The 57671-nt window shown below is 63.2% G+C and carries 32 protein-coding genes and 1 pseudogene (1 of these 33 running past the window's edge); 16 read left to right on the forward strand and 17 right to left on the reverse strand.

Annotation, left to right across the window (positions count from 1 at the left end; all coding sequences use genetic code 11):
* The first annotated feature begins 103 nt into the window (after positions 1–103).
* The 4 genes from ACG2LG_RS12860 to ACG2LG_RS12875 all read left to right on the forward strand — a co-directional run bounded on the left by ACG2LG_RS12860 (position 104) and on the right by ACG2LG_RS12875 (position 8564).
* Entirely contained in the window at positions 104–370 is a 267-nt protein-coding gene (locus tag ACG2LG_RS12860) for a glycosylhydrolase-like jelly roll fold domain-containing protein (RefSeq protein WP_396259584.1), read from the forward strand.
* Positions 367–2775 (forward strand): DUF6288 domain-containing protein, encoded by a 2409-nt coding sequence (locus ACG2LG_RS12865; protein WP_396259586.1) that lies wholly within the window; start codon positions 367–369, stop codon positions 2773–2775. The genes ACG2LG_RS12860 and ACG2LG_RS12865 overlap by 4 nt, the downstream gene beginning before the upstream one ends.
* 111 nt (positions 2776–2886) lie before the next feature.
* Positions 2887–5373, forward strand: a complete 2487-nt coding sequence (locus ACG2LG_RS12870; RefSeq protein ID WP_396259588.1) for a glycoside hydrolase family 127 protein — start codon at positions 2887–2889, stop codon at positions 5371–5373.
* 131 nt (positions 5374–5504) lie between these two features.
* Entirely contained in the window at positions 5505–8564 is a 3060-nt protein-coding gene (locus tag ACG2LG_RS12875) for a hypothetical protein (RefSeq protein WP_396259590.1), read from the forward strand.
* Positions 8565–8753: 189 nt separating this feature from the next.
* Here ACG2LG_RS12875 and ACG2LG_RS12880 read toward each other — a convergent pair whose 3' ends face one another.
* Both ACG2LG_RS12880 and ACG2LG_RS12885 read right to left on the reverse strand, forming a co-directional pair.
* Positions 8754–9413 carry a response regulator gene (locus ACG2LG_RS12880; protein WP_396259591.1) on the reverse strand — a complete coding sequence of 220 codons (660 nt, stop codon included), beginning with the start codon at positions 9411–9413 and terminating at the stop codon, positions 8754–8756.
* Complete coding sequence (locus ACG2LG_RS12885; RefSeq protein WP_396259593.1) at positions 9410–11233, reverse strand: ATP-binding protein; 1824 nt, start codon at positions 11231–11233, stop codon at positions 9410–9412. Before ACG2LG_RS12885 ends, ACG2LG_RS12880 begins: the two co-directional genes overlap by 4 nt.
* A 688-nt stretch (positions 11234–11921) precedes the next feature.
* Between ACG2LG_RS12885 and ACG2LG_RS12890 the strand changes: the two genes are divergently transcribed.
* On the forward strand, positions 11922–16652 hold the full coding sequence (locus ACG2LG_RS12890) for an Ig-like domain-containing protein (RefSeq protein ID WP_396259595.1): 4731 nt from the start codon (positions 11922–11924) through the stop codon (positions 16650–16652).
* Positions 16653–16668: 16 nt separating this feature from the next.
* On the opposite strand, the gene ACG2LG_RS12895 is transcribed toward ACG2LG_RS12890, so the two are convergent.
* Together ACG2LG_RS12895 and ACG2LG_RS12900 are read right to left on the reverse strand one after the other, a co-directional pair.
* On the reverse strand, positions 16669–17529 hold the full coding sequence (locus ACG2LG_RS12895; RefSeq protein WP_396259597.1) for a helix-hairpin-helix domain-containing protein: 861 nt from the start codon (positions 17527–17529) through the stop codon (positions 16669–16671).
* Between the two features lie 38 nt (positions 17530–17567).
* Positions 17568–18041 carry a TspO/MBR family protein gene (locus ACG2LG_RS12900; RefSeq protein WP_396259599.1) on the reverse strand — a complete coding sequence of 158 codons (474 nt, stop codon included), beginning with the start codon at positions 18039–18041 and terminating at the stop codon, positions 17568–17570.
* A 222-nt stretch (positions 18042–18263) separates the two neighbouring features.
* Between ACG2LG_RS12900 and ACG2LG_RS12905 the strand changes: the two genes are divergently transcribed.
* Together ACG2LG_RS12905 and ACG2LG_RS12910 are read left to right on the forward strand one after the other, a co-directional pair.
* Positions 18264–18725, forward strand: a complete 462-nt coding sequence (locus ACG2LG_RS12905) for an ecotin (RefSeq protein ID WP_396259601.1) — start codon at positions 18264–18266, stop codon at positions 18723–18725.
* Between the two features lie 47 nt (positions 18726–18772).
* Positions 18773–21001, forward strand: coding sequence for an ammonia-forming cytochrome c nitrite reductase subunit c552 (locus ACG2LG_RS12910; protein WP_396259603.1), 2229 nt, complete (start codon positions 18773–18775; stop codon positions 20999–21001).
* A gap of 204 nt (positions 21002–21205) precedes the next feature.
* Here ACG2LG_RS12910 and ACG2LG_RS12915 read toward each other — a convergent pair whose 3' ends face one another.
* On the reverse strand, positions 21206–21829 hold the full coding sequence (locus tag ACG2LG_RS12915) for a 2OG-Fe(II) oxygenase (protein ID WP_396259605.1): 624 nt from the start codon (positions 21827–21829) through the stop codon (positions 21206–21208).
* A 140-nt stretch (positions 21830–21969) separates the two neighbouring features.
* Between ACG2LG_RS12915 and ACG2LG_RS12920 the strand changes: the two genes are divergently transcribed.
* The 3 genes and pseudogenes from ACG2LG_RS12920 to ACG2LG_RS12930 all read left to right on the forward strand — a co-directional run.
* Positions 21970–23502, forward strand: a complete 1533-nt coding sequence (locus ACG2LG_RS12920) for a YifB family Mg chelatase-like AAA ATPase (protein WP_396259607.1) — start codon at positions 21970–21972, stop codon at positions 23500–23502.
* Between the two features lie 92 nt (positions 23503–23594).
* Positions 23595–24602 carry a Fic family protein gene (locus ACG2LG_RS12925; protein ID WP_396259609.1) on the forward strand — a complete coding sequence of 336 codons (1008 nt, stop codon included), beginning with the start codon at positions 23595–23597 and terminating at the stop codon, positions 24600–24602.
* 16 nt (positions 24603–24618) lie between these two features.
* Positions 24619–24756 (forward strand): annotated as a pseudogene (locus ACG2LG_RS12930) (ATP-binding protein); the annotation flags it as partial.
* Positions 24757–24824: 68 nt separating this feature from the next.
* Here ACG2LG_RS12930 and ACG2LG_RS12935 read toward each other — a convergent pair.
* Entirely contained in the window at positions 24825–25145 is a 321-nt protein-coding gene (locus ACG2LG_RS12935) for a sulfatase-like hydrolase/transferase (RefSeq protein ID WP_396259611.1), read from the reverse strand.
* 128 nt (positions 25146–25273) lie between these two features.
* Between ACG2LG_RS12935 and ACG2LG_RS12940 the strand changes: the two genes are divergently transcribed.
* Both ACG2LG_RS12940 and ACG2LG_RS12945 read left to right on the forward strand, forming a co-directional pair.
* Positions 25274–26164 (forward strand): AraC family transcriptional regulator, encoded by an 891-nt coding sequence (locus tag ACG2LG_RS12940; RefSeq protein ID WP_396259613.1) that lies wholly within the window; start codon positions 25274–25276, stop codon positions 26162–26164.
* Positions 26165–26529: 365 nt separating this feature from the next.
* Complete coding sequence (locus ACG2LG_RS12945; protein WP_396259615.1) at positions 26530–29298, forward strand: LamG domain-containing protein; 2769 nt, start codon at positions 26530–26532, stop codon at positions 29296–29298.
* A gap of 3 nt (positions 29299–29301) precedes the next feature.
* On the opposite strand, the gene ACG2LG_RS12950 is transcribed toward ACG2LG_RS12945, so the two are convergent.
* From ACG2LG_RS12950 to ACG2LG_RS12965, 4 genes are all read right to left on the reverse strand, one after another.
* A complete protein-coding gene (locus ACG2LG_RS12950; RefSeq protein ID WP_396259617.1) occupies positions 29302–31965 on the reverse strand; it encodes a NosD domain-containing protein in 2664 nt (887 codons plus the stop codon).
* Positions 31962–34304 (reverse strand): FAD-dependent oxidoreductase, encoded by a 2343-nt coding sequence (locus tag ACG2LG_RS12955; RefSeq protein WP_396259619.1) that lies wholly within the window; start codon positions 34302–34304, stop codon positions 31962–31964. The genes ACG2LG_RS12950 and ACG2LG_RS12955 overlap by 4 nt, the downstream gene beginning before the upstream one ends.
* A 47-nt stretch (positions 34305–34351) precedes the next feature.
* Positions 34352–35836 carry a sodium/solute symporter gene (locus tag ACG2LG_RS12960; RefSeq protein WP_396259621.1) on the reverse strand — a complete coding sequence of 495 codons (1485 nt, stop codon included), beginning with the start codon at positions 35834–35836 and terminating at the stop codon, positions 34352–34354.
* Positions 35837–35955: 119 nt separating this feature from the next.
* On the reverse strand, positions 35956–37161 hold the full coding sequence (locus tag ACG2LG_RS12965) for a substrate-binding domain-containing protein (protein WP_396259622.1): 1206 nt from the start codon (positions 37159–37161) through the stop codon (positions 35956–35958).
* 153 nt (positions 37162–37314) lie between these two features.
* On the opposite strand from ACG2LG_RS12965, the gene ACG2LG_RS12970 reads away from it, so the two are divergent.
* The 3 genes from ACG2LG_RS12970 to ACG2LG_RS12980 all read left to right on the forward strand — a co-directional run bounded on the left by ACG2LG_RS12970 (position 37315) and on the right by ACG2LG_RS12980 (position 44261).
* Positions 37315–37989, forward strand: a complete 675-nt coding sequence (locus ACG2LG_RS12970; protein ID WP_396259624.1) for a hypothetical protein — start codon at positions 37315–37317, stop codon at positions 37987–37989.
* Between the two features lie 54 nt (positions 37990–38043).
* Positions 38044–40452 carry a hypothetical protein gene (locus ACG2LG_RS12975; protein WP_396259626.1) on the forward strand — a complete coding sequence of 803 codons (2409 nt, stop codon included), beginning with the start codon at positions 38044–38046 and terminating at the stop codon, positions 40450–40452.
* A gap of 95 nt (positions 40453–40547) precedes the next feature.
* Entirely contained in the window at positions 40548–44261 is a 3714-nt protein-coding gene (locus ACG2LG_RS12980) for a hypothetical protein (RefSeq protein ID WP_396259627.1), read from the forward strand.
* 562 nt (positions 44262–44823) lie between these two features.
* Here the strand turns inward: ACG2LG_RS12980 and ACG2LG_RS12985 are convergent.
* Positions 44824–47595 (reverse strand): fibronectin type III domain-containing protein, encoded by a 2772-nt coding sequence (locus ACG2LG_RS12985; protein WP_396259629.1) that lies wholly within the window; start codon positions 47593–47595, stop codon positions 44824–44826.
* 332 nt (positions 47596–47927) lie between these two features.
* On the opposite strand from ACG2LG_RS12985, the gene ACG2LG_RS12990 reads away from it, so the two are divergent.
* Positions 47928–48134, forward strand: coding sequence for a hypothetical protein (locus ACG2LG_RS12990; RefSeq protein ID WP_396259631.1), 207 nt, complete (start codon positions 47928–47930; stop codon positions 48132–48134).
* A 63-nt stretch (positions 48135–48197) separates the two neighbouring features.
* On the opposite strand, the gene ACG2LG_RS12995 is transcribed toward ACG2LG_RS12990, so the two are convergent.
* The 6 genes from ACG2LG_RS12995 to ACG2LG_RS13020 form a co-directional block, all read right to left on the reverse strand.
* The gene (locus ACG2LG_RS12995) at positions 48198–49838 is read right to left on the reverse strand and encodes a sulfatase (RefSeq protein ID WP_396259632.1); all 1641 of its coding nucleotides are present in this window, start codon (positions 49836–49838) and stop codon (positions 48198–48200) included.
* A gap of 357 nt (positions 49839–50195) precedes the next feature.
* On the reverse strand, positions 50196–52535 hold the full coding sequence (locus ACG2LG_RS13000) for a glycosyl hydrolase family 95 catalytic domain-containing protein (protein WP_396259634.1): 2340 nt from the start codon (positions 52533–52535) through the stop codon (positions 50196–50198).
* Positions 52532–53749: a Gfo/Idh/MocA family protein gene (locus ACG2LG_RS13005; protein WP_396259635.1), complete on the reverse strand. Its 1218-nt coding sequence runs from the start codon at positions 53747–53749 to the stop codon at positions 52532–52534. Before ACG2LG_RS13005 ends, ACG2LG_RS13000 begins: the two co-directional genes overlap by 4 nt.
* A 1-nt stretch (position 53750) precedes the next feature.
* Positions 53751–56243 carry a DUF6288 domain-containing protein gene (locus tag ACG2LG_RS13010; protein ID WP_396259637.1) on the reverse strand — a complete coding sequence of 831 codons (2493 nt, stop codon included), beginning with the start codon at positions 56241–56243 and terminating at the stop codon, positions 53751–53753.
* Positions 56244–56322: 79 nt separating this feature from the next.
* The gene (locus ACG2LG_RS13015; protein ID WP_396259638.1) at positions 56323–57432 is read right to left on the reverse strand and encodes a sialate O-acetylesterase; all 1110 of its coding nucleotides are present in this window, start codon (positions 57430–57432) and stop codon (positions 56323–56325) included.
* A 55-nt stretch (positions 57433–57487) separates the two neighbouring features.
* A protein-coding gene (locus ACG2LG_RS13020) for a glycosyl hydrolase family 95 catalytic domain-containing protein (RefSeq protein WP_396259640.1) crosses the window boundary here: on the reverse strand, positions 57488–57671 show its final stretch. It continues 2249 nt past the right edge of the window; 184 of the gene's 2433 nt are visible here — the last part of the coding sequence; its start codon lies beyond the right edge, outside the window; it ends in the stop codon at positions 57488–57490.

The following is a 57671-nucleotide window of genomic DNA, read 5'->3' on the forward strand; positions in this document are numbered from 1 at the left end:
GGGCAGCTCCGTTACCGCCGCCGGAGCAGTCGGCCGAGCGAGTCCCTCACGGGCTCGCCCGCCTGCTCCGGACGGGTGTTGGAATGGTACCAGTCTCAATGGAATGGATGCCGGGATCGTCTGGAAGGAACCCTTCCGGATCGATCTTCGTCCCCTGGCCAAGGCGGGCGAGAATGCGCTCAGGATCGAGGTCACCAACAACTGGAACAACCGTCTCGTCGGCGACGCCCGCGGCGAGGGCGAACACCGGATCACCCGGACGAATCTGGCGGGCAAGTTCAACGAGCGGTCGCCACTGCAGCCCTCGGGGCTGATCGGCCCGGTCGTCTTGCAATTTCCGATCGTCATCACCAGTAGTCTCAGCGAATGAAATCACGCACCTTCACCCTCCTTCTGGCCGTTGCGGGCCTCGGCTTCGTTCATCCGCTCGTGGCCGCACCCCGGGGACAGGTTTCCAATCCGGACTTCACCAAGGGGGGCACGATTCCCGAGGAAGGCAAAAAGGACTGGAACCTCGGTGCCACCGGGGCGCGGGGTTGGATCTACTTCAAGAACATGGAGACCACCGAGGCGCGGCAGATTTCCATCACGCAGGTCGACGCAGGGTCAGCGGCCGATGGCGTGCTGCAGGTGGGGGATGTGATTCTCGGCGTGGGCGGAAAGCCTTTCTCGCAGGATGCCCGGACCGCCTTTGGCGAGGCGTTGACGCTCGCCGAGTCGGAGAAGGGGGGCGGCAAGCTGGTGGTCACCCGCTGGAGGGGGGGAGAGACCGCCGAGGTCACGATCGAGCTGCCGGTGCTTGGCACCTACAGCGCGACCGCTCCCTACGACTGCCCGAAGTCCAAGAAGATCATGGACCAGGGATGCGAAGCCCTGGCCAGGCGGATGGCGGATCCGTCCTACACGGGCAACCCGATCACCCGTTCGCTCAACGGAGTGGGCCTGCTCGCCAGTGGGGATCCGAAGTATCATCCGATCCTGAAGAAGGAGGCCGATTGGGCGGCGGGTTACTCGGTCGATGGAATGGCGACCTGGTATTATGGCTACGTCACGGTCTTTCTGTCGGAGTACATCATGGCGACCGGCGATGATTCGGTGCTGCCCGGGTTGCGCCGGATCGCGATGGAAGCGGCCAAGGGTCAGAGCATCGTGGGTTCGTGGGGACACAAGTTCGCCGGTCCCGACGGACGACTTCTCGGCTACGGCATGATGAACTCGCCCGGGGCGGTGCTGACCATCGGCCTGGTGCTGGCGCGCGAGGCCGGGGTCAAGGATCCCGAAGTGGCGGAGGCGATCGAACGCAGCGCCAAGCTGCTGCGCTTCTACATCGGCAAGGGCGCGGTGCCCTACGGTGACCACGCGGCGTGGATGCAGACCCACGAGGACAACGGCAAGTGCGGCATGGCGGCCGTGCTCTTCGATCAGCTCGGGGAAAAGGACGGCGCCGAGTTTTTCTCGAAAATGAGCACTGCCTCGCACGGCAACGAGCGCGACACCGGTCACACCGGCAACTTCTTCAACATCACCTGGGCGATGCCCGGCGTGTCCCGCAGCGGCCCGCACGCGACCGGAGCGTGGATGAAGGAATTCGGCAGCTGGTACTTCGACCTCGCCCGCAAGTGGGACGCCAGCTTCCCCCACCAGGGACCGCCGCAGCCGCGCAGGGATGCCTATGGCAACTGGGACGCCACCGGCATGTATCTCATCGCCTACGGCATGCCCCGCAAGGCGATCCGGTTGACCGGTAGCAAGCCGTCGGTCGCGCCGAAGCTTGACGCCGAGGCCGCGCTTCAGGTCGTTCTCGACGGTCGAGGCTGGAGCAACAACGACCGCAACAGCGCCTACGATGCGCTGGGCGGCGACATGCTTTTCGAGCGGCTTCAGAGCTGGTCGCCGATCGTCCGCGAGCGGGCCGCCATGGCCCTGGCACGACGCAAGGACGCACCGGTCGAACCGATCATCCGGATGCTCGATGCCCCCGCGCTCGAGGCGCGCATCGGGGCGTGTCAGGCGCTGGAACAGCTCCGGGGAAAGGCCGCTCCCGCGGTGCCGAAGCTGCGCGAAACCCTGAAGGCCGATGACATGTGGCTGCGGGTCAAGGCCGCCGACGCTCTGGCGGCGATCGGCGAACCGGCGATGGTGGCGGTGCCCGAGTTGCTGCAGATGCTCACCCGCGGACCGACCGCTGCGGACCCTCGCGGGATGGAGCAGCGTTACCTTTCCTTCGCCCTGTTCAACAAACGCGGTGGTTTGCTGGGAAATTCGCTCGAGGGGGTCGATCGCGCCCAGTTGATGGCGGCGGTGCGGGCCGGCCTGCACAATCAGGACGGACGCGCCCGCGGCTCGTTCTCCAGCGTTTACACCAACCTTTCGTTCGAGGAGTTGAAGCCGCTGCTGCCGGCGATTCACGAGGCCATCGTCAAGCCCGCGCCGAGTGGGATCATGTTCAGCGACCAGATCCAGACCGCCGGTCTCGAGCTTTTCGCCAGGCACCGGGTCAGCGAGGGAATCGAATTGCTCGGAAGCTACGTGAAGAACCAGAAGCCCCACGCGAGCGAGAAGCGGATCGGAACGATCCTCAATCTGCTGAAAAGCTACGGTGCCCACGCCCAGCGGGCCATCCCGCTGCTGGAGGAGGCCATCCATTACTTCGAGAACGACGAGCCGGATTTTCCGAAACGCCTGAGCCTGCAGAAGGCGCAGAACACCCGGGACGCCATCGCCGAGATCAAGGCGATGACGGACAAGCCGGAGCTGATCTCGCTCGGGCTGTAGTCGAAGCCCTGAACCAAGCCACGGAACCCGGGCATGGCTTCATCTCCACGCAAATCACGGCACGTCCTGCGGTCGGCCCGCAGCGTGCTCGTGGCCGGGCCTTCCAGGCCCGTGCCCAAGCCTGGTGCGATTCTCGGCGACGGGGCTGGAAGCCCCGGCCACATCCACGTCCGCCGCCCGCGTTCCGGCGGAAGGGCCGTGGTCGGCGCGACTTTCCTGATTCTAACATCCGCGGCGGCATCCGGGGAGCCGCTTCGGCCGGCGGGCGTGGCCGACGTCAGCGTCGAGGGCGGCTTCTGGGGGCCGCGCATCGACACCAACGCCACGGTCACACTGCCGCACAACCTCGAGTTCATCGAAAAGACCGGCCGCATGGGGGCCTTCGACCGGGCAGCGGGCAAGCCGACCGACGGCACCGACAACCCGGTGTCGGTGGTGGATTCCGACGTCCACAAGATCCTCGAAGGCGCGGCCTACACGCTGCAGGTGAGACCGGACGAGGTCGATGCCGATGAAATCGCCCGCAAGGTGGCGCGGGTGATCGCAGCCCAGGAAAAGGACGGCTTCCTTTGCCCGCGGTTGACGGTCGATGAGACCAGGGAACGCTGGGAAGACCTGCGCAAGTCGCACGTCCTCTACAGCGCCGGCCACCTGTTTGAGAGCGGGGTGGCGTGGAAGCAGGCGACGGGAAAGAACGACCTGCTCGAGGCGTCCGCTCGCTTTGCCGATCTGATCGACAAGCGCTTCGGTCCTGACGGCGTGCACGACGTGCCCGGCCATCAGGAAATCGAGATGGCGCTCATCCGTCTCCATCAGGCCACCGGAGAAAAGCGCTACCTCGACCTCTGCCGCTTCTTTCTCGATCAACGTGGGCATGTGCACGGCGGCACCGAACGAGTGAGGGGACCCAAGCCGCGCAGCGCGGACTACAACCAGGACCGGGTGCCCTTGAAGGAAGCGACCGAGGCGGTCGGTCATGCGGTGCGAGCCACCTATACCTACGCCGCGATGGCCGATGTCGCGAGGATATGCCCCGACCACGGCTACGATCACGCGCTCGATGCTTTGTGGGAGGACGTCGTCGCCCGCAAACTCTACCTGACCGGAGCCTCGGCCTCCGCCCAGTTCTACGATGAAGGCTTCGGTGATCCCTACGTGCTGCCGAATGCCGACGCTTATGGCGAAACCTGTGGGACCATCGGCACGGCGCTGTGGGCGCACCGGATGACGCTCCTGCGTGCCGATGCCCGCTACGCCGACATCATGGAGCGGGCCTTGTACAACGGCGTGCTGTCCGGCATTTCGATCTCCGGCGACAAGTTCTTCTACAAGAACCCGCTCGCCAGCCGGGGCGGGGTGGTCCGGCATCCGAGTTGGAACCCCGCCTGCTGCCAGTCGAACCTGGTGCGGATCATCCCGCAGGTCGGGTCGATGGCCTACGCGACGCGTGGCAACACGATCTTCGTGAACCTGTTCGTCAACGGCACCGCGAGCCTGCAACTGCCGGCCGGAGAGTTCCGCTTCCGGGTGGAAACCGAGTATCCGCATGACGGGCGCGTCCGTTTCGTTGTTGAGGAAGCGCCAGATGACTTCGTCACGCTTGCAATTCGGATTCCGGGCTGGGCACGCGGGACGCCTGTGTCGAGCAAGCTCTATCGGTTTATCGGGGAGCCCGACACCCACAATCGGATTGCTGATGCGATGGTTGACGATGACGGCTATTTCCGCCTCATCAGGAATTGGGCGGATGGCGAAGTGTATGATCTTCCCTTGCCGATGGCGGTAAGGCGGGTGATTGCACACGAAGGAGTTCAGGCCAATCGCGGCCGGGTCGCGCTGCAGCGCGGACCGCTGGTCTATTGCGTCGAGGCGGTCGATCACGCGGGCCAGCGCACCGATGCGATCGTGCTTCCCGACGGGGCGAAATTGAGCACCGAACAGCGTGACGATCTCCTCGGCGGCATGACGGTCGTCACCGCCGATGCGGAGATCGCGAAGGAACCGGCGTGGGGGAAGGCGGCTGAGTTGGAACCGATCAAGCTGACCGCCATCCCCTACTACGCCTGGGCCAATCGCGGCGAGGGCTACATGGATGTGTGGCTGGCACGCACGGCCGAAGCCGCCACGCCGCTGCCTGCGGCAACTGCCGCGCATGAGGCGTCGCTTGCCGCTTCGGTTAAGTCACCGACCAAGGCGATGGAAGCCGTGCGCGACGGTCGATCCGGTCCCACTTCCGATCACCGACCCACGCCCTGCATGACCTTGCCGGACACCGGTGACGGCCCGGGCTGGATCGAGTATCGCTGGGACGAACCCCGGAAGTTGAGTCGCGCCGCGGTTTACTGGGCGGTGGATCGGCGGGCCCAGGTTTACTGGGGTCCGCGCATCCGCGGCGAGGACCTCGTGATGCCGGAGAGCTGGAAGCTCACCTACTACGATGGTAGTAAATGGATTCCGGTCGAAACGGAGGATCCCTTCACCTTGAGACTCGATCTCTTCAACGAGGTCGATTTCAAGCCGGTGGAGACCACCGCACTTCGGCTGGAAGTGGAGTTCGGCCCCGCCCCCGCCGCCGTGCAGGAATGGCGGGTCGATTGAGCGGATGCCAGTGCGACGGGTCCGGCCTTCCGGACGGACCTCAAGAGGAGGGTCCTTCTTGGTCGCTGATGCGTGGTCTCTCGGTGCGCATCCGCTTAAGGGAGGGAGCTCGAATCCACTGGGCCCTTCTCATGATGCCATCTTCGTTTCACAAGCTGTCCGCCGCCGTGTGGTTCGGGTTCGCTGCAGCTTCGGCAGCCGCGGCCTTGCCACAGATCGCGCAAACCGGGGAGATCGTGACGCTGCACAATGCCGGGGTCCGGTTCGAGTTCGATCTTTCGAGCGGGCAATACCGCATCCTCCGCGAGGGCGACCGCCACCCGGCAATCTCGAAGGCGAGCCTGCGAGTCAACGATTGGTCGTCGGACGATCCGGCATTCGAGCGCCGCTACACGGTGCGAACCGCCGACGGTCCGTTCGGCGAGGAGAAGTTCCTCGAGTTGAACTGCACCGCGCCCGGCCGCCCGGAGCTGCTGTTCACGGTCGCCCTGCACGAGGGAGACTTCTTCAGCCTGGGCGGAGGCATCGTGAACACGGGAAACGAACCCGTTCAGCTCCGCGAGCTTCACGTGATGGCCGATGCGCAACTTTATCCCGGCGCGGACATGACGCGGGATTTTGCGATGATCGACGGCTTCAGCGGTGGCGAACCACTCGAATACGGGGAAAGGTTCTACTCACCGCTGACCCGGGCCAACGCGCTCAAGTCGCGCAACAACATCCTTCTGAACTTCACCGGAGACGACCGGCGGCACGTGATGGTCATGGGCGGCCTGAGCTATCACGACTTCGAGAAGTTCGCGACCATCGCGCAAACCCGCCGGACCGAGTTGGCGGAGGGCTCGGATGGGAAACCGAGCCTGCTGTGCTACCTCGACCTGCCCCGGGAGAAATCCGACCGGGCGGAAGCGGGAGAGACGCTCGAGCTGATCGAGGGAGCGGGTTCCCGGACCTGGCACTATCACGAGTTCCGCTGCCGCGAACTGGCGACTTCGGTCGAGGAGCCGGACCGGGTCGTCGTCGAGGCGCGCGACCTGCGGACCGACCGGCCCTACACGCTGGGATTCTCGTGGTGGCGAGGTTTCCAGCACGGCGAGTATCCGGATGTCGCGCAATCGGTGATCGTCGAGTACGAACGCGATGGCCGCACCCGGCGGCTGCCGCTGGTCGAGAACCGCACCCTTCCGCGTTTCGACGGCACGAGCAAACAGGACGTCGAGCAGGTCGAGTTGCCCCTGCCGGCCGAGGCGGTGAAGTCCGGAAGCCTGCGGATCGTGGTCGAGAAGTCGGCGGCGGCGCAGGACCATGTCTATCTGGGTGAAGTCTGGCTCCGCGACGGACGCCACGAGGCGCTGCTGCCGGCTCGCCTGACCCCCGTCTCCGAGTGTCCCCGACCGCGTCGCGCCTACTCGGGGCAGTTGTTTGCCTCCGATCCGGTCGGCAAGCGCGTCGATGCCGGCCAGCGCTATGTCGCGCCGGACCGATTCTACATCGACGTCACCGGCTCCGATCCTTTCACGGCCCTGGAAAGCTACGCACTCCGGGTGCGCGAGGCCCAGCAGATCGACCTGAGCATGTATGACTTTCCGACCGTCTGCCTGTGGTATGCCGCCGACACGCGCTACGGCTCGGGGGCGGCGGACAACACCACGCTCGGCGCGGTGAACGAGATGAAGGTGATCGCCGACAGCGGCTTCCTGAAATACAGCCGGGTCGCGGTCAGGCTGGTGCCCGATTCCTACATGCCGGACAACCAGCAGGGGTGGTGGGACGACGAGCACTGGCAGCGCGACGACACCGACCGCGACACGACCCAGAACGGGCGTTATGTCGAACCGTACGAGACCAGCGAAAAGTGGGGCAAGGCAGTCACCGAGCTCGGCGGGATCCCGCTGACCTACTTCCAGACCGCCTATCGGTCGGAGGACTACGTTCGCCAGTTCCCCGGGCACATGCTTTTCAACAAGCGCTACGCCTGGAAAGGCGAGCCGGTCGACACCGAGGGCGAGGTCTTCACCACCTGGCAGCAGACCTGGAGGCGAAACGGCCGGGTGGTCTGGGGCTACGACTTCACCGACCCGGAGTTCCTCAGCCACATGCGGGGAGTCTATGCCAATCTCAGGAAAGGCGGGATCAAGGGCCTGATGTTCGACTACCCGGCGTCGGGCTGGGCGAAGGCCGGCGGGATGGAGGATGAGGCGTCGACCACCGCCGCCGCCTACCGCACGATCTTCCGCCTCGCCCATGACGGCCTCGGCCCCGGGGCCTACGTGCACGAGCGCAACATGGAGCGCGGCTCGGACGTGACTCTCGGCGTGGTGGCCTCGATGCGCACCGAGAACGACACCGACGCGCTGGATCGCGCCACCGTGACGCGCTGCGGGATGCGCTGGTACAAGAACCGGGTGGTGGTCAACCAGGACGCGGACTCGAAGGACCTCGTCGAGTTGCAGGGGAGTCGCGACCGGGTGCGCGCGGTACTAACGATGTCGTACGTCACCACCGGGCGCCTGCTGCTCGCCAACAGCTTCTCCGAGTTCTCGCCGGAGACCTTTCACGATCTGACGCGCACCTTCCCGTACCACACGGCAGCCCGGAGCGCGCGGCCCGTGGATGCCTTCCTGTCCGGCAACCCCGCGGTGTTCGACTTCGAGGTCGATCCCGGATGGCATCAGGTGACCTTCTTCAATGCCGATCCCGATCGTCCGAAGACCGTGGGCATCGACCTGTCGGGGCCGCAGGAACGCGGGGCGCTGGGGCTTGATCCGGAAGCGGACTACTACCTTTTCGACTTCTGGAATGATCGCTTTCTCGGCCGGCAGGCGGGGGACTCGCGGATCGAACAGGAACTGCGCCCCGGGGAGGCCCGCATGATTTCGGTCCGCAGGTGCCTCGATCGACCGCAGGTCCTTTCCACCGACCGCCACCTGATGCAGGGCTATCTCGACCTCGACAAGGTGCGCTGGGATGCGGAAAGCCGGGTGCTGTCCGGTGTCAGCAAAATCATCGGCGGCGATCCCTACCGGATTGCGCTGGCCGCCAATGGCAAGGTGCCGGTTGCGGTCGAATGCGACCACGCCGGCGTGACCGCGGAATTGTTGCCGCCCGTCGACGGAGTCGTCGGGATCCGCCTGCACGGACCGGAGAACGCGTCGGTCCGCTGGTCGGTCCGCTTCGCGCCGGAAGGCTGAGCGTCCCTCTCATGCGAGTTCCAAGAAAAAAACCTGACGCTTCCGAGCCCGTGGAGTTATTGAACCGCCAAGACGCCAAGAACGCCAAGCTCGACCGATGGAAGCTTCAAATTTCCTGCCTTCGCGACCTTGGCGTCTTGGCGGTTCAATCATCCGGTCAAACTGTCAGGCCAATTCGACGAGATGGTATCAGATGATTCTCTCGCGCAGGGCCTTGGCGACGGCACCGGTGTTGGTGGTCACGTGGAGCTTGGTGTAGACGCGTCGCAGGTGGGTCGAGACGGTGTGGGTGCTGATCTCCAGGGCCATCGCGATTTCCTTCTTCTGCAGGCCGTCGGCGAGCAGGCGCAGGATGTCCATCTCCCGCTCGGTGAGCTCGTAGTCCTCATACCCCGCCGGCAAGGGTTGCAGCCTTGGAAAGGCATCCAGCACCTTCCGGGCAACGGCCGGGCTCATCGGTGCCCCGCCTTCGACGACTTGGCGGATCGCGCTGCCGATCATGTCGATGCCGGACGACTTGAGCACATACCCCGCCGCCCCGGCGCAGACGGCCCGGAAGATCTTTTCGGCGTCGTCGAAAACGGTTAGGATCAGCACCCTTGCCTCCGGTGCCCGCTCCCGGAAGCTTTCCAAAGCCGAGATGCCGTCGAGTCCCGGGAGTTGGACGTCGAGCAGGATGACATCCGGAGCCGGGCTCGAATCGAGTGCCTCGAAGGCCGCCTCGACCGAGACGAACGGCGCTTCGCACTGCATGTTTTCGAGGCTTTCCACGACCCGCTGCACACTGGTGGCGAACAGGGCGTTGTCTTCCACCAGCCATACGCGGATCGGATTCTCGGTCGTCTTCATTGGCGGGGAGTCTGGAGGCGTGCCACGAGCTTCACACGGGTTCCTTCGCCGGGCCGGCTGACGATTTCGACACGGCCGTTCAAGCGCTCGGCCCGGCGCCTCAGGTTGGCCAATCCATGACCGTGGGGCGAGGCCTTTTCGGGATCGAAGCCGCGGCCATCGTCGCTGACCTCGACGCACAGGTCACGGCGACCGACCCGGATTCGAATGTCGACCACCTGCGCCCCGGCATGGCGGCGCACGTTGTGAAGGGTCTCCTTGAAGGCGAAGAAGAAGTGCCGGCGGAAATTCAGCGACAGCCGCCGGTCGCGGAAATCGTCGGGCTCGGTCGCGAGTGAGACGCGGTGGTCACCAAGGATCAGGTCGGTGGTCTCGCGCATGCGGCTGATGAGTTCGCGCAGTCTTTCGTTTCCCCGCTCGATCAGCCATACGATGTCCTGCATCGACTGCGAGCTGGTTTCGGCGGCTTCCCGGATCGCCAGGAAGTCCTCCCGGGCACGGGGGTCGGCGCTGTGGCGGCCACCCATCTCGCTGAGCAACGCGATGCCGCCGAGGTTGCTGCCCACATCGTCATGAAGATCCCGGGCGATCTGCTCGCGCAGGCGGATCACGGCGCGGCGGCGCACGCTGCGCTGCCGGATCAGCAACCAGCCGCAGCTGATGAGGGCCAGGCCTCCCAGCGTCCCGCCGCCGTAGCCGAGGACCAGCCCGGTGGTCCGCAGCCGCGCGGCTTTCTCCCGGATCAGTTTGTCGCGTTCCTCGGTGAGGCGCCGCCGCTCACCGATCCGATCGAGGTAGTCGGGCAGCTCGATCAGCTTGTGCCGGCTGGTGAAGCCGTCATTGACGAAAGCCGGGGACCAATCGGGTCCGGCATCCGCCTCGTCGCTGGCCGTGACGGCTTGGCGAAGGGCGACATTCGTGTTGCCGGAATAGGCCTGGATCTCGGCGAGGCCGTAGCCGTGCTTTCCCGGGTCGCCCCAGAGGTCGAGTGTCACGAGGCGCAGGTAGCGCGCCCTCTTGTCGGGGACATCGATCACGACGGCGCAGTCCCCGGGAAAGCCGATCACGTTGGTGGTCTTCTGGGTGGATTCCCAAACCACTTCTTCGAAGTCCGGATCCGTCGCCAGCTCGAGCCGGTAGCCACGGGGAAACGAACCCGTTTCGATCATCTCGAAACCCTCCCGACCGACGGGCAGCAGCCGGATCTGTTCGATCAGGTGTTCGGTGCCGAGGTCGATCCGGATCCACTTCCGGGCTTCGGTTTCCGCACTGGGGCCGCTCAGGTATCCCCGGGTGGGACTCGGCTCCATCCTCTCGGGCATCCCGAGCGTGCTTTGACCATCTTGGACGCGCAAGGCCGACCAGTTGGGATAGCGCTCGAAGGTGCTCGACGCGGTGACCGGATTCCAGATGGAGACCGGCTGGTTTCCCGAAAGCACCAGCAGCTCCTCCAGCGCCCAGATGAAGCCGTCTTCCACCGGGAAGTGCAGGGTCGAGGTCATCCGGACGTAGCGACCTTCCGTGGGTTTGATTCGGAAGTCTTCGGGGAAGCGTCCCGGGTTGGCCACGTCCTCCGTGGTGCGATCCACCACCGTGACGGCACCGATCATCTCCGGATCGTCGGACACTTCGATTTTGAAGCGCCTCGGGAAACCATAGCCGATGCCCCGCTCCCCCAGCGGAGGAATGAAGGCCGGCATCGCCACGATCCGGTCGATCGAGCGCCGCCGCCCGAGGTCGATCTGCAGCCACTCGGGCTGATCGGCGCTGAGCAGGTTCTCGCTGCGGAATCCGTAGCGGGTGGCGAAGGGCTGGGACATGAGGTCCGGGAGCTTGGCACTTGCAAAATCGAGCTGCGCCAGCCGCTGCTCGATCCGGCGGAATTCCGGGCTGAACCGGCGGGCAACGCCTTGGATAAATGCCGGACTGGCGAGCTCGGCGCCAACGGCTCCGGAAATCGAAGCAGCCAACCCGACTAGCCATGATCGTCCGGCGTAAAGCATCTGCGAAACACTAGTCCGATTGGGTGCTGGTCGTCATGCCCCAATTCCTGCGGGTTGGCCTCGCACGATCGTGCGACTGGACGGCAGCGAGCGTGGGTGCACACTTACATATGGTAAAGGAATGCATTCCGCATAGTCCCCGCACGCACGTCCGGTTTCAATTTGTCTTCGAGAAGCCTAGTCAAACCTTCCTCAACCAAAGTCTGAAAAAACCATGAAAACCAAGCTTCATTTGTTCATTGCGTTGCTCGGCCTCGCTGCGGCGCTTCCATCTCAAGCCGCTGAAATCGCGGTCCCCGACCTCACACAGACCCCCACTGCTGACGCCACGCAGCAGAACGATGTTTCAACCCCCAATGGTGGAAACCTCAACAGAACGAACGACAGTGTCACCTACTACGTCACCACCTTTACGTTTGGGGCCGGTTCACAAGCACATATCGAAACTTTCTTTGAGACGTCCGGCGGTGCGGATCGGCTGGGTGTTCGAGTTCAGGATACAGGCTTGGTCGATTTTCTTAACGAGGGAGACCCCGGCAATACCACCTTCTCGATTGGGGGAGGCGGGGGTGCCGGATTCATGGCGGGAGAGACCGTCACTTTGATTGTCAGAGACTACCGCGAGACCGGGAACTGGCTTCTTCGCTTCCCCAACGCGGGTTCCGGTGCCACATCGCTGATGAACGTCTGGGTCAATCCGGATTTTGCCGCCACCTACACGGAAGCTTCGCCGGGTGCCGCCGATATGCCCGACGACGGCAACCTGAATGTGCTCTGGAACTCGAATGATTACTTCTTCCTCACTCAAAGAATCCGGAATGAGGGGACGCCGGGAGGAGCCGGTGACAACACAATCACCGACACCACGGTTCTCACAGGCGCGGACGCCACCTTCCCCAGGGCTCTTGAGTATGCGCTGGAAGGGGGGCCGACAGCGCCCGGCGTGGTCAGCGCCTACATCTCGACGATCTCGGCTTCACCGATTCTCGTGCCGAACGATGGCTCGACGGCCTCGACCATCACCGTCACCCTGACGGATTCCGCCGGCAATCCCGTGGCGGGCAAGGAGGTTTCGCTGGCCAGCGATGGCGATGCCTCCATCACCACGCCCGGCAGCAACATCAGCAATGCGAGCGGCGTGGTGACCTTCGAGGTCACCTCCGGCACCGGTTCGGTCCAGGAGTTCACCGCCACCAACGTGACGGACGGCAGCATGGTCCTTTACCAGAAGACCAGCGTGACCTTCGAGCCGGTGGGAACGATCGACCCGGATGCTTCCAGCGTGGAGGTCTCATTGCCTGATGTCCCGGCGGATGGTTCCACGACCTCCACGGTCACCGTAACCTTGAGGAACAGCCTTGGGTTTCCTGTTGAGAACAAGGACGTGCTTCTGAGCTCAGACGGGGATGCCACCATCAGCCCTTCGGTCGCGACAAGCACCGACGTCAATGGTCAGGTCAGCTTTCAAGTGAGCACCAACACGCAAGGAACCCAGATCTTCACGGCCACCGATGTGACCGGCACGCCTCCTCCGGCCAGCATTCCGGTCACGCAGACCGTCCAGGTCATCTTCACGGAAGTGAGCCCGACGCCCGCCATCCTGTTCCACGAGCCCTTCGACTATGCGGCTGGCAGCAACCTGAGCGGACAGGGCGGATGGAGCGGAGGCTCGAACACAAGCGGTGCCTTCCCCGAGGTGCACGACGGAACCGGAGCCGAATCCTGGGATGGCAGCTTCACCGGCGTGACCCAGAGCGGGAATTTTGTGGGCGAGTCGAAGACCCCCAATCCAGATGCCGACCATGTCTATGCCGGCAAAGCACTCGACCCCTCCGTCACCGCAACCTTCACCGATGGTGCGGTCACGTGGTTGGGCTTCATCGCCTTTGAGAAGACCCAAGTGGCCATCGGCGCGGGCGCCCTGAACAATCGCGGCGAAAGCGCCGGCGGTCAGGCCATCGGGGCGGGAGGCCTCTTCAACAACAACTCCGTGCGCGCCCACTACTGGGACGACGAGGATAGCAACGGCAGTTTTGAGGATCATCCCTCGCTGACGACCCTCGGCAGCGCAAATCCCGCATTCGTCATGGCCAGAATCGTGTGGAGCGACACCGGGGACGATACGATCACCGTCGCCCGCTTCTCCTCGGGATCGGCCATCAGTGAGGCCGAGTTCAACGCCGCCTCACAGTCGACCATTTCTGCCGACCTCGACCAATCGCTCTTTGATACGGTGAGCTTCGCCGGCAGCAATGAATACGTCGACGAGATCCGCATCGCCACCACCTTTGACGAGGCTGTCAATGGCACCGTGAGCGGCGGACCGGGGCCTGTAGATCCAGAGCAGTCGACTGCCGAGGCAGCGGATGCAATGGTGCCGGTTGACGGCACAACGACCATCACCGTGACCCTGCGTGATGCAAGTGGCGTGGTCATCTCGGGAGAAGACGTTACCCTTTCGAACTCGGGCTCAGCTGTCATCGGACCACCCACAACCATCACCACAGACATCTCGGGTGAGGCGGTCTTTAGTGTAACTTCCAGCACACCAGCCGTTGAGGAATTTGAAGCCACCGTGATTATTTCCGGGAGTCCGGTCATCATCGATATCGCGAGTATCGAATTCCAAGAGGTGGTGACGATCGGCCCGGTCGACCCCGCCAACTCCACCGTGGTGGCCTCGCCGGACACCGCCATCGCCAATGGGATCTCCACCGCCACCGTCACGGTCACCCTGCGCGACAGCAATGGGCAGTTGGTCATCGGGGAAGACGTCACCCTGGGCGGCAGCCCCTCGGGTGCCGCGATCAGCCCGTCCACGACGCAGACCACCGATGGGAACGGTCAGGCCGCTTTCACCGTCAGTTCAACGACGATCGGGACCGTCGTCTTCACGGCGACGTCTTCCACTGACAACGTGACCGTCACCCAGACCGCGAGCGTGGACTTCAGCGACCCGCAGGATGCCGAGGCCTTCAACGTGAAATTCCTCGAGGACAACCCGGCCCAGGCACCCGTCGCGGGCCTGGTGGGAGTGGTCGGCGATCCCGGTGAAACCTGGAACCAGGGCTACCAGTCGTTGAGCGATCTGGTCGATACGACCGGCACCGTGGTTTCCTCGGTCGGCGTGTCCGGGCTCGGCAACGACGGACGCCTGATCAGCGGCACCGGCCTGAGCCTCTTCAGCTCGAATCGCGGTCTCTTCGACAAGGGTGGGGATGTCACCATCTCCATCACGGGCCTCACGCCCGACGCGGCCTACGACCTCTACATCTACGCGCTCAGCCACAATACCGGGAGCTGGGGGGATCCTTCCAATACCGAACGGGCGGCCGGCGACTTCGTCACCAGCAACACGGTTGAAGGCAACGGCCAGTCCCAATGGCTCGACAACGCGGTCACCGGCACCAACGGCAACGCCTTCGTCCCCAATGGCAACTATGTGTCCTTCGAATCCATCGTGGCCGACGGATCGGGGAACATCTCGATCGTGGTCGACGCCTATGACGGCATCGATGGAGATCCCGCCACCGACGACGGTGACTGCCGCCTGCACGTGTGCGGCCTGCAGATCCGGCCCGCCAGCGGCATGAGCGTCGATTACATGAACTGGCGCCAGACCTACCATCCGGGCATCGGGTTGCCGGGCGAGGATGATGACGGCGACGGGCTGAGCAACGACTACGAGCGCATCTTCGGGCTCGATCCGACCGACCCGGGATCGGCGAGCCCCTATTCCGCTTCCTTTGATCCTGCCACCGGAACCTTCGGCTACACCCGGCGCAGCCAGTCGCTCGCCAACCTGAACTACAAGGTGTGGTACTCGACCGACCTCCAGCAGTGGTTCGAGGACAACGCCGCGAGACAGGCCACCCAATCGGAGGCCAATGGCATCGAGGTCATGGGCGTCGGGATCGACCCCGCACTCCTCGGCGAACCCCGGCTGTTTGTACAAGTGCGGGCCACTCCCATCGCCGGTGTCGACCTCGAGCCCTCCTTGCTCAACATCCGGGGCAGCGGCAACACGATGACGCTGCTTTTCTCGGAACCCATGAACCCTTCCTCCGCCTCCAATCCGGACAACTACGCCGTGGTGCAGGACGGAGGGGGAGACTTGGGCATCACCGGGGCCACGGTCAGTGCCGACGGTGGCAGCGTCACCCTGACCCTCGACTCGACCCTGGGCATCGACACCGCCTACACGGTGAGCGTGGACGGAGTGACCAGCGGCACCGGCCAGTTGCTGGAGGGAGCGATCAACCAGCCGTTCAGGACCTGGGACGACGATCCGGCCGGCATCCAGGTCTTCATTCTCGCCGGGCAGTCGAACATGGTCGGTCGTGGCGAAAGCGAGCGGGGCAACGGCGATGTGGATGGAGCCATCGGCAGCCTTCGCTACGAGGTGGTCAACGACAACGCGAACTATGGGCAACTGGTCGTCGATTCCGGCAACCCGGCGACGGATCCGTGGGTGGTCCGCAGTGATGTGAAGTTCTGGTGGAACCGCGCCGACATCGGAGCCGGCCCCGCCATTTCAAAAGGCGGGCTGAACCCCCAGGGCTTCGGTTCGGGACCGGAGACCTTCGGTCCGGAGTTCGGCTTCGGCTGGGCGGTGGGGGATGCCCTCACGCAGCCCGTGCTGGTCATCAAGACCGCCTGGGGTGGAAAGGATCTGATCAACCAGTTCCGTCCCCCGAGCGCCGTCGCGGCGCGCGGAGGACTGGTCGGCCCCTACTATGTCGAGATGATCGAGCAGGTCCGGGAGATTCTCCACAATCTCGGCACCGAGTTCCCCGCCGCCGAACATCCCGGGTTCGACGCCGTCGGCTACCGCTACCAGATCGCGGGCTTCGGCTGGCACCAGGGCTGGAACGACAGTCTGAACACCTTTGCGGCCAACGAGTATGAGGCGAACATGGCGAACTTCATCACCGACGTCCGTGCCGAGTTCGGCAAGCCCAACCTGCCTTTCTCGATCGGCACGACGGGCATGGTTGGAGCCGCGACCAGCGGCGACCGCCTGACGGTCGTCAACGCCCAGATCAACGTCGCCAATCCGGCGCTGCATCCCGAGCTCGGCGGCAACGTCTTCACCGTCGACACCCGGCCTTTCGCCCGGACGGAGGCTCAGTCACCGACCAACGACACCACCCACTGGAAGAACAACGGTGAATCCATGTGGCTGATGGGCAAGGGCATGGGTGACGGCATGGTCGGATTGCTGACGCCTCCCTGATCGCCGAGGGCGGAGCTCAGGGTTCAAGCGTGAGATAGGGCCCGATCCTTTCGAGGATCGTCGGCCCGATGCCGGGGACGCGGTCGAGGTCTTTGATCGAGGTGAAAGGCCGGCTTTCGATGATCGCATTGGCCTTCGCTTCGCCGATGCCGGGCAGGCGCATCAGCTCGTCGCGCGCGGCGGTGTTGGGATTGATCGAGGCTTTCAACAACTCGGCCCCGCCATCGATCGCGGCCTGGAGGTTGGCCTCCTCGTCGCGCTCGGCCTGGCGCTCGGCGGGGAGCGTTTCCCAGTCGGTCAATTGCCAGGCGCCACGACCCTTGCGGGCGGCGAGGAGTTCGAGGTCGGCGAGCTGGGCCCGGTAGTCGTCGGCGTGCTTGCCGCCCGGGGTTTCGCGATAGACGCCGTAGGCGCGGGCCAGCCCCTCGCTCACCAGCACGGCCGCGAGATCCTCGCCGTCGGCGGTGGTCACGAAGCCGTAGATGCGCCTGAACTTTCCATCCCCCCGGGCGTCGGCGAAGGCCGTGTGGACGGTGAAGGGCTTCTCCAGCAGCTCTTCGCGACGGTCGGTGGCCTGCATGCCGAGCTGCTTGGCATACTGGATCGAGGCCTGGGGCGAGCCGCCGTAGCCCGAGAGGCCGAAGTAGCGGCGCTGGGCGCGCAGGCGGCGGGCGTCGGTGGTGTCGTTGATCGTCGCCTCGATGCAGTCGGCTCCGTAGAGCCGGACGGTGTGTTCCGTGCCGGCACCCGTGCGGATGCGGAAGCTGTCGCCGTCGGCCCATTCGGCTTCGACCAGCGTGCAGCCTTCGAGTTTCTGCAGGGGCTCCGCGGCGGAAGCGGTGAAGACGAGGGCCAGGAAAAGAAGTGGGCGGATCACGAGGAGGGAGAACGTTCGGAACACCGGCGGCATTTCGTTCAGCGGTTGAGGATGAGAAAACCGGCGTTCAGGTAGGTGGCGTAGCTGACCCACAGGAGGTAGGGAGTGAGCAGGAATGCCGCGGTTCGGTCGAGCGGGAGAAAACGGCGGATGGTCAGGATGATGGCGACCCACAGGGTGACGATCACCGCCAGCGCCAGACCGATCTGCTGCAGTGCGAAGAAGACCGGACTCCAGGCCATGTTCAACAGGAACTGGATCGCGAAGAGGACCAGCGCGTGGCGTTTCGGCGTGCCGGAGGGGACCCGGTGCCACACCAGCGCGACCGCCGCGCCCATCGCGGCGTAGAGCAGCGTCCAGACCGGCCCGAAGACCCAGTTGGGCGGCCGACCGGGGGGAGTCTGCAGGGTTTCATACCAACCATCGATCGATGAGGCGGTGGCGATGCCACCCAGGCTGCCGAGGACGATGGTGCCGATCGCGCAGATGAGGATCTTGCCGAGGAGGGGCATGGAGGGGGTGTAGCGTGCAGCGGGCTTCCCGGCGAGCGGGCATTCCCGAGATTCCGCGCGCCACCGGATGGGGCGGGCACCGGCATGTGGCCGGGCCTTCCAGGCCCGTGGCCCTTGTGGACTCAAAGATCGGCGACGGAGCTGGAAGTCCCGGCCACGATGTGGCTCCGGCCGCCCCGGAATTGGCTCGCCGAGGGAGGCGCCGGTGGCTATGCGATTCTTATGAAACGAGTGATTCCCTGCCTGCTGCTGGCGATGACGGCCGTGCATTCCGACGAACTCAAGCCCTACCCGCCCGCGGAAGAGGGCATGACGCGCCACGTCCTCCAACTGGAAAAGCGTGACAAGGAACAGGACGCCAAGGTCGAGATCATCGTCGGCAAGACCGTGATGACCGACGGCGTGAACCGGCATTTTTTCGGCGGGAAGCTCGAGCAGCGGACCATCGAGGGCTGGGGCTACACCTATCACATCCTGCCGGTGCTGGGCCCGATGGCGGGAACCTTGATGGGCGTGCCGGGCGGCAAGGAGCCGGTCGAGACCTTCGTTCAGGTCGGCGGCGAGCCCTACCTCGTCCGCTACAACAGCAAGCTGCCGCTGGTGGTCTACGTGCCCGAGGGCTGCGAGGTGCGCTACCGGATTTGGAACGCGCCGACCGAAACGCAGAAGATCCCCGAAGGTTGACTGAATTTGCGCGTTCCCTTCGAGCGGTGGATCCGTAGGGTTCCGGCATGCGCCGCCTCCTGCTTTCCGCGCCCCTCGCCCTGATCTTCGCAGCCTGTGGCGAAAAGGAGGCGACTCCGGTTGCCGCGGAGGAAGCGCCGCCGGTCGTGCCTCCGCCGCTGACCGATCCGTCGACGCTGGCGGAGTCCTCGAGGTGCATCGCCTGCCACCAGGATGCCCACGAGTCGTGGATGGGATCGCACCACCAACTGGCGCACCGCGATGTCGGCAACGAGGTCGACGAAGAGGCCTTCGCCGGTCACGAGGTCACCGTCGGGGATGCCCATTGGACCTTTTCCGGCGGTGCGGAGAAGCCGACCATTCACTGGGACGACAAGCAGGACACCGATGCCGAGCCGGTGGACGCCAACCCTCCAATGGCGATCGGCTACACGCCGCTGGTGCAGTATCTCGTGGCCAAGGGGAATGGCCGCTACCAGATCCCGGACATGTCGTGGGATCCTGCGGCGAAGGAATGGTTCAGCATCTACGATGACCAGAACCGCCGTCCGAACGAATGGGGGCACTGGCTCGGCCGCGGGATGAACTGGAACTCGCAGTGCGCGTACTGCCACTTCACCGGCCTGCGAAAGAATCACGATCCGGAAACCGACGGCTACAAGACGAACTGGATCGAGCAGGGCGTGGGCTGCGCGCAGTGCCACGGCCCGAGCCGGCCGGAGGCGAAGGACGGCGAGTGCCTGGTCGATCCGAAGCAGAAATTCACCACCGAGCAGTGGACCCATTCCTGCGCCACCTGCCACGCCCGTCGCGAGGAATTCGACGAGGAATTCACGACCGGGCGCTCTTTCCACGACCATTACGGCACGGCCCTGCCGAGCCAGCCCGGGCTGTGGTTCGCCGACGGTCAGCAGCTCGACGAGATCTACAAGTTCAACTCGCTCATGATGTCGCGCATGGGGCACAAGGGCATCGGCTGCAACGACTGTCACGAGCCCCACGCCGCGACCCCCATCGGTGGCGATCCGGCGGTCCGCACCAACGCGCTCTGCATGACCTGTCACGTCACCGGCAAGGACGAGGCGACGGTCATCGATCCGCTGACCCACGCCGGTGCCGGCCACCCCTACGGCAAGGAGGGTTCGGCCTGCGTCGACTGCCACATGCCGAAGCGCAACTACATGTCGCGCGACCCGCGCAGCGACCACCGCTTCCCCATTCCCGACCCCCTTCTAACAAAAGAACTCGGGGTGCCGAACGCGTGCAACGACTGCCACGCCGACAAGGGGCTCGACTGGCAGATCGAGTGGACCCACAAGTACTACGGCGAGGACATGAACCAGGTGTCGCGGAAGCGAAGCCGGGCCGTGCACGCCGGGCAGCAGGGCGAGACCGGTGCGCTCGACCAGTTGGTCGAGGCCGCCGAGGTCGAGGAGATCGATGCGTGGCGCGCGACCCTGCTTCGCCTGATGGAGCCGTGGGCGACCGACAGCCGCGTGGTGCGCCTGACCAACCGCTTCGCCCACGAGGGCGGACCGCTCGCCCGCGCCGCGGCCGGGCTGCTGGTCGCGCGGCGGGGCGAAACCGGCGGGCTGCTCGAGAAGTTGCTTTCCGATCCGATCAAGGCGGTGCGCGTCGAGACCGGCTGGGCGGCCTTCGAGCGCCTGCCTTCCGGCCATGCCGTGATTGCCGAGCTGGAGAAGATCGCGCGCCACCAATCCGACCAGCCCGGTGGTGCAATGCGCATGGCCCGCATCCTGATTTCCCGCGACCAGCTGGAGGAGGCGGAGAAGTGGTTCCGCAAGGCCTGCGACTGGGACCGCACCTCGCCGGCGCCGCGACGGGATTTTGCGGTCTTTCTCGGTGGCATCGGTCGCACGGCCGAGTCGGTCGAGTGGCTGGAAAAGGCGATCGCCCTCGCTCCGGAGAACCCCGAAATTCCCTACCTCGCCGCCCTCGCCTACGCCGAGATTGGCGAGAGCCTGAAGGCCGAGGCCAAGCTTGGCGACGCGGTGCGCATCGATCCCGGATTCGCCCGGGCCTGGTACAATCTCGGCCTGCTCTACGCCGGACAGAACCGCGTCAACGATGCCATCCGCGCCCTGCGCCGGGCCGGCGACGCCGATACTTCCAGTCCGGACGCGCCCTACGCCCGGGCGACCATTCACCTGCGCATGGGCCAGGTCGACCAGGCCCGGGAGGCCGCCGCCGAGGCGCTCCGCCGCGACCCGAACCACGGCCCCTCGATGCAGTTGCTGCGGGAGCTGGGCGGATAAGTGTGGCGCAAAGCGATGCTTTGCGAGTCGATCCACGGCGGCTCCCGCCCCGTGGCGCGGTGCCCGTCCGGTTACGCCGGACCGCTGGCTTCGCCGCGTCTTTCGATCCGAGGCGGTGACCCATGGCGACCGGGGGGGTGGGCCGTGGCTGCTGCGGCCCGCAGCAGGCCGTGGACGCGGCGGCCCGCCACGCGGAACGCCCATTCACCCCCGCACCCGGAACCACCCGGTCACGCTGGCCCGCGTCCGCTGCGCGACCTCGACCTCGTGCCAGTGGTCACCGGCGAAAAAGACGACCAAGGTGCCGAGTCGCGGCTCGATCCATTCGACCGGCCCTTCCTGAACGCCGGGTGTGGTCCACAGCTTCAGGCGTCCGCCATCCTCCGGCACCCAGCCGTCGTTGAGATAGAGGATGGCGGTCACCACCCGGTCGGCGGTGCCGCGGTGCCGGTCGAGGTGCGCCTTGTAGAATGCCCCGGGAGGATAGACCGCGAAGTGCCCCTCGAAGTTGAAGAGCCCGGCGAAAAACCGCCGGTTGATCCCCAGCCGGAGCTCCTCCAAACGGTCAAGGTAGCGCCTTGCCGCCGGGCCGGCTGTCGCCTCTTCCAGCCACAGCACTTCGTCGCGCCGGATGTCTTCACGGATGACCTTGCCGCTGCCGCGGCCGACCCGTGCCCTGCGGAACGCGCCGGCCTCGCGGGCCCCGAGGCACTCGGCGGCCAACTCCCGCGCCTCGTCCGCAGCGAGAAAGGCATCGAGGCACGCCCATCCCCGGGCCTCCAGGCCATCAACAACCGCAACGGTGGGATCCGACGATGTCGTGCTCAATCAGGGGCCGCCGGACGGTTGTGTCGCTTTGGCACGGCATCTTGAAATGACTTTTCCCCACCCTTGTCGATCGGAAACAACGGCGTGGAGGATTCCGCTTGTCAGCCCGCGCCTTTCCACCGCAGGCTTCGACTGTTCAAATGATCAGCCGACTCTATTCGGCCGCCTTGCGCGGCGTCGAGGGCCTCGAGGTGGAGGTCGAGGTCAACGTCACCGGTTCCGAGGATCCCAAGGTGATCATCGTCGGCCTGCCCGACGCGGCGGTGCGCGAGTCCGCCTCGCGGGTGATTTCCGCCTTTTCCGCGACGCCGCTCAAGGTCGGGGAGGGGGTCAAGACCGTGAACCTGGCCCCGGCCGACCTGAAGAAGGAAGGCCCGTCCTTCGACCTCCCGATCGCCCTGGCCATGGCCTCCGCCGCCGAGGGAGTGAGCCTGCCGGCCGAGGAGTTCTGCATCGTCGGCGAGCTCGCGCTCGATGGTGGCGTGCGCCCGGTCAAGGGTGTCCTTTCCATCGCGCTCGAGGCCAAGGCCCGCGGCCGCAAGCGGGTGCTGGTGCCCGCCGCCAATGCCCCCGAGGCCGCCGTGATCGACGGCATCGAGGTGATCCCCATCGCCAACCTCTACCAGGCATGGCGCTACCTCATCGGCGAGGAGGAGATCCCGCCGCTGCAGGTCGACCGCGCCCGCCTGTTCGAGGAGAACCGCCGCTACGAGGTCGACTTCGACGAGGTGAAGGGTCAGCACCACGTCAAGCGCGCCCTCGAGGTCGCCGTCGCCGGGAATCATAATCTCCTGATGGTCGGGCCGCCGGGCACCGGCAAGTCGATGCTCGCCAAGCGCCTGCCGACCATCATGCCCGACATGAGCGAGGACGAGGCGATCGAGGTCACCCGCATCCAGTCGATCGCCGGCCTGCTCGATCCCAAGCGTGCCTTCCTGACCACCCGGCCGTTCCGTGCCCCGCATCACACCATCTCCGATGCCGGCCTTCTCGGCGGTGGCACCAACCCCGGGCCCGGCGAGATCTCGCTCGCCCACCACGGCGTGCTTTTCCTCGACGAGTTGCCCGAGTTCCGGCGGCAGACCCTCGAGGTCATGCGTCAGCCGCTCGAGGACGGCCACGTCACCATCTCCCGCGCCGCCGGGTCACTCACCTTTCCGGCAAACTGCATGCTGGTGGCCGCGCTCAATCCCTGTCCCTGCGGCTACTACGGAGATAGTAAAAGGGAATGCCGCTGCTCGCCGCGCAAGATCGAGCAGTACCGCCAGCGGATCTCGGGGCCGTTGCTCGACCGCATCGACCTGCATGTCGAGGTGCCGTTGGTCGACTACCGCGAGTTGTCGGGGAAGGCCAGCGGCGAGAGCTCCGCCGCCATCCGCGAACGCATCGTCGCCGCCCGCGCGATCCAGCGCGAGCGCTTCGCCGGCACCTCGGCCCGCACCAATGCCGAAATGGGCCCGCGGCAAGTCCGCGCCTGCTGCGAACTGGACACCGAGAGTTCGACCTATCTCGAGCACGCCATGGAGCAGCTCAACTTCTCCGCCCGCGCCCACGACCGCATCCTCAAGGTCGCGCGCACCCTGGCGGACCTCGAAGGTGCGGACCGCATCGCCTCGAACCACATCCTCGAGGCCATCCAATACCGCTCGCTGGACCGGAATCTGTTTGCCTGAGGCCGATGGTGCGAATTCCAACGAGACTGAATTTCCGCAGACCGATCCCACTGGGATTTTCGGGAAGAATGATCTTCGATTCCGACTGACGCATGCCCACCCCGGATCCACCGCCCTACACCATCACTCCCGCCATCCTCTCGCTGGTGGCGGAGGTCGCGGGCGAAGTCGGGCGCCTGCACGCCCTTGCCGGCACCATCACCACGCCGCAATTGCGACGGAAAAGCCGCATCCGCACCGTCCATGCCTCTTTGGAGATCGAGAACAACACCCTCAGTATCGATCAAGTCACCGCCGTTCTCGACGGCAAACGAGTCCTCGGGGCGCCCGCCGAGGTCCAGGAGGTCCGCAACGCCTTCGCCGCCTACGAGGCCATGCCCTCGTGGAATCCCACATCAGCGAAGGATCTTCTCGCCGCCCACAAGCTGATGCTTCACGGCCTCGCCGATGACGCCGGCAAGTTCCGCCGCGGATCCGTTGGCATTGCGCGGGGAAAGCAGGTCGTTCACCTCGCTCCGCCCGCCGGCCGGGTCCCCGGCCTCGTGAAGAACCTCCTCGCCTGGCTCAAGCGCACGGATGCCCACCCGCTCGTCGCCGGCAGCATCTTCCATTACGAAATCGAGTTCATCCACCCCTTCGCCGACGGCAATGGCCGCATGGGCCGCCTTTGGCAGTCCCTTGTCCTCAGCCGCTGGCAGTCTCTTTTCGCCTGGCTTCCGGTGGAAACCGTCATTCGCGACCGCCAGGCCGCCTACTACGAGGTTCTCGGTGCCTGCGACAAGGCAGGGAACTCCACCGCCTTCATCGAGTTCATGCTCTTCTCCCTCGCCACTGCCTTGCGGGAGGCCGGAACCGATCAAGTCAGCGATCAAGTCAACGACCAAGTCGCCGCGCTTCTACGGGCACTCGGAGACAAGACCCTCAGCGCCGCGGAGTGCATGAAGCGACTCAAGATGTCCCATCGCCCCACCTTCCGCACCAACTACCTCCACCCGGCGATGCACGCGGGACTGGTGGAAATGACCATCCCCGAGAAACCCAACAGCCGCTTGCAGAAATATCGCGCCACCATCGCCGGAGCCGCCGCCCTTCGGTCCTGAACGTCACCCATGATTGGTAGCGGCCCGCGCCCACGACCGCATCCTCAAGGCCGCCCGCACGCTGGCCGACCTCGAAGGTGCGGACCGCATCGCCTCGAACCACATTCTCGAGGCCATCCAGTATCGCTCATTGGACCGGAACCTGTTTGCGTGATTTGGGTCGCTACGAATTTGGCAGCCTTCCTCGAGCAAACGAAGGAGTCGGTAACACGCCGTTCGTGATCACGCTGGAATCGGAATCGTACCGCAGTGATCGACGCCGAAGCGACCCTGGTCGCGCCCGGCGAGCAGGCCGGCTCGCGACGGGACGCACTGGGGCGCGGTGACGTAGCCGCTGGTGCAGCGCAGACCATCGGCTGCAAGCCGGTCGAGGTGGGGCGTCCGGAGGTCATCGAGTTGGCCCTGGCATGGCAGGTCCGCGTAGCCCTGGTCGTCGGTGAAGAGGACGATGATGTTGGGGCGCTTGGCGGGGGCGGCGGAGGCAAGCGCCAGCGACGCAACAAATCCGGCGAGGCCGCGGAGGAGGAGCCGAAAGGGCATCATGTCTGCGGACGAATGGGGCTGGAATACGAGGATCACTCAGATCCGACAAGTTTTTCAAGCGGCGGCCAACCTCATCGAGGAACTTGGGCTTGCCACATAGCCGCTTCCCAGCCTAAGGATTGTAGCAGATGGAGTCATCGAAAGAATCAGCATCCACCCCGGATTTTATTTCCGATCAGGTAAGCGAGAGTAGCTATTTTTTCCTTAACCTGAGTCCCTCCCCGGAAAGGAGGTTCACCGTCACTTGTGGTGGAGTCGAGCATTGCAACCCAGATTATGAAATCCACCGTGACCGGTTCGAATATTATGGCATGGAGTACATCGCAAGCGGTATTTGCAGGCTTCAGATTGAAGATGCCACCTATGATCTGAGTGCTGGCAGCATTTTTTGCTATAGTCCGAAATCCCGCGTAAGAATCGTCAACAGCGGCAACAAGCCACTGATCAAGTTCTTCATTGATTTCGATGGTCCGGATGTGGAACAGGTGATCGGCGATCCATTTTTGAAAACCTCCGTGCCTTACCGGATGCCGAACCTGAGGACGATGCATGTGATTTTCGATCAGATGATCGAATTCGGCCAACAAGGGGGACGTGGATGTCAGCGCATTCTGGAGCAACAACTCCGATTGGTTTCCTTGTTGGCGCGCTTCAAGGCCGTCGATCACTCGCATTTTGGCAGCCACAGTTACGATACCTATGTGCGGTGCCTTCGGCATGTTGAGCAAAACTATGTTTCTATCAAGTCGGTGAATCAACTCGCAGACGAATGCTGCCTGTCGGCTGGGCATCTTTCAAGATTGTTCAGCAAGTTCGCAGATGAGAGTCCATGGCAGATGATTATTCGGCTGAAGATGAATCTGGCCGGGGAGCTTCTTCTTCGTCGTTCAGGCATGATCAAGTCGGTGGCCTCAAGAGTCGGATTCGACGATGCCTATCATTTCTCACGCCTCTTCAAGCAATACTACGGGATCGCCCCGAAGCACTTTCTTGAGAGCATGAGAAGGCCTCATTCCTGATTTTCCCGATTCGTTGTTCGGGCGTCCCGACGAGCTTGGGATTGAGAAAAACAACCTGTTGATGGATATTCGATGCATCCTCTCGAATTCCGCTGGCGTGCGGCAGTCCATAGGTCATGCTCGACAAAGTTCAGAGGGCATTTCCGAATGAAGCCTGGTCAAGGCATCCTTACGTCGTTGCAGCGTTTCTCGGGGGGCGTGGTCGTCCGGAACTCCGCCAACAGTGCGTGCGGATCGGCCGTGCGAGGGCGCTACGCGATCCGCGTGACCGGCTGAATCAATGTCACCGACATGCACATGCAGGAACTCGCCTTCACCGATCCATGAAACCTATTCCATCCAGGCCTGCACTGAGCCTTGTGCTGATGTCCTTGCTTCTATCGAGTGCGTTCGGTGGCGCTGCGGAAAAGGATTTGCCGCCGCATGCTCATGAGCATGTGGCTGGAACGGCTTATGTCGGGGCACCGCAGCCGGAGGTCAATCCGTGGGCGAGCCGGGGGATCCCCTCCCGTTATGACTTTGCGGCCTACTACACCCGCAAGCACTACGAGGGGGAGAAATGGCACGAGATCTCCCGGACCGGGGAGTACACGGATGTCGTGGTCCGTCTTGGTGAATCGCCCCGCGAAGTGGTCTTCGGGCGCGTGTCGAGCTATCATCCGGAGGTTTTGGTTGACGGAGAAGTGGTGGCGGCCTTTCCGGAGCGAACGGAGCGCCGGGGTGACGGGCCCGGGCGGCGGCCCGACAAGGTGAACCGCTATGCCCGCGCGAGATTGATCGAGACGAATGACAACCGGGTGGTGATCCATTACCGCTACATGCCGCAGATGCCGGCTGCCGAGCAGATGCGCCGATTGAATCCACCGGACCAGACTGGTTTCATTGATGAGTATTTTGTGTTCTATCCGGATGGATCCGGCGTTCGGGCCTTGCGACCGGGGAGTCCCCGGATGGAAGCATGGTATGATGCGGACCGTCTCCAAGTTTTCCGATTTCAGATCAGTGCGGAAGGTGCGGTCGAGGAGGAGCTCGCATTTGCGGATGACCGCCGGATGATGCTGGATGTTCTGGGTTTCCGCATCGCGCCCCACCGCGCCAGCGCTCCTGCCCCTTTGCTGGAGCGGAGCCGGACAATCCCGCAGCCCATGCTCGAATGGAACTTTGACGAAGGAGCGGGCCGAACGACCAGGGAAGCGGTTTCGGGTCGGGTGAGTCAGGTTGAGGGACATGCCGCTCTCTGGAGGCGGGGCGTTTCCGGCAACGCCCTGCTCTTTGACGGCTACACGAATCGCATCCAGCATTCTCCCAGTCGATCGATCCAGAGCGAGCAGCTCACTCTATCCGCCTGGGTCTGCATCGCGGCTTACCCATGGAATGATTGCTCCATCATTCAGCAGGGGGATGTCCTTGCGGACGGGGATGGCATTTCACTGGGTATTGATCCCCATGGCCGCCCGCTCCTGGCGCTGAGCACGACCGACGGGCGCGTTACCGTGCGGAAGGAGGATGCGGCGTTCCGTATTCCCCGTTACCAGTGGACACTGCTGACGGGAATCATTGACCGGAAAGAAGGAATCGCCCGGCTTTACCTGAATGGGCTCGCGGTGGACGAGCGCTCCCTCAGGGGGAGGCGGATCCGCTGGGCGGCCGGGCAACCGGTGAAGATCGGCGAGGGGCCCCCTCTCGAGGCGGCATGGCCTGTGGGTCGGGTGCACGGACCCTATCCCTACGGCTTTGAAGGCTTGATCGATGAGGTGTGCGTCCATGGGCAAGCGATTGCCCCCGATCCTGAGCTGCCGGCAAGGCTTCAAAAGGAGATGCCCGATATGGAAAGGCGGATCCTGCCGGCCGGCGAGGAGAGTTGGAAGAACTTCGGGGCGCGCTATACGCGGCTTGGATATCACGAGGCGTGGGACAGCATGTTTCGCATGTCCGGCCATCCCGATGTGGTCGTGACCTTTGACAAGGTTCCCGGTCGCTATGTCTTCTGGCATGGCGCGAACTACATCCCGATGATGGTGAATGAAAAAGGGCACTGGTATTCCAACCAGTTCAATGAAACCTGGTGGAACGGCGGTTTCGAGCCGATGGGGGACAAGCGCATGGTCTATGGCCGCGTCCATATCGTGGAGCAAAGCCCGGCCCGGGTGGTGATTCGCTGGCGCTATCCGCTGAGCGGAGTGGATTACCGGATCTTCGCGGAGGGTTGGGCCGACGACAGCGGCTGGGGCGAATGGTGTGATTGGTATTTCACGATCTACCCGGACGGAAGCTGCGTGAAGCGGATGCGGTCCTGGAAGAGCCGCACTCACGGTAGGGAATGGCACGAGTCGATGGTCATCCTTGGTCCGGACCAACACCCGGAATCGGTGATCGAGTCGCGTCCCACGCTTACGCTGGGCACTCTCGACGGAACGATCCGCCGGTACAATTGGATTGAGGAGCCTCCCACCGATGTGAACTACGAGGACGTTAGCCTGCATATCGTCAACCTTCAGGCGGAGTATGACCCCTATACGATTTGCGGACCCGTCAACCGGGGCAATGTTTACACGAAGCGAGGGGACAACCCCTACGGCGTTTTTCCTGCCTGGAACCACTGGCCGGTTGGCCAGTTTCCGTCACCTGGTCGCTATGTCCGCTATCCGGATCGAAGTGCCCACTGCTCGATGACGCACCTTTACTGGGACCCCAGTGTTGCCTTTGAGGAGGAGGGCCGATTTGAGGAAAAGCTGATGCTGGAAGGTCTGAGCAATGCGTCGCCGGAGCGGCTCGTTGAAATCGCACGATCCTACCTCAAGCCACCCGCTGCAGTGGTTGAAGGCGGTCAAGTGTCGGTCGAATGGGATGAAAAAACCCGGGCCTATCAGGTTACACGGGAATCGGGCGAGGTCCGGGAAATGGAGCTACGTCTGGAAGCCAGCGAGGCACATCCTTCCGTCAATCCGGTTTTTGTGGTCGAGAACTGGGGCGAGGATCATGAGGCCAATCTGCTGATCAATGGCAAGTTGCCCCCCAATGATGTCGATATCCGACAAGGCGTGGTGCGTCGCCCGAATGGAGTCACCGCACTCGTCATCTGGATGGAGATGGCCTGTCGTGAGCCGACAGATTTCCAGATCCTTAATAATTAATAGTTATCGTGGCGGTGAGGAATTTGGCCCTGTCTTGATCAACCCGACCTTGTGGGCGACCACCGGACCGTCGGCCCCCTCGGCGAGAAAGCGGATCGTTCCCGAATTTGTCGCGAAGCGGTAGTTGCCCAGCTTACGCCAGATGTTGTCCTCCCTTGTGTCGAGGGTGGACTGCGCGGTCCCGTCGGCGTGAACGATCTCGACCGGCGCCTTTGAGGCCTGAGCGGGGTCTCCGACGGTGAAGAAAAAGACATCGTAGCGGCCGTCTTCTGGAACGGGCAGGTCAAAGGCCGCCTCGGTCTCCGCCCCGGCCCCGGGTGCACTCTGCTTGTAGAAATAGTTCAGGAGTTTGCTGAAGCCGGGCTTCGAGACCGTCCGCCAGTTACCCTTCAAGGTCACATGGTCCTCGTTCCAGCAACTGATCACCAACCCGGTGTGGGAGCGTGCGGCGGCCGGGATATCGCTGGCGGCCGTTCCTCCGCTGCCCATCTCGCTGGTGTCACCGTTGGGAGTGTTATCATGCAGCGAGTTGTGCACGCCTCCCATGTAGAGCCGGGTGGCGGAGTCGCCGTGCCCGCCCGAGCAATCGTGGATGACATTTTGCGCCACGGTCGAATAGCTGGTGTACCAGTCCAGGTAGATCCCGTAGGCGTAGGCTCGGCCGGGCGGCTTGCCATGCCGGCGGCTGATCCCGTGACAGTCGTGGATGTGGTTGTGGAGAATGTGGTTCGGGGCGTTGAGCTTGCTCATCGAAGCGAAGTGAATCCCCGCGCCGTCGATGGTTTCCTTGAGGCACTCGTGGATGTGGTTGTACTCGATCAGGTTGCCTCCCTGGTTACGGAAGGCGAAAATGCCGTTGCGCGAGAGATCGTGGAAGGTGTTGTGGGCGATGTGATTGCCGATGCTCATCACGAGGGCCTCCGGCCGGCTGTCGAGATGCACGCCGGCATTGTAGTAGCGGATCCGGCCCAGCCCGTGCGCATGGTTGTCGGCGATGGTGTTGTCCACGGGATAGGCCCGGTCCGCATTCGGCCGGTGGTCGAAGACGAGATGCGGTTCCATGTAGCTGAGCTGCGCACCCGTCACCAGAAGGAAGCCGGCACCGAGTTCCCGCGCGGTGTTCTCGGTGATCCGGTTGTGGCGTGAGTCGAGCCGCAGCCAGACCGCGTAGCCGCCGAGGTTCTGAAAGTCGTTTCCGGTGATCGTGCAGTGCCGTGCGTTCTCGAGGATGATCGCTCCGTCGGTGTTCACCCGCGGCTCGAGCTGGCCGAGCGTGTAGGTGGTGTGGCGCAGGGAGAAACCCTTGATGGCCACATGCTCGACATGGGTTCCCGCTTCGATGTCGCCCTCCAGTCGGAAGATGCTGTTGAGGCGCGGCGCCACCAGCCCGCACGGCCTTCCCTCCTCCGGCTTGAAATAGAGGCGCCCGGTCGGCGCGTCCAGGTACCACTCGCCGGGGGCGTCCAGTTCGGACTTGATGCCCTCGACGTGGAAGGAGTTGTTGTTGCGGATGGCCGTGAAGCACTCATCCTCGAAGTGGACGGTGCCGGAGTCGGGGTCGACCGAGGCAATGGTCGGAAGCTGGTTGTAGAATTTCGGACCCGCCACGATGTGAACCTGCGCGTCTGGTTCGCTTCCCCAGGAGGCCTTCACTTTGCCGGGGCGCAGGGTCATGTGGTCCACGGCTCCTCCGGTGGCATAAAGGTGGCCGCTGTTCGGATAGCGGGCTCGCGGTTGCCGGGTCCCGTCCGCAAAAAGCTGACGGAAAACCCATGGACGCTCCTGGTCGGCCTTGATGCACATCACCGCCTCCGCCATGACGAGGCCCTCGGTGTCTTCGTTCCGCACGATGACCGCGCCGCCGGACGCGGCCGTGAACGGGTGGGTGCCCAGTTTGTACCACCCGCCCCGGAACGCCTGATTGACCGTGTAGCGTCGCGAGCCGCCGTCGAACCTGACATGGACCGGAATCCTCCGTGCGGCATCGTCGCGCTGGGTCCAGCGCAGGAAGACCCCATAGTCCCCGTCCTCGGGAATGTCCGCCCGGAAGGTGACGCTCTTGCTTCCCTTTCCGGTGTTGTCGTCGTGGAGATAGTCCCCCTTGCGGACCCAGTCACCCACGATATCGACCTTGTCCTCGTCGTCATGTGCGATGACCTGTTTGATCCTCCGGTCGGCGGTTCCGGTGAGTTCGGTGACGAACACCCGGGTGCCATTCAGGCTCGTCTCGGTCCACGGTCCTTCGATCGGCACGCCGCCGCTGAGGGTCACCTTTTCTCCCGGGGCGGCCCGGTAGGTCACCGGCTGGCCGGGAGTGCCGGAATCCTCCGGGCGGAGGAGGATCGGCTCGGCGAGATGATAGGTTCCTCCATGCACGTTGACGGTGACCGGCGCGTGGAAACGTCCGGTCTCTTTGAGATTCCGGATCGCATCACGGGCCCGGGTGATGGTGGCGAAGGGAGCGGTCTTGGTTCCCGGGTTCCCGTCGTCCCCGGTCGTGGCCACGTGGAAGATGGTCGCCGGCGCATCCTCCGGAGGGAGGGCGCGGCCGCTCTGCCCGAAGGCGCCAAGGGAGGAGAGGAGGCCAAATGCCGCCACCACCCACGCCGGATGCCGAAGCGGCGGGGATCGATGACTGTCGGGGGCGTCAGTTTCGTGGATGATCATGTTGAGGGAGGACCGAAAGCGCGCAGGGAGTAGATCTGTGCGCGCGACAGGCCGTTGGTTTTGACGATCTCGACGCGCAGGCGGCGCACGTCCTCCAGGTCCACCTGGTGACGGCGGTTGCGCTGGTGGTTGCCCGTGACTTCCGCAACGACCGAGGTGGATCCATCCCGATGCGTCGCAACGATCCGGTAGTCGCTGACGAGCGAGGGGATGGCGTTGACGGGGTATCCCTGCCAGCTTTGCCAGAAGTGGAAATGGAGGGACGAATCGAAGAGAATCTGGACTTCGGAAATTGATCGCGGTGACTGCCAGCTCAGCTCGATCCACTCGGGACGGTCGAAGAAAGTCGCGGCCGACGCCCAGAGGTTCGGCTGAAGGGTGGGGCGGCTGTGCGGGTTCACCACCACGGATGGATGATGGACCGGTTGCTCGGGAGTGGTGCGGCAACCGTATCCAAAATGGAGGAAGGCACTCAGGGAAGCGGCCTTCTCGGCATGACCATTCCAGTCCGGGGATGTGACCCGCGCTCCGTCGGCGTCCACGGCCCGGGTCATCCCGATGACCAGAGAACGTGCGGTCCAGGCGCTGAACGGATTCGGGCGGATCGGGTCGGCCGGTCGGGGATAATACCAGCGCCTGCCGGGCGGAGTTTCGGTCACGTGAATTGCCACGTCCTGGTTCTTCTCCAGCACCAGGAAGTGCCAGCCGGGGCGGCGGATGTCGGTGTCCACCGGTAGTTCGATCCAGCGCGATTCCCCGCTTGGAACGGCGACGGCTCCCCCGGTCAGACGTTCTTCGGGGTAGGTCGATCCGTTCTCCGGACCTTGGTGGAAATGGAAGCGCAATTCCGTGTCCCGATCTGCGTCCACGAGCAGAGCCAGGGAGTCGATGTGGTCGGTGACGACGGGCAGTTGCAACATGCGCTCGTCGCGCAGCCGGTCGGTGCCCCAGCTTTCGACCGGATCACCTTCGGAGAACACGCTGGAGGCAGTGACTTCGGCTTCCGGCGCGATGTCATTCTCGATGGGCAACTCAAGGGCGTGAATGTGGTGGTCGGCGCGAAGGAGGTCGCTTTGCAGCGCGCAGATGGCTCCCCCTGCCACAAGGTCGCGCGGGTTGCATTGGGACCGCACCGCGTGGCTGGCGGCCATTCCAACCGCCTCGCCAAGCTGGGCACAGGTGAGCATGACGCGGGTCGAGGACAGCGCATAGTGGGTCGCGCTGATGTTGCGGCCGGCGAGAAACAGGTTCGACACATCGCGTGCGTAAAGCGAGCGCAGCGGCACGTTGTGCGGGCCACGCAGGTATTGGTGGGTGCTCGGGTTCACCTTGTCGTAAAAGCCGTCCGGCGGATGATGGTCGAACCCCCATCCGCCGTAGGCCACGGCATCCTCGAAATCGGCCTGCGCGCCGATCTCGTTCATGGTCAGGATGTGGTCCCCCTCGAAGCGCCGCGACTCGCGCTTGCCGGGCACCGCGCCCATCCAGTCGATCTCGTAAGTGGCTAGCTTTTCCGCCAGCGGCGAGCGGTTCTTGAGGTAATCCCAGACCGCCAGGGTAATGCGCTGAACCTCCTCCTTGATCTTCGTGGAGTCATGCACCGTATCGAGCGCGCCGCCCCACTCCAGCCACCAGAATCCGCCGGTGTCCGGGAAGAAATGCTCGGACACCGGCCGGTAGGGGCCGAAGTCGTCCTCGTCCAACTCCATGCCCACCCAGGCCGGAAGCTCGAACGGCATCGGCCGACCGGCGTCCCGCGCGTGCATGTGCAGACTCATGCCCATCGTGTCGCCGGTCGCCTTGTCCGGGCACATCGGCTCGTCGAACTCGGAGCGCGCCTCGACGCCCATCCGGAAGCCCGCCCCGGCCAGCGAGCCGACCACCCCGTCGCCGGAGCAGTCGGCGAAACAGGGGGCCGAGAATTGGTGCCAGGTCTCATCGACCGAACAGTAGGCCTTGATGCGGTCGATGCGGTCGCCTCCACCGTTCATTGCCAACTCGCAAACCGCGGTGTTGAGAAAGAGATCGAGCCCGGCTTCACTGCGCACCAGGCTTTCCAGCTCCAGGTTCCACCCCTCCGGGCACCAGGTCGGGTTGCGGCGCAGGTTGTTGAGGAAAAGCTCCTCGATCAGGCCGGTCTCACGCGAATAGGCGAAGTTGCATTGCGAGGCCCCCACCGGCGGGACGCGAATCTCGGTGCTGGCATTACCTCCCAGCACGGGACGGTCCTGGACGAGCGCGACCCGCAATCCCTGCCGCGCCGCCGTGACCGCCGCACAGATTCCGGCCAGCCCGCCACCGATGACCGTGAAGTCGTGCTGATGCTCAATGGTCTTCATGTGCGGGTCGGAAAGGATGGAGGACGCTGGTGACAGCGCGGGATGGGTCATTCGGAAACGGCGGGCCGGACGCCGGGCTTGATGGCAAATGCGACAGCAGCAAACACAAGGCACGTGATCGGATAGAGATATAATTCGTCGAGACTGATCACTCCCCGGCCTTTCAGAACCAGCAAGGTCAAGGCCGCCGCCACCGAGAGGAGGGCCGCGGAAAGGATCGCCCGAGATGATCCCCGCCTTGCCAGCGCGAAGAGCGCGATCATCAGCATCGTGCCATAGGTCAGGACGGGCACCTTGTAGGCGAGGTTGAGCAGTCCCTCGTCCTGAACCAGTCGGCCGGCGAGGTAGGCCAGCAGGCTGAGAACGATCCCCCATCCGACGACCGCCAGGCGCGACAGCCGCAGGCAGCGTCGCTCGTCGGCCTTGGGGTTGATCCACTTGCGGTAGATTCCGTTGACGGTGGTCTCCGAAAGGGCGGCGAGGGCGGAGTCGAGCGTCGAGATACCGGCTGCGAAGATGCCGGCGATGAGCAGTCCGCTCACCCCGACCGGCAGCTCGTGAACGATGAAGTAGGGAAAGGCGCGGCTCGGCTGCTCGGCGAGGAACGCGGCGGCCTTTGCATCGAGCGCGTGGTGCTGGTAGTAGAGCCAAACCCCAAGCCCGACCGCCGACATCAGCAGGCTGAACACCACAATCCCGAGCGACCCGAGCACCGCCTTGCGGGCTTCCTTGTAATCCCGGCAGCACATCATCCGCTGCGTGATGACCTGGTCGACCGAGTTCTGCGCCAGCTCGAAGATGGCGAAGCAGATCAGCCCGGTCCAGACCGTCCAGGTCTTGGCTGGATCGGCGGCGACATCGATCAGCTTCAGCTTGGCGGCCTCGTCGAGCTGGCGGACCGCCTCGCCGATCCCGAACGGCAGCCCGCCCATGATCGCCACCAGTGAGATGATTGCTCCAGCCAGCATCACGCCGAACAGCACGAAGTCGGTCCAGATGACGGTGGTGATCCCGCCCATCAGCGTCCACAGCACCGCGAAGACGCCGATGATCAGCACCGACCGGCCGATCGGGATCTCCACCACCACGCTGAGCACCAGCGCAATGGTTAGAAGCCGCACCCCGTGACCGAGAATCGCGCTGACGAGAAACAAGCCGCGCGAGAGCTGCGAGGCTCCCTGCCCAAGCCGGTGCTCGATGAAATCGTAGGGGCTGTAGATCTTCCGCTCGTAATATGGCTTCACGAACAGATACGCCATCAGGACCTTGGCCACCACGAAGCCGAGGAGCGTCCCCTGCAGGAAAAGCAGGTTGCCGCCCTCACGGAAGACCGCCCCCGGCACCGCGATCACCGTCACCGCGCTGAGCTGAGAAGCCATGATCGAGCATGACACCGCCCACCAAGGCAGGCTCCGGCCGCCAAGGAAGAAGCCCTCCATGCCACGCGCCTTCCCCGTCAGCACGTGAGCCAGCAGGGTCGTGCCGAGGACAAAGGCGACCAGGACGCCCCAGTTGATCCAGCCGAAGGTCATGAAGGAAGGTGGGAGCAGAGGGTAGGGTGATCAGCCCGATCGGGCAATGCGCGGATGCGCACCAAAAATACGGATTTGCGACAGAGGGTTCGTGGTCCGTTGACTAAGGACCAAAACGCTCAACTCCCCGCATTCTTACGGTACCGTGACGGCGTGCAGCCGTGGTATTTCTTGAAGACCGGGATCATGTGCTCGACGTAATTGAACCCGCAGGACTCGGCGATTTCAGGGATCGAGAAGTTGGTTTCGTCGAGGAGCAGGCGCACCCGCTCGATCTTGGCGCGGCGGATCTCCTCGGCCGGGCTGCGACCCGTGACCTGCCGGATGCGTCGCTCCAGGGAGCGGCGGGCCATCGGGACCTTCTTCAGGACGTCGCTCACGTTGATTCCGTCGGTGGCGTGGTCGCGGATGTAGCGCAGGGCTTGGCGGACCTGCGGGTCGTCGCAGGCCACCAGGTCGGTCGATTGGCGGCACGTCACTCCGAGCGGTTTGAGGACGATCTCGTCGGAGGCGGGGCGTTTGCCTTGCAGGAACCGGTCCAGCTGGGCGGCGGCCTGGTAGCCGATCTGCTGCACCGGGATGTCGACACCGCTCAGCGGGGGATGCACCACCATTCCCAGCAGGTCCTCGGTCTCGAGGCTGATGATGGCGACCTCTTCGGGAACCCGGATCGAGCTTTCGGCGCAGGCCATGGCAAGGTGCCGGCAGAGGGCGGTGGACCAGCCGACGATCCCGACCGGTTTGGGCAGCGATTCGATCCAACGGCGGCGGTCGGTTTGCCGGGCTTCCAGTCCGGCCCGGCGGCTGAGCCGCGCGGATGGTTCGTAGGCGACGGCTTCCGAGCCGAGCTCCCGCATCACCTCGCGGTAGGCCGCGGTCCAGAAGTCGATGAAGGCCCGCTCCGGCTCGCCGCAAAACGCGATGTGCCCGAGTCCCTTGTCGCGCAGGTGGTCCACCGCCATCCGGACCACCGCTCCTGCGTCACTGGTGACCCGGGGAAAATCGATGCCTTCCCGGCGGGAGCCGGACACGTTGACGACCGGCACGGCGAAGCCCCTGAGCTTGGCGGCCAGGCGCCGGGTGTGAATGGCCGCAATCACCCCTTCGCCGGACCAACCGCGCGGCACATCGGTGCGCTCGTCCGGCTCGCTCGGCTGCATTTCCAGCAGCCAGGGACCATGCTGCTGGGCATACTTCCACACGCCCTCGATAATCCCCCGGCCATACTCGTTCCACGCCGCCACCAGCAGGGCGATCCGCGGGGGGGCGGACCGGGTCTTTTGCCGGGCCGACGTCTCGCCAGCCGATGCTCGGGTCGTCCTCATGGACCGACACGATGCGACCCGGAACAAGAGCCCACAAGGCGGAAATGGCGCAAAATATTAATAACAATACGCTTCAGAGCATAGACGGACAAAGGGAAATAGGCTTGGATGCTGTCGAAGCTCGAAAATTCCGGCTCTAAAATCACATTGTTCATGAAAACCAAGAACCTATTCGTCTTCGTGTTTACCGGTCTCGCCGGTCTCGCGAATGCTGCGACTATCGTTACGCCAACATCTGCATCGTCCACAACGGGTCTAAGCGGCCGGACGATGACTGAGGCCATCAACGGCAGCCTGCTCACCTCCACTGATCCGAATGTCCTCAACTGGACCCACGGAGCGGCGGACGCTTCATCCGGTGATTACTGGCTGTCGGGAAATGGCGCCGCCACCTCGGGAACCGAGGAGATCACCTTCACTTTCTCCAGCCCGGTCACGGTTGGAACGATCTACATTTGGAACTACCATCGCGACAATACGAACTGGGACGATCGGGCGCTCGGATCATTCGACATGGAATTCACTTTCGATGGCGGTGGTACCAACACGATTACCGGCTTCCAGCTTTCGGACATCCGCACCGCCACCCTGGGTGAGTTCATTCCGACCGAGGCGCTGGGTTTCGCCGCCCAGAACAACGTGACAAGCATCAAGCTCACCAACCTCCAGAATCTGCACCAGGTTTACGGATCGGGTGCTCCGGACTCCGACAGCGACTATCTTGGCGTTGGTGAGATCCGCTTCGACACGGCGACCATTCCCGAGCCCGCAACCGGTGTGTTCGCCGCCTTCGCGCTATCGCTGGGACTCCTGCGACGGAGACGTTGAATATTCACACCCGCGCGCCCCCCACCATTTGAACCAAAAAAACCAACACGACCCGTGAAATCCAGAACCATGGACTTCCCAACTGTCAGCCTGCTGCTCCTGCTCGCCGGCGGCCTTTGTCATTCCCAGGTCATCACGCCCGTCGGCGTCACGGCCACCTCCTCGCTCGATGCGAATCGGGACATTTCACACACCATCAGCGGTGCCGGCCTCTCCGGCGGCGGCACGCCGATCCTGGATCAGACGCACAGCAACAACGTCAACGGCACCTACTGGCTGGGAGCCTTCGCCGGAGGCCAGGTTCTGACCTTCGACCTGGGCGGAGCCAATGACGTTCAGTTCATCCACATCTGGCAATACTGGCGGGATAACGCGGCTTGGGCCAACCGGGCGATCCAGTCTTTCGACATCGCCTACTCGACCGACGGCGGCTCGAACTACTCCACCCCGGTGGCCGGGCCGGTCGGACTGACTCTCGGTACAGCAGCCACTCCGGTGCAGACCCTGGATCTTGGTTCCGTCCAGTCGGGAGTGACCCACGTGCAGTTCACGAATCTACAGAACTTCGGGGCAACGGACTTTTTCGGGCTTGCCGAAATCCGTTTCGGTGGCCCGGGAACCGGTCCCGCCATTGAACTCGGCGACCCGGAGGTGACGGTGCTCGACTACGATCAGGCCGAGGCCACGAGTTTCCTGAGCGGGGAGGATGCCTCTGGCGTCACCCTCTACTGGGGCACCGTGGACCAGGGCGAGAGCCAAACCGGTTGGGACGACAGCGCCTCACTGGGCGCCCAGACCGCGGGCGGGGCGATTCCGGACCCGGCCGCCCTGATGGCCTCGCTCACCCAGGGCACCACCTACCACTGCCGGTTCTACGCGGAGAGTGCGTCCTCCTCGGCCACCGCGTGGTCGAATGCCGCCAGCTTCACCACCCCCAACGCGCTGCAGTTGACCAACCCGCAGGCAAGCAACGTCGCCTATGACCAGGCCGACGTGACCGTGACCTCGAACCGTGACGCCGACACCACGCAACTCTACTGGGGCGAGAGCGATCCCGGTGCGACCGCCACCGGTTGGGACAATGGCCCGGTGAGCCTCGGTGCGCAGTCAGCCGGGACCTTCCCCGCGGAAACGCTCAGCGGATTGACCGAGAACACCACCTACTACTTCCGCTATTTCTGTGAAAGCTCAAGTCCGGTAGCCTCCACCGCTTGGTCGGAGGCGGGAACCTTCACCACCCCCAATGCGCTGGAGCTGACCGCCCCGGCGGCAACGAACGTCGTCTTCAACCAGGCCGACGTGGCGGTGACCTCGAACTTCGACACCGTCAGCATGGACCTCTACTGGGGAACCAGCGATCCGGGTGCCACGACCACCGGCTGGGACAACGGGCCCGTGAACCTCGGGGCGCAGACCGCCGGCACGATCCCGGCGGAGACCCTGACCGGGCTCACCGAGTTGACCCCGTATTTCTTCCGCTTCGTCGCCACGAGCAGCTCGCCAGTGGCCTCCACCGCCTGGTCGGACGCCGGAACCTTCTCGACGCCGTCCGAGAACCCGTCGGCGGTGATCACGCCGAGTGCGGTCACGGCTACGGACTCGCTGGGTTCCTACCCGATCGAGAACACGATCAACTCTTCGGGCCTGACCTCCTCCCCTCCAAGTGTCGCCGGTTGGACGCACGTGGCCACGCCGACCAACAGCAACGACTTTTCCTGGCTGGGAACCAGAGCCGGCACCGAGATCATTTATCAGCTACCCTCCGCGAGCAGCCTGGATTATCTGTTCTTCTGGCCGTATTGGGGCGGCGTCGCCGCCCGCTCGCTCACCGCGTTCGATATCTCGTTCTCCTCCGACGGCGTCACCTACTCCACGCCATCGACGATCACCCTGGGAGCGCCCGGGAGTGCCACCGAGGTGTTCGATTTGGGGACTCAGACGAATGTCACCCACGTCAAGTTCGACAACCTGCAGAATGGTGGAGACGTCTATGCGGGGATCGGCGAGGTGCGCTTCGGCGGGGATACCACCACTCCGGGCGACCCCTACGGCACCTGGGCGGCAGGCCCGTGGTCCGGCACGCTGAGCGACGACAGCTCGGAGCTCGACTTCGACGGCGGCGGGCTGGAGACGGGCATCGAGTGGGTCGTGGGCGGCGACCCGACCGACGGCTCTGACGACCCTGGAAATACGCCGATCTACAACACCAGCGATCCAAGCAACTTCATCTTTACCTTCAAGCGCCGCGATGCGGCCGCGGCGGATGCCAACACCGACATCGCGGTGGAATACGGCTCGAACCTCAGTGGCTGGGCCGAGGCCGTGCATGGCACGGACGGGGTGACCATCGACGACAGCACCGACCTCGGTGGCGGGTTCCACGAGGTCACCGTGTCGATCCCGCGCACGCTGGCGGTCGATGGCAAGCTGTTCGCGCGCCTCAAGGTGACGGTGACACCATAGGGACGGCCTCCGCGCCATCATCCATTCAACCCACTCGGCGGTCTCTCCGGGGAGGCCGCCGTTTTTTTCCCCATAATCCGGATCTCCCACCACGCATGAACCGAGCAATTCAACGTGCCGCCTTTTTCGTCTTGTGCGGTCTGTCCATTCCCCAACTCACCGCCCAGGACACCCTGAAGGTCTTCCTGCTCGCTGGGCAGTCGAACATGGAGGGCCATGCCTACACCTACACCGCCGAGAACCCGTCCTCGATCCCCACCTTGGAGTATCTCGTCGATACCCCCGGCTACCTTGCGATCCTCCCCGCCGCAGACTACAGCTTCAAGGGCTCGCTCGCCGCAGGCTGGATCAATCCCCGCAGCGACGCCTGGGCCGTGCAATACGATTCGGACGACGGCACCATGCGCCGGGCCGAGCCGACTCCGCAGACCGACCAGGGGGCGTGGAGCACCGCCATCCTGCCCTTCGGCCCCGGGTTTGGCAACAGCGACGCGAAGTCCTCGTTCGGCCCCGAACTCGGCATGGGGATCTACATCGCCGAACTCGAGGCTTCGCCGATCCTGCTGGTGAAGTCGAACCGCGGGGGGCGCAGCCTGGCGGTCGATTTCCGGCCGCCCTCGGCGGTGGAGGCCCGAGGCGGAAACGTGGGCCCCAACTTCACGAACACCGTGAACGTTTTCTCGGCCCTGCTCGACGATCTCGACGCCGACCTCGGCGACAACGGCGTGCTGGACGGCTACAACAACGCCACCGGTTACGAGGTCTGCGGCTTTGTTTGGCTGCAGGGTTGGAACGACGCGCTCAATGCAAACATGCGCCTCGAGTATGAGGAGAACCTGGTGGACCTGGTGCACGACATTCGCGCCTCTGACCCGCGCATTCCGGCCGACCTGCCGGTCATCGTGCCCGAGTCGGCGGATCAGAATGCCGAGATGAACGTGGCCCGGGCCAATGCCGTCGCCATTCTCAACGCCGAGCGTCCCGGGACGGCGGTCATTTTCGAGAACAACAACCTGATCGGCAACGACTGGACCGCGCAGGGATATCCGTTCACCCTCGACTTCGGGTCGCACTTCAATGGCCGGGCCGAAAACTACCTGGAAGTCGGCTGGCGCGTCGGCAAGGCAGTGGTGGACAACGGCTACCTCGACTCCAGCCCGCTCTGGCTGGATGCCCCGGAGGTCCTTTCGACCGCCTTCGATGGCGCCACGCTTGAGACCAGCGTCAACCTCGCCGCCGACGAGCTTACGATCTACTGGGACCAGATCGATCGGGGTGCCACCAGCACAGGCTGGGGGAACAGCCGCTCGCTGGGCGCCAAGGGTGCTGGAACGGTCACGGCGGTGCTGGGCGACCTCAGCGAATACACGGATTACGTCTTCCGCTTCCATGCGACAAATGCCTCGCTCCCGGCGGAAGCCTGGTCCGCACCCGGCAGTTTCCAAACTCCTTGGGAGAACCCGCCGCCGCTTGCGGGGGTTCCGATCACCACGGCTATTTTCAACGACGGCGCCACCGTGACCTGTGCGCTGAGCCAGGCACCGGCCACTGCCACCGCCGTGGTGTGGGCCTACGACGACCAGGGTGAATCGGACGTGGCTACCTGGCAGAGCGCCCCAGGCGGGGGTTCGGCCTCGCTTGGTGCGGCCAACCCGGGTGACACGCTGAGCCACACCATCAACGGCCTTGATGCGACTACCAGTTACACCTATCGTTTCTATGTAACCGGCGCGACCGGCTACTCCTGGTCGGAGGCGCGAAGTTTCCCGACCGGGGCCACGCTTGACGGGGTGATCACGCCAATCGAGGCCGTGGCAGCGAATTTCATCGATCTCGGCCGGCGGGCCGAAAAGCTGATCGATGGCAGCGGGCTCTCCGGGGCGGGGGACATCCTTACCCAGACGCACTCGGAACCGGGGAACACGACGAACGACTATTTTCTCGGATCCGCCACGGACAACGAGATCGTCTTCACCCTTCCCGCCACAGCGACGGTCGGGGAAGCCCACATCTGGCAGTATGACCGGGCCGGCAACACGTCCCGTGGGATTCATACTTTCGACATCTCCTTCTCGACCGACGGCGGGGTGACTTACCCGACCACCCTCGCGCTCACTCTGGAGGAGGGGACCGGTGCACCCACACCGGTGCAGACGCGCGGCTTCACCCAGCAGTCCGGCGTGACCCACATCCGCTTCGACAACATCGTCAACTACGGCGACGCGAGCTGGATCGGCCTGTCGGAAGTGCGCTTCGGAGTCGGCGGTCCGCTGCAACTCGATCCTCCCGACTCGTCGAACGTCCAGTTCGACCGCGCTACCGTCTCGACCGGCGTGAATGAGCCCGTCGATACCGCGACCCTCTACTGGGATACCGTCGATCACGGCCCCGGCGCGGATGGATGGACCCATAGCGTTTCCCTCGGCCCACAGGCGGCGGGGGCCATCGACCACCTCTTGACCGGTCTGTCGGAGAACACCGGCTATTTCTTCCGCTTTCACGTGGAGAGCACCGTGCTCTCGGCCGAGGCGTGGTCGGAGCCCGGCTCGTTCAGCACCCCCTTTCAGTTCGCCCCCCCGATGCTCGGCACCCCGTCGGTGGACGCCCTGCAGACGGATGGCGCCTCGGTAAGCTGCCTCCTCACTGAAGCCGCGGCGACGAACACCGTCGTGGTGTGGGCGCAGTCCGATCAGGGGGAATCGGATGTCACAACCTGGGAGGCGGCTCCCGGCGGCGGCTCCGCAACGCTCGGGGCTGCCGGTGCCGGAGACTTGCTCGCGCACACCATCACCGGCCTTGACGATGGCACTGCCTACGCGTTCCGCTTCCAGGCGGTCGGAGCCGCGGCAACGGTCTGGTCGCCGGCCGGCAGTTTCACGACCTTGTTCGACGCGCCCTCAGGCCCGATCCTCGCCCCCTCCGCGGCCACCGCGACGAACTCGAATTCCAACTATCCGATCATCCACACCATTGACTCCTCCGGCCTGAATGATGCCGATCCGGATATCCTCAATTGGACACACGACGCCACCCCTTCCAACACCAACGACAAGTCGTGGCTGGGAACGCGGGCCGGCACCGAGATCGTCTATGAACTCCCCGGCCCCAGCACCGTGGGCTCCCTGTATTACTGGTCCTACTGGGGCGGCGTGGCAGGCCGCTCGCTCACGGCATTCGATATCTCGTTCTCCTCGGACGGCGTCACCTACTCCACGCCATCGACGATCACCCTCGGAACGCCCGGCAGTGCCGCGGAGTTCTTCAGCCTGGGGACGCATGCCAACGTCACGCACGTCAGGTTCACCAACCTGCAGAACGGTGGCGACAGCCTGGCGGGTATCGGCGAGGTGCGCTTCGGCGCGGCGGGCACCACTCCGGCCGACCCGTATGGCAGTTGGGCGGCCGGCCCGTGGTCCGGCACCCTGAGCGATGACAGCCCGACCCTCGACTCCGACGGCGGCGGGCTGGAGACGGGCATCGAGTGGGTCGTGAGCGGCGATCCGACCGACGGCTCCGACGACCCTGGAAATACGCCGACCTACGACAACAGCGATCCAAGCAACTTCATCTTCACCTTCAAGCGCCGAGATGCGGCCGCGGCGGATGCCAACACCGGCATCGCGGTGGAATACGGCTCGAACCTCACTGGCTGGGCCGAGGCCGTGCATGGCACGGACGGCGTGATCATCGATGACAGCACCGACCTCGGTGGCGGGTTCCATCAAGTCACCGTGTCGATCCCGCGCATGCTGGCGGTCGATGGCAAGCTGTTCGCGCGCCTCAAGGTGACGTTGACCACGGCGCCGTGACGGCACGGCATGGACTCCCGGAACCAAGACCCCTGCCGAATGGAATGAAGAAAGCCACCAACCAACAGCGACAGCCTCAAAGCGGGCTCTACGGTGAGCCCTGATTGGATTCCGTATCGTGCCACAGGGGAGCTTGGGAGATGAGCCTGTACGCTGCGGTCTCCTCCACGATCAGATTCCGCTCCTGCGACTCGCGCCGCAATGGCTTTGCTCTGGTGGTCACGGTCAGTCTCATGGTCCTGTTGACCTTGGTCGCCGTCGGTCTGCTTACACTGTCCACAATCACCCTGCGCGGCGCCTCCCGGGAGCAGGTGCGCGCGCAACGGGTTTTCGTTGAATTATAGAGATGATGAATTTGGCACGGCACTTTGGCGAATGAACGCTCCTCGCGCACCGGTCAGCGAAAAACCGGCTGAAAGATGCGGGCGCGTGCCTCATCTGCCGTCAGATGATCGAAGAGTTTGCCGTTGATTGAGTCCATCCGAATGCATGCTGCCATCTTCACGCAGAACGCCTCGCCCCGCATTCTCCAGATGCAGGGCGAGGCCGTCCAGGCTTTGGATCACTGTCCGGCCAGTCGGCCAAAGAGTTTGCCATTGCTGGCATTGCCAGCAGAGGGAATGGTCGCCACCACGTCGTTCTTGGTCGAGTCGCCAGCGTTTTCGGAGACGTTGAAGTCGACGCCTCCGACGATACTGGTGCTGCCGGGCACGTCCACACTGGCCCAGGCATCCGAGACTCCGAGATCGCCGCTGTGTTCCAGGCTGAGCACGGCCGGGGCGCTGTTGTCAGGCTTGAGCATGGTGAAGCTCATCTGCAGGCCGCCGCTGCCGTCTGTGGACGTCGCTGGCAGGAGTCCGGTGGCGTTCTGGTCGGGGCTGCTTGCTCCGAGCAGGAAGGCCATGCCGTCCTGGATGCCGTCGCCGTTGGCATCGCCCTCGAAGGTCACTCCGGTCACGGTGCCGCTGGTCGCCCAGGAGTTGAAGGGGTCGGAGCCGGTGGCTTCGGTGCCATCCAGAACGACCCCGGCGAATCTTCCATTATCCGCGGAATAATTGAAGGAAATCAGGTCGTAACCGGAATCGTTGAGGAAGGAGATCTCAAGCACGTAGAATTCGTCGTTGTTCGTTCTCCTGCCGAGTTTGCCGGCATTGAGCAATTCAATATTGGATACCAATGCTTCGTTGTCGCTCATGGTGAGATCGACCTCTGGATCTGAGCGATAGGCGCCATAAATGAAGTAGATTTTCCCCGAGGCCAGGCCGGAGATGTCGATGGTGCCGGCGCCATTGTCGAAGCTGTTCATAAGCATGGTATTTGCGGTGAAGTCTGCCGGGGTTGCGAATCCAGCAGTGGTTGTCCACAGGTCCATAAAACCTTGATTCCCGAGCCCAGTGTCTGTTGTTGTGAGGTTGGAGATCCGGTTGCCGCTGCCTTGGGCATAGGTTCCGATCACGTCTGGAGTCGCGGTTTCATTGAAGAACCGGTAGTCAAGGACCGTGCCATCGCCGAAGGTGCCACTCGTGGGATTGTTGCTGTTGTCTTGGCCCGCGTAACCAGCGGCCCCATCAAACACGGATACATCGAAATCGCGACTGGAAGCAGATCCTCCAACTTGGACCAATCTGGTCTGAACGAGTGGCTCAAGGGGCAGAGTGGTGAAGGAACCCGCCTCCGACCAGTCGTCGCCGCTGGCGGCGCTTGCAAAGAAGCGGTAGCTGTAGCTGGTCCCATCGGAGAGACCGGTGATCGTGTGGCTGATGACGGTATCTTTGATTGAACCGGGGAAGGCCTGGGAGCCGCCGCCGGGAGCGCTGGTCCAGTCGCCGATCGTGGTCGCTCCCTGGTCGGCCTCGGCCCAGACCAGAGTGACATCGGCATCGGCCATGGAGAGGGTGCATTCCACGGACGCTCCGTCGATGTTCACGCTATTCGTCACCGGTGCCCCGAGCACGGGGACGGGGAATTCAAGCGGCGTGGTGAACGTATTGGGGGCCGAAATAAAGTCCTGCCCCAGTGCTGTATTGGTGGCGTGGAGACGCACGAAGTAGGTTGTGTTCTCCTGCAGTCCAGTCAGCGTGGAGGCAATGGCCCCTGCGGACTGGGAAGCCAGGCTGGCGGACTGGTCCCATCCGGCCGTGGTGGCACCGGGGTCGGTGGTGCCCCAATAGACAGTCAGAGTGTCGGCGGCGGCATTGACCGAACTGGAGACGTCCGCCTGATTGAACTGAACCGCCCCGATGCCGGGACGTGTGAGCCAGAAGTCGCTGCTTTCAAGGTAGCTGTTGTCGAGCACGGCACCGCCGACGATCCAGCCCATTTCCAGAAAGTTCTCGGCCCGGGCATGGAAGTGGAAGCCGTAGTCGGTGGTGAAGGGGCTTCCCAGTTCGTTGTTGCCCCAGAAGACGGAGCCCGGATTGCCTTCGATCATGTTCTCCGTCTCGTGGAACACGGCGGAACCGGGAATCCCTGCGTTGAGTGTGGCGACCGCGTTCGTGCGGGCCGTATTCATCGCGGCATTCTGATCGGAGGACTCCAGCACGATGACGGGTAGGTCGGCCGGGATGCGGGTGTCGGCACTCCGAATGTCGTAGGTGAAATCGATCAGGTTTTCCTCATACTCCGTAATGAATGCCCCTCCGTTTTCAACCACCTCATTGTAGCCCTGGATCCAGACCAATCCGCATATTTCGTAGGAGGTGGCGTTGCCGTATCTCGGGTCTTCGTCGGGATGGATCGAGTTGTTGAGGGTGCCGTCATCGAGAAGGTCGGCATCGAGGTCGTCGAGGAAGGCGCTGAAACGGTTGACGGTGTTGGTGTAGTTCGGGCCGACCACCCCGCCCCGCGCGGCCACGGCCGAGGGCGGTCTCCAATCCTCAGCCAGGGTGGTGCCACCCTTGTCGGATTTGAATAGAACGATGGGATCGGTGGTCGCATCGCCCAGGCGGATGCCCATGCCGAGCTCCGCACCGAACATGGAACCGAAATTGACTCCCACTCCGAAACCGGGGCTCAGCGGGCCGAAGCCGGTGAAATTGTCTGCCGGGTCGGTGCTTGGCGCAACGGCTTTGAGATTTCCATTGCTCGAGTCGTAGTGGACGCACCAGGCATCGGATCGTGGACTCGTCCAGCTCGAGTCGAGACTTGCCTTAAAGCTGTGCGGCATGTTCGCCAGGTAGTTGGTTGCCGCCGGCGTTCCACTGAGCAGGAACTCGAGGGTCGGGATGTTCCAGCCAGCTGTGCTGGCGTTGTCATAGGTGTATGCCTGACCCTCCATGTTGGACTGCCCGGCGAGGAGGAAGACCTTCAGCGTTTCCTGAGCAGATGCGGGCAAAGATGCCAATATCAACGAGGAAGCCAGTAGGGATAAACAGGTATTTTGTTTGGTATTCATCGTAGAATATTATCTGGGGCTTTCGAGTAGGACGTTCTGGGCTGGATTAGAATGCGTGGATGGCGCGTGGCCTTCCCGCTTCGAGAGAGACTTCCTTTGTGTTTTCTCCGAGTCGGACAGTGACGGTTTTGTCCCTGGCTGCGGTCAAGGTCGCCTTGGCCAGTTTTCCCTCCTTCCATTCCAGATCGACGCCGATATTATTGCCAGGGAATCGCTTTTTCAGGGGCCGGCTGATGGAGCCCCGGCGGCCGGGGTTGGAGGGGGTTGAAAACATGGTCGACGAGGTCCTGAGGCGCACCCCGCCCGACGACGACCCCCTTCTCTCATCCCGCCGCCCCGAGAACCGCCAACTCCCCCTCGCCGGCTCCGCGTTCCACCGCGCCTGGATCGCACGGGTGCACGGTCATGAGGAGGCGTGGATGGGAGAATGGGAGACGTTCCTCACCCGGTGGCTGGACAGGGCATCGTCCACCGACTGAAGACGACCAGTCCGCACCCCGGTATCGCTCGTTCCGTATGGTTTCCACCCGGAACCCCCAGGCTCAACGTTCCCAGTTATTTTCGATCACCTCGCGGATGCCCTCTTGATCGGCATCGGTATCTCCGAGGTCCTTTCTCAACCGCTTCAACTCCGCCTTCAGTCGCGCCACCACGCCGGCATATTCCGGATCGTCGTAGCGGTTGTGCATCTCGTGCGGGTCTCCCACGAGATCGTAGAGTTCCCAACCCGCCGGAGTGTCCTTCCAGAACCGGTTCCCGTCCTTCCCCTCGACCGGCTTCCCGGCATGGATGCCGGTGTAGTCCTTGCCGTAGTAGAAGATGAGCTTGTGGCGCTTGGTCCGAATCCCGAAGTGGGCCGGATTGTTGTGACCGTGCGCCATGTGCATCCAGTAGCGGTAATAAATCGCCTGTCGCCAGTCGGCCGGCGCCTCGTCGCCGTCCAGCGCCTTCAAGAAGCTCCGGCCCTGCATGTCTTCGGGCACCTTCGCTCCGGCGGCTTCGAGAAGGGTCGGTGCGAAGTCCACGTTGTTGAGGAGCCAGTCGCAGCGGCTGCCCGGCTTCATCCCCGGCGCGCGGATGATCAGCGGCAGCCGGATCGACTCTTCGAGCATCCAGCGTTTGTCGATGTAGTCATGCTCGCCCAGCATCATCCCCTGGTCGCTCGTGTAGAGGATGACCGTGTTGTCCATCAGGCTCTCGCGCTCGAGATAATCGAGAAGCCGCTGGAGGTTGTCGTCGATCCCTTTGACGCATCGCAGGTATTCCTTCAGATAGAGCTGGTAGGTCCAGCTCGTGAGCTCGCGATCCGTCAGGTCATCGCGGCCCGTCAGCGTCCGGATCTTCTGGCGATAGTAGCGGGCCAGATTGCGCTTCGTCTTCTGCGGCGAGACGGTCGAGCCGATCACCCCGACCAGCGAGTCGTTGTCGCCGCGGGTCGCGACCGAACCGAAGTCCGGGCCCGGCTGGTCGTGAAGGTTCGGAGGCTCGGGGATGGTCGCGTCCTCGAGGTATCCCTCGTAGCGCGGGGCGTACACGAACATGTCGTGGGGCGCCTTGAAGTGATGCATGAGGAAGAACGGCCGGTGCGGATCCCGCCGGTCCAGCCAGTCGAGACTCATGTCCGTGAGCACGTCGGACGAATGCCCCTTGGTCTCGATCACTTCGATCTCCCGGGTCATGGTGCTGTCGAAACGGACGCGCCGTTTCCGTCCGCCCTCGCTGACGTGCAGGAGCGGGTTCATGTAGGTGCCCTGGCCGGCAATCACCGCGAAATAGTCGAAGAACTCCGGAGAATCCTTGAGATGCCACTTGCCGATGACCGCGGTCTGGTAGCCGGCCTCGCTCATCCGCTTCGAGAGCTCATGGCGGCGGCCGGGCAGGCGGTCGTAGAGGTCGCGCACGCCGTTGACGTGGGAATACTGCCCGGTCATCACGCTCGCCCGGCTCGGAGTGCAGATCGAGTTCGAACAGAACACGTTTTCGAAGACCATTCCTTCCCCCGCCAGCTTGTCGAGGGCGGGAGTCGGGTTCAGCGGGGCAAGCCGCGAACCGTAACATCCCATGGCTTGATAGCTGTGGTCATCCGACATGATGAACAAGATGTTCGGCCGGGCGGGAACGGCAGCTGCCGGGGAGGCCAGCAGCATGACGCAAAGGGTCTGGATGATGGTGGATCTTCTCATGGTTCCGGGGTCGGACCGCTCCCCTCGGGCGGAAGAACCGCCGGATTGAACGGGTTCCGAAGAAGCGATGTCTTGGATGGCGAAGCAAGGCCGGCATCATCGCCGGCACTCCAATGGGCGAGGAAATGGTCGGCTTGGCATGGATCGTTCAGGAATTGCTAGGCAATCGCTTTTTCAGGGGCCGGCTGATGGAGCCCCGGCTGCCGGGGTTGGAGGGGGTTGAGCCCGGCGCCGGCGAAGCCCTGACGCGATCCCAGGCCAGTGCGTCGTCATTGAGCCTTTGACGGGGCCTTTGAATAACGGGTTCTTATTGTAGGATTGTATTTGTTTGGTTTTGGTGAATGATTTTCGACCGTATCAGAACGTGCGGATCACCCGGGGCCTTGCTGCTTTGAGAGCAATTTCTCTGGTATGTTCTCCGAGCCGGACGGTGACGGTTTTGTCTCTGGCTGCGGTCAGGGTCGCCCTGGCCAGTTTTCCCTCCTTCCATTTCAGATCGACGCCGATATTGCCGCGCGCCCTGAGGCCCTTGATGGAGCCTTCTTTCCAGGAGGCGGGCAGGGCGGGAAGTAGGTGGATTTCCGAAGTATGACTCTGAAGAAGCATTTCGGCGACCCCCGAAGCAAATCCAAAATTGCCATCGATTTGAAAGGGCGGGTGCGCATCGAAAAGATTGGGATAGGTGCCGCCTCCTCCCAGGGCATGGCCACCTTCGATCGCCGGACGCAGCTTGTTTTGAATCAGCATCATGGCATGGTCCCCATTCTGGAGACGTGCCCAGAAATTGATTTTCCAACCCATGGCCCAGCCTGTGCCGTCATCGCCCCGGTGGGCCAATGTGACCTTGCAGGCCTCAAAGAGGTCGGGAGTGCCGTAGCGGGTGATCTCATTGCCGGGATGTAAGGCCCAGAGGTGGGAGACATGCCGGTGTTTGTTATTGGGATCGTCCCGGTCTTCCAGCCACTCCTGCAGCTGACCGTATTGCCCGATCTTGTTTGGTGCGATGCGCGCGGCGGTTTCCCGGAGCTTCCGGCGGAATTCCGGATCGACTTCCAGAATCCCGGAAGCCTTTGCGGTGTTTCTCATCAGGCTGCGGATAATCTGATGATCCATTGTTGGTCCTGCGACCAGTCCACCTTGTTCCGGTGAGTTGGACGGGGTGCTGATAAGGTATTTCTCCGGAGATCGCGGATCTTCGATCAGGTGATCCAGGAAGAATTCACAGGCACCCTTCAATACAGGATAAGCGCGCTCCCGAAGAAACGATTCGTCCTCGGTGTAGACGTAACGGAGCCAGAGGTGCTGGCACAGCCAGGCTCCTCCGGTCGGCCAGATTCCGTGATTCGATGCATTGATCGGAGCGGCCCCGCGCCATAGATCGGTGTTGTGGTGCATGACCCATCCATCGGCTCCGTAGTGTTCCTTCGCAACTTTTCGTCCGGACTCGGCGACCTCTTCGATCAGTTTGAGCAGGGGTTCATGGCATTCGGATAAACTGCAGATTTCCGCCAACCAGTAGTTCATCTCGGTGTTGATGTTGCAGGTGTATTTCGACTCCCATGCAGGGTTCAGGCTGTCGTTCCAGATCCCCTGGAGGTTGGCCGGCTGTGATCCGGGGCGACTGCTCGACATCAGAAGATAGCGACCATAGTGATAGCCTAGCGCGATGAGCGCCGGATCCTTCTCCGGCGTTTTCTGAAATTCTTCGAGTCGCTGCGGCATCGCTAGGCCGGAGTTTTCTCCCTCCCCGAGATTGATCTCCGAGCGCCCATACAAGGCAGACACATCCTTCACATGCCTCTTGTGCATGGCCTTGTAGTCCCGCTTTAGCACCTGATTCAGCATGGTCTCGCATCGTTCCTCCGGATCCGCGCCAACCGTTTTGTAATCGATGAAACTGGTGGCCGCCACCAGTCGGATGATCACTTCGTTGGCATTGCGAACCGTGACCGACTTCTCGCCGGTTTCCATGGTGCCGCCTTTCGCTTCAACCGAGGAGATGGAGTGAAACGTCAATACCGCCTCGCGATCCGAGTTCAGTTTTGGGGTCGATTTCCCGGAAAGGTGCACCTGTCCGTCAATGGCTTTCACCTGGTGGACCGGGTGGGGGCTGTCCTGCGTCAATTCCATGGAAATTTTGCCCGGCTTGTCGGCTGTGTAGCGAATCACCAGCACCTTGTCGGGTGCGCTGGAGAAGCACTCGCGCTGGTAGCGCACGCCATCCGCCTCGTAGCGGACCGTCGCGGTTGCGGTGGGCAGATCGAGAAAGCGTTGATAGTTTTCGACGGTGCCGTGGTCCGGCATGCGGACCTTGAGGTTGCCAAAGGCCAGATAGGCCTCCTGACGGAGCGGGATGCTCATGAATTTCTGCATCGCGAGCGTCTCGGCTTCCTTCTGCTTCCCTTCGAAGATCAGCTGGCGAATCGCGTTTAGATGTTCAACGGCACCCTTGTTCGAGTAGTCGTGCGGATGTCCCGACCACAGGGTGTCCTCGTTGAACTGGTAACGATCCTCCAGGATGCGCCCGAAGACCATCGCCCCAAGTGTGCCGTTGCCCAGGGGGAGCGCTTCCTGCCACTTCTCCGCAGGCCGGTCGAAGAGAATGGTATGCGAAGGATCCGCCTGAACCTGCGCGTGGCTCCAGAGCAGGCCCAATATCAAAAATATTCGAATGGTAGCCAAAATCCTTGCCGTCATGTTTTCAATCCCTTCAGGTCGACTTCCAGTTTCTTGTTTTCTTGTAGCAGTTGTTCCATGGTCAAGTCGATACCCCGTTCGGCGGCCTCGCGACCGAGGATGCAGGTCAGGCAACCGTCGATGGCGCGAGGCACGGTCTCGTTGCTGAAAATTCCCTCAGTGATCTGACGGTGGAAGGTCGCTATGTTGCGGTTGGCACCATCCCGGTAGAGATTGGTGACTTTGCCGCCCTTGAACCTCAACTCACCCGGACCGTGAAGAAAAGACTCGTTGCCGTAATTGATTTGGCAGTGTGCTTTCGCACTCTGTACGATGACTTTGATGTCTCCCCTGACGAGGTTTTTCAGACCCTGGCCAAAGTGATTGTGGACTGCCCCACTGGCGTAGCGATAGACCACCGAGCAGACGTCATGCGAGTCGCCATTAGGATTCGGACGTGCAACCTGAGAGGCACCACAGGCCGAGACCGGACGTTCACCGATCGCCCAGAGCGCGGCATCGATCGCGTGAATGTCGAAATTGCCGATGTAATCGCAGCCCAAGGCAATGTCATTGGTCCAGATCAGATCCTGCAGGCGGCTTTCGAGGTTGGGGCCGCGCGGTGGGTCGTTGAAGCCGGCGCAGATTCCGTATGACTGCAAATGAACGATGGGACCGAAGGCAGGGTCTTTAATTCGGCGGACTACTTCGATGTTTATCGGATCCGTCGGTATTTGGTAGTCGATCAAAAAGACTTTCTTTTGGCGGGACGCCTGCTGGGCACTCGCTTCGATGGAGAGGCAACCAGGGACATCCACGGCGACCGGCTTGGCCATGTAAACATGCAAGCCGGCGTTCACGGCCTCGGCGGCCTGCTCCGGGAAGAAGTAGGGCGGCACTTCCAGGACGATGGCGTCCACTCCGCTTTCGATGACCTTCCGGTATCCGGAAAGACCCGAAAAGCAGCGTGTATGATCGACGCTCAACTCAGATCCCGCCTTATCGGCAACCGCTTGAAAGTAGTCCGTCACGGCATGGAACTGGTAGCCGCCATGCGCCTGGAATAACCGGGCAATCCATAACCCACGTCCCCCACAACCGACGAGGCCGATCTTGATCTTCCGATGGGCTTTTGTCATGTTCTGCGTGTTTCCCACCAGTGGTAGCATGGCGGACGCGCCAGCCGCACCCTTGATGAACCTTCTTCTGGAGATATCCAGTTTATATGGTTTCATATTATCTTGTTGAGCGTGTATTTTTGAAGTGTTTCACGGCTTCCTGCATGGCGGCGCGGACCGCCGGTTGCTGATTGTTCCTGCCTTCCTTGAGATTCCAGCTGTGTAGCCTAAGGCAGCGCTCGAATTGTTTGATGATCGGTCCGGCATCCTCTCCGAGGTCCTCGGCGATCTTGACGAGTCCCGGTTGCCACCGGCTTCCGGTGATCAGCCAGTTGGCGTGCATGTTGTCACTTGGTTTCCAGTCTTCGAGATACTCGGCGAGTTGAGAAGCGATTACTTTGTAGGGTGGGTTTTTGATGTCGCTCAGAATCATCATCGTCCGGTGGGCGGCTTCCTGGCGCGCCGCGAAGGGATCGTAGCCCGCTTCAAACAGGGTGTCCTGCAGTTCGGAGGCAATGGCCTTGACGAAGGTGGCGACGGCCTGCTCATCAAGTTCCACCCGCTCTCTTTGGAACAAGTGCTTGATTCCCTCATTCATGGCGCTCCGCTCGAACACGGAACGTGAGCGGTTGTAGCGCTCTGCCAGTGCCAGTAGCTCCGGACTGCGGATATCCTTACCCAGTCCGACCAGCGCCCAGTAGGAACTCTCACGCAGGATCCACTGCTCGTGCTCGCCATAGTGATCAATCAGGTTGCGGTTGCGGCGAATGTCCTCCGCCTGCGCGAAGCGCAGTGCATTGAAGACCCCGTCGATCTCCCACCAGGCTGCCTGTGGATCATTCAGCATCGCCTCCAGATGTGGGACGAAACGCTGCGAAACGATGTCCCGGGAAATGAAAGAGGTGTTACTGCGTCGCCAATTGTCGTACTGTGAGATGGCATCGCATCCAGCCCGACGGACGCGTGGGTCTTGATGTGCCAGAGCCTTTCCAATGGCCTCGTAGGCAGCCTCGGTATTCATCTCGCCCAGCTTCCTGGCGGCGCGGGTGCGGATGTAAGGGTTGAAGTGGTGCATCAGACGGAATAAAATCGTTTCCGGGACGGGTTCACGGGATTCAACCAGCGCCTGGATTTTGTGAGCGTTCACCGTGTCCTGGCCGAAGCCGTCCGCGTGGGTGCTCAGCAGGAAAGTGGCATCGCGCGGCGTGCCCCAGGGCTGGCTTGGAAGCGGTTGGCCCGGCTTGCTGTATTGGGTGCGCGGGGCACCGGTCATGCGCAGGGTCCTCAAGGGGGCGGTGTAAGTCAGGCCGAGTCCGCGGCCCCAGCCTTCGGAAGCGTAGCGCGTTTGAGCCGGAGGGGAGGGCAGGAGGCTAAAGCCGCCATCCGGGAGCCGGCAAAGGTCATAATACCAGGCCAGTTGACGCATGTGGTTCCTGCGATGTTTTTCGCCCATGAGGGTGTCGGGCAGATGAGGCAGCGAGACACCGCGCCAGAGGACGTTGAACCCTCCGCCGGTGTGGCCCGCTTCGAAACTCGCATACGAGTCGGCGACCATCATGGCCAGATGCTTGGCCGCCGCCTGATAAACTTCGCCATCGAGGAGGCTCATCGCGCAGGCGATGGCGGCATTGCGTCCATTGGTGTCGGGGAAGATTTCCGCGCGATGGTCCCCATAGGGAATACTGCCGTGACCGATACCACGGTAGAAGAAGACCAGCGAGCGCTGCCAGGCCTCCTCGTGGACCGTGATGCCGCACTCGCGTGCCAGCGTCATGCCCAGGAACAGAGTGACGCCGGCCGAATTCATCAAGCCGCTCTGAACGTAGCCCACGCTTGTGCCGGGAGCTGATAATCCATGTTCCCAAGCGCCGGCCACTTGACCCTCGGCAGCGACTTTGCAGGCGGCTTCCATGGCGGGGAGCACCGAGGCATCGCCGGTCTTTAGATAATATTCACTCAGGAAGATGAGATGGTAGCCCAGATGCCATGTGCTGCCAGAGGGCTTGTTCTCGACACTTTTCGAGAGCGCTTTTGCATAGTGCCGAATGGGATCCTCATCCTTGGGGTTATCCGTCGAAAGGAGGAAGAGGGCACCCATGACATGCCAGAGCTCGGCACCGTCAATCCACCCATCCGCCGTTTGCAGACCGGCGAGGTATTCGGCATGCGCCCGAATGATGCTTTCCGACTTGGCGCAATTCAGAGGCCAGCCTGGTGCGTAGTCACCCTTGACAGGGACCTTGACAACAGCCTCAAGGTGCCGGCTTGCCCGCCGGATTGAAAGGGTCAGGCTCCCGCTTTCTGCCTCGGCCCGGCTCAGGGCCGTGCCGAGCGGCACGCGTGGATCCGGTCCTTCGATGGCGATTCCGTTTGCGGCCAGAATCAAGTCGTCGGCCTTGAGTTGTCCGGCTGCGGGCGTGCCTGGATCGATCCGGTCGACGGTCATTTTTTGCCCCGGCTCGATCCGGATCCAGGCTCCGGTCACGCCAGCCTGGAATGCCGGATAGGTCGATTTCTCGCCAACACTGCCTGAGCCGGCCGATGCTTCGCGCGGTGCCACCACCACGAACAGGCTCAGAAGCGGGAGAATGAAAAAGCTGCAATGCTTCATGATGTTTGTTTGTCTGGCAGTCTGCGACTGGTCCGGTCTCGGTTTGTTCTGTTTGGCCACGGCCGTGGTGGGAGAGCTGCTACTCGATGGCCGAGATCGCTTCTGCGAAGGCGACGCCCTTCAGGAAGTAGGTCTTTCCCGAGCCAAGGTAATGGTAGGGGCGATCGTTGCCGACGGTCATCCACTTTGCCATGCCTTCGGGACCTTTTTTCCAAAGGCCCTCTTCGAAGTATTGCAGGGCGACCTTGTCCTGAAACTGAGCGGTCGGCACAAAGACGACCGTATTCCTGAAATCCGGGAGTTTTGCGATGTTGGCCTGAGCTTCCTGAAATGGACCGCGTCCCTCAACACCGTCGGTTCCCAGTTCGCCGATCACCACCGGCAAATTCGGTGCATTCAGATCCTTGCGAACGTCCTTGATCAGTGCGGCCGTCCATTTGGTGTAATCGGAGTAACCCGTCTCATTGTCCTTGTAGTAGGCGGCGACCTTGTCGTTGAAGCCCTGGTGCCAGACGAAGCCGGCCAGCTCCGGAGTGGTGCCCTTCAGCTCGGGAAACTTGTTTTCATAGTCGGCGAGTTCCTCTTTAACGTGTTGTATCATCTTCCGGTAATACTCCCCGTAGGATGCCTTTAGTTCGTCGAAGCCCGGCACGGGCTTCGGCTTGCGGGTCTTCTTGCCTTCCGCTTCCTGACGGCGGTTCGCCTCGATCGCGGCATCGTATTTTTGCTGCAGTTCCACTATGATTTGCCGGATCTCTGCGTCCGTGGGTTGGGCGCTTGGCGGGCGGAAGGGTTGGTAAACACTCTTGCCGCCCCAAGCCGTCTTGATGATCAGCACGGGTTCCTCGTAGAATTCACCCACGGCATGGCCGAATCCGAATTCGGGCCCAATGGAATTCCCCCCCTTGGTCCCGTAATCGACCGTGAGGGGACTATGCTTCGGTCCGCCGTGCTTGGTTGGGTAGGTGATGAACACATCCTCGCGCACCGCCCAGTCATCGCCGTCCTTGATAATGTCATACCAGGGTTTGATGAGTGGGTCGTCCTTGTAGGTGTCGAGGTGGGTGGGCAGACCCTTGCCTTCCATGTTGGACTGTCCCGCGAGGATGAACACCTTCAGGGGCTTCGCAGTGGTGGCCGTCGGGATGGCCAGTGCGCACAATAGGGTGAAAAGGCGGAGTGTTGTCACGATTCTGATGAGTTGGGATTGAAGAGTGGATGGGTAGCCAAGAAGGCAGTGGATCCTAGTAGCGGCAGTAAAGTTCCAATGATTCACCTGCGGGGAGATCGATCTTCCACAAGCCGCGCCCGACGGTGGTGACCGCATCTTTTCGGGCGGGATCGACGGCATCGACGAAGCGCAGGTGGTGGCCGAAGCGCAGCGAGATCTCCTGAGCTTCCTCGGAGTGGAGGGTGACCTTGACCCAG

This window comes from Haloferula sp. A504 (assembly GCF_044385805.1).
Classification (GTDB): Bacteria; Verrucomicrobiota; Verrucomicrobiia; order Verrucomicrobiales; family Akkermansiaceae; genus Haloferula.

Coding starts and splice junctions, on each gene's coding strand:
- ACG2LG_RS12860 (WP_396259584.1), top strand. CDS start 104: ATGGATGCCGGGATCGTCTGGAAGGAACCCTTCCGGATCGATCTTCGT.
- ACG2LG_RS12865 (WP_396259586.1), top strand. CDS start 367: ATGAAATCACGCACCTTCACCCTCCTTCTGGCCGTTGCGGGCCTCGGC.
- ACG2LG_RS12875 (WP_396259590.1), top strand. CDS start 5,505: ATGATGCCATCTTCGTTTCACAAGCTGTCCGCCGCCGTGTGGTTCGGG.
- ACG2LG_RS12880 (WP_396259591.1), bottom strand. CDS start 9,413: ATGAAGACGACCGAGAATCCGATCCGCGTATGGCTGGTGGAAGACAAC.
- ACG2LG_RS12885 (WP_396259593.1), bottom strand. CDS start 11,233: ATGTCCCAGCCCTTCGCCACCCGCTACGGATTCCGCAGCGAGAACCTG.
- ACG2LG_RS12900 (WP_396259599.1), bottom strand. CDS start 18,041: ATGCCCCTCCTCGGCAAGATCCTCATCTGCGCGATCGGCACCATCGTC.
- ACG2LG_RS12905 (WP_396259601.1), top strand. CDS start 18,264: ATGAAACGAGTGATTCCCTGCCTGCTGCTGGCGATGACGGCCGTGCAT.
- ACG2LG_RS12910 (WP_396259603.1), top strand. CDS start 18,773: ATGCGCCGCCTCCTGCTTTCCGCGCCCCTCGCCCTGATCTTCGCAGCC.
- ACG2LG_RS12920 (WP_396259607.1), top strand. CDS start 21,970: ATGATCAGCCGACTCTATTCGGCCGCCTTGCGCGGCGTCGAGGGCCTC.
- ACG2LG_RS12925 (WP_396259609.1), top strand. CDS start 23,595: ATGCCCACCCCGGATCCACCGCCCTACACCATCACTCCCGCCATCCTC.
- ACG2LG_RS12935 (WP_396259611.1), bottom strand. CDS start 25,145: ATGATGCCCTTTCGGCTCCTCCTCCGCGGCCTCGCCGGATTTGTTGCG.
- ACG2LG_RS12940 (WP_396259613.1), top strand. CDS start 25,274: ATGGAGTCATCGAAAGAATCAGCATCCACCCCGGATTTTATTTCCGAT.
- ACG2LG_RS12945 (WP_396259615.1), top strand. CDS start 26,530: ATGTCCTTGCTTCTATCGAGTGCGTTCGGTGGCGCTGCGGAAAAGGAT.
- ACG2LG_RS12950 (WP_396259617.1), bottom strand. CDS start 31,965: ATGATCATCCACGAAACTGACGCCCCCGACAGTCATCGATCCCCGCCG.
- ACG2LG_RS12955 (WP_396259619.1), bottom strand. CDS start 34,304: ATGAAGACCATTGAGCATCAGCACGACTTCACGGTCATCGGTGGCGGG.
- ACG2LG_RS12960 (WP_396259621.1), bottom strand. CDS start 35,836: ATGACCTTCGGCTGGATCAACTGGGGCGTCCTGGTCGCCTTTGTCCTC.
- ACG2LG_RS12965 (WP_396259622.1), bottom strand. CDS start 37,161: ATGAGGACGACCCGAGCATCGGCTGGCGAGACGTCGGCCCGGCAAAAG.
- ACG2LG_RS12970 (WP_396259624.1), top strand. CDS start 37,315: ATGAAAACCAAGAACCTATTCGTCTTCGTGTTTACCGGTCTCGCCGGT.
- ACG2LG_RS12980 (WP_396259627.1), top strand. CDS start 40,548: ATGAACCGAGCAATTCAACGTGCCGCCTTTTTCGTCTTGTGCGGTCTG.
- ACG2LG_RS12990 (WP_396259631.1), top strand. CDS start 47,928: ATGGTCGACGAGGTCCTGAGGCGCACCCCGCCCGACGACGACCCCCTT.
- ACG2LG_RS12995 (WP_396259632.1), bottom strand. CDS start 49,838: ATGAGAAGATCCACCATCATCCAGACCCTTTGCGTCATGCTGCTGGCC.
- ACG2LG_RS13000 (WP_396259634.1), bottom strand. CDS start 52,535: ATGACGGCAAGGATTTTGGCTACCATTCGAATATTTTTGATATTGGGC.
- ACG2LG_RS13005 (WP_396259635.1), bottom strand. CDS start 53,749: ATGAAACCATATAAACTGGATATCTCCAGAAGAAGGTTCATCAAGGGT.
- ACG2LG_RS13010 (WP_396259637.1), bottom strand. CDS start 56,243: ATGAAGCATTGCAGCTTTTTCATTCTCCCGCTTCTGAGCCTGTTCGTG.